The 56,909-nt window shown below is 71.6% G+C and carries 52 protein-coding genes, 1 tRNA gene and 3 pseudogenes; 16 read left to right on the forward strand and 40 right to left on the reverse strand.

The annotated features are described in order from the left end of the window. Window positions 1–89: 89 nt before the first annotated feature. The 5 genes and pseudogenes from ABD401_RS13540 to ABD401_RS13560 all read left to right on the forward strand — a co-directional run. Window positions 90–1,223 (forward strand): annotated as a pseudogene (locus tag ABD401_RS13540) (DUF222 domain-containing protein); the annotation flags it as partial. A 474-nt stretch (window positions 1,224–1,697) separates the two neighbouring features. Continuing rightward, complete coding sequence (locus ABD401_RS13545; protein ID WP_344605778.1) at window positions 1,698–2,618, forward strand: 5'-3' exonuclease; 921 nt, start codon at window positions 1,698–1,700, stop codon at window positions 2,616–2,618. A gap of 54 nt (window positions 2,619–2,672) precedes the next feature. Next, entirely contained in the window at window positions 2,673–2,981 is a 309-nt protein-coding gene (locus ABD401_RS13550) for a putative quinol monooxygenase (RefSeq protein ID WP_344605546.1), read from the forward strand. A gap of 20 nt (window positions 2,982–3,001) precedes the next feature. Further along, a complete protein-coding gene (locus tag ABD401_RS13555) occupies window positions 3,002–4,216 on the forward strand; it encodes a hypothetical protein (RefSeq protein WP_344605548.1) in 1,215 nt (404 codons plus the stop codon). An 85-nt stretch (window positions 4,217–4,301) separates the two neighbouring features. Then, window positions 4,302–5,285, forward strand: a complete 984-nt coding sequence (locus ABD401_RS13560; RefSeq protein WP_344605550.1) for a phosphotransferase — start codon at window positions 4,302–4,304, stop codon at window positions 5,283–5,285. A gap of 120 nt (window positions 5,286–5,405) precedes the next feature. Here the strand turns inward: ABD401_RS13560 and ABD401_RS13565 are convergent, their stop codons facing one another. From ABD401_RS13565 to ABD401_RS13595, 7 genes are all read right to left on the reverse strand, one after another. Next, window positions 5,406–8,084: a DEAD/DEAH box helicase gene (locus ABD401_RS13565; RefSeq protein WP_344605552.1), complete on the reverse strand. Its 2,679-nt coding sequence runs from the start codon at window positions 8,082–8,084 to the stop codon at window positions 5,406–5,408. Window positions 8,085–8,130: 46 nt separating this feature from the next. Then, window positions 8,131–8,898 (reverse strand): twin-arginine translocase subunit TatC, encoded by a 768-nt coding sequence (tatC, locus tag ABD401_RS13570; RefSeq protein ID WP_344605554.1) that lies wholly within the window; start codon window positions 8,896–8,898, stop codon window positions 8,131–8,133. 91 nt (window positions 8,899–8,989) lie between these two features. Then, entirely contained in the window at window positions 8,990–9,226 is a 237-nt protein-coding gene (gene tatA / locus ABD401_RS13575; protein WP_344605556.1) for a twin-arginine translocase TatA/TatE family subunit, read from the reverse strand. 158 nt (window positions 9,227–9,384) lie between these two features. Next, window positions 9,385–9,570 (reverse strand): hypothetical protein, encoded by a 186-nt coding sequence (locus tag ABD401_RS13580; RefSeq protein WP_344605558.1) that lies wholly within the window; start codon window positions 9,568–9,570, stop codon window positions 9,385–9,387. A 31-nt stretch (window positions 9,571–9,601) separates the two neighbouring features. Then, entirely contained in the window at window positions 9,602–9,838 is a 237-nt protein-coding gene (locus tag ABD401_RS13585; protein WP_344605560.1) for a hypothetical protein, read from the reverse strand. Beyond that, window positions 9,835–10,812 carry a helix-turn-helix transcriptional regulator gene (locus tag ABD401_RS13590; RefSeq protein WP_344605561.1) on the reverse strand — a complete coding sequence of 326 codons (978 nt, stop codon included), beginning with the start codon at window positions 10,810–10,812 and terminating at the stop codon, window positions 9,835–9,837. The genes ABD401_RS13585 and ABD401_RS13590 overlap by 4 nt, the downstream gene beginning before the upstream one ends. Then, complete coding sequence (locus ABD401_RS13595) at window positions 10,809–11,777, reverse strand: helix-turn-helix transcriptional regulator (RefSeq protein WP_344605563.1); 969 nt, start codon at window positions 11,775–11,777, stop codon at window positions 10,809–10,811. Before ABD401_RS13595 ends, ABD401_RS13590 begins: the two co-directional genes overlap by 4 nt. A 126-nt stretch (window positions 11,778–11,903) precedes the next feature. Between ABD401_RS13595 and ABD401_RS13600 the strand changes: the two genes are divergently transcribed. After that, window positions 11,904–13,016, forward strand: a complete 1,113-nt coding sequence (locus ABD401_RS13600; protein WP_344605565.1) for a DUF3866 family protein — start codon at window positions 11,904–11,906, stop codon at window positions 13,014–13,016. Here the strand turns inward: ABD401_RS13600 and ABD401_RS13605 are convergent. From ABD401_RS13605 to dop, 7 genes are all read right to left on the reverse strand, one after another. Next, window positions 13,013–13,984 (reverse strand): FKBP-type peptidyl-prolyl cis-trans isomerase, encoded by a 972-nt coding sequence (locus ABD401_RS13605; protein ID WP_344605567.1) that lies wholly within the window; start codon window positions 13,982–13,984, stop codon window positions 13,013–13,015. The two genes, ABD401_RS13600 and ABD401_RS13605, sit on opposite strands and share 4 nt — an antisense overlap. Before the next feature lie 34 nt (window positions 13,985–14,018). Next, a complete protein-coding gene (locus ABD401_RS13610) occupies window positions 14,019–15,017 on the reverse strand; it encodes an FKBP-type peptidyl-prolyl cis-trans isomerase (protein ID WP_344605569.1) in 999 nt (332 codons plus the stop codon). Window positions 15,018–15,079: 62 nt separating this feature from the next. Next, on the reverse strand, window positions 15,080–16,441 hold the full coding sequence (pafA, locus tag ABD401_RS13615; protein WP_344605571.1) for a Pup--protein ligase: 1,362 nt from the start codon (window positions 16,439–16,441) through the stop codon (window positions 15,080–15,082). Window positions 16,442–16,505: 64 nt separating this feature from the next. Next, on the reverse strand, window positions 16,506–17,354 hold the full coding sequence (prcA, locus tag ABD401_RS13620) for a proteasome subunit alpha (protein ID WP_344605573.1): 849 nt from the start codon (window positions 17,352–17,354) through the stop codon (window positions 16,506–16,508). 60 nt (window positions 17,355–17,414) lie between these two features. Further along, complete coding sequence (gene prcB / locus ABD401_RS13625; protein ID WP_344605575.1) at window positions 17,415–18,266, reverse strand: proteasome subunit beta; 852 nt, start codon at window positions 18,264–18,266, stop codon at window positions 17,415–17,417. A gap of 102 nt (window positions 18,267–18,368) precedes the next feature. Then, window positions 18,369–18,581: a ubiquitin-like protein Pup gene (locus ABD401_RS13630; protein ID WP_344605577.1), complete on the reverse strand. Its 213-nt coding sequence runs from the start codon at window positions 18,579–18,581 to the stop codon at window positions 18,369–18,371. Between the two features lie 124 nt (window positions 18,582–18,705). Continuing rightward, window positions 18,706–20,217 (reverse strand): depupylase/deamidase Dop, encoded by a 1,512-nt coding sequence (dop, locus tag ABD401_RS13635; protein ID WP_344605579.1) that lies wholly within the window; start codon window positions 20,215–20,217, stop codon window positions 18,706–18,708. 131 nt (window positions 20,218–20,348) lie between these two features. Here dop and ABD401_RS13640 point away from each other — a divergent pair, with 131 nt between their 5' ends. After that, window positions 20,349–21,038 carry a hypothetical protein gene (locus ABD401_RS13640; RefSeq protein WP_344605581.1) on the forward strand — a complete coding sequence of 230 codons (690 nt, stop codon included), beginning with the start codon at window positions 20,349–20,351 and terminating at the stop codon, window positions 21,036–21,038. Window positions 21,039–21,127: 89 nt separating this feature from the next. Here ABD401_RS13640 and ABD401_RS13645 read toward each other — a convergent pair whose 3' ends face one another. From ABD401_RS13645 to ABD401_RS13675, 7 genes are all read right to left on the reverse strand, one after another. Further along, the gene (locus ABD401_RS13645; protein WP_344605780.1) at window positions 21,128–22,069 is read right to left on the reverse strand and encodes a dipeptidase; all 942 of its coding nucleotides are present in this window, start codon (window positions 22,067–22,069) and stop codon (window positions 21,128–21,130) included. Beyond that, window positions 22,063–22,527: an SRPBCC family protein gene (locus ABD401_RS13650; RefSeq protein ID WP_344605583.1), complete on the reverse strand. Its 465-nt coding sequence runs from the start codon at window positions 22,525–22,527 to the stop codon at window positions 22,063–22,065. The genes ABD401_RS13645 and ABD401_RS13650 overlap by 7 nt, the downstream gene beginning before the upstream one ends. After that, complete coding sequence (locus tag ABD401_RS13655; protein ID WP_344605585.1) at window positions 22,524–22,997, reverse strand: VOC family protein; 474 nt, start codon at window positions 22,995–22,997, stop codon at window positions 22,524–22,526. Before ABD401_RS13655 ends, ABD401_RS13650 begins: the two co-directional genes overlap by 4 nt. An 89-nt stretch (window positions 22,998–23,086) precedes the next feature. Further along, entirely contained in the window at window positions 23,087–24,844 is a 1,758-nt protein-coding gene (arc, locus tag ABD401_RS13660; protein WP_425566144.1) for a proteasome ATPase, read from the reverse strand. Between the two features lie 116 nt (window positions 24,845–24,960). Continuing rightward, window positions 24,961–25,869: a tRNA (adenine-N1)-methyltransferase gene (locus ABD401_RS13665; RefSeq protein WP_344605589.1), complete on the reverse strand. Its 909-nt coding sequence runs from the start codon at window positions 25,867–25,869 to the stop codon at window positions 24,961–24,963. Between the two features lie 18 nt (window positions 25,870–25,887). Then, window positions 25,888–26,250 carry a response regulator transcription factor gene (locus tag ABD401_RS13670; RefSeq protein WP_344605591.1) on the reverse strand — a complete coding sequence of 121 codons (363 nt, stop codon included), beginning with the start codon at window positions 26,248–26,250 and terminating at the stop codon, window positions 25,888–25,890. A gap of 67 nt (window positions 26,251–26,317) precedes the next feature. After that, window positions 26,318–27,499 carry a M50 family metallopeptidase gene (locus ABD401_RS13675; protein ID WP_344605593.1) on the reverse strand — a complete coding sequence of 394 codons (1,182 nt, stop codon included), beginning with the start codon at window positions 27,497–27,499 and terminating at the stop codon, window positions 26,318–26,320. 131 nt (window positions 27,500–27,630) lie between these two features. Between ABD401_RS13675 and ABD401_RS13680 the strand changes: the two are divergent. Continuing rightward, window positions 27,631–28,422: pseudogene (locus ABD401_RS13680) on the forward strand (ABC transporter ATP-binding protein); the annotation flags it as partial. 420 nt (window positions 28,423–28,842) lie between these two features. Beyond that, a complete protein-coding gene (locus tag ABD401_RS13685; RefSeq protein WP_344605595.1) occupies window positions 28,843–31,377 on the forward strand; it encodes an ABC transporter permease in 2,535 nt (844 codons plus the stop codon). Window positions 31,378–31,410: 33 nt separating this feature from the next. On the opposite strand, the gene ABD401_RS13690 is transcribed toward ABD401_RS13685, so the two are convergent. The 7 genes and pseudogenes from ABD401_RS13690 to ABD401_RS13720 form a co-directional block, all read right to left on the reverse strand. After that, window positions 31,411–33,159, reverse strand: coding sequence for a S8 family serine peptidase (locus ABD401_RS13690; RefSeq protein WP_344605597.1), 1,749 nt, complete (start codon window positions 33,157–33,159; stop codon window positions 31,411–31,413). A gap of 49 nt (window positions 33,160–33,208) precedes the next feature. After that, window positions 33,209–34,024 (reverse strand): annotated as a pseudogene (locus tag ABD401_RS13695) (ATP-binding cassette domain-containing protein); the annotation flags it as partial. Beyond that, window positions 34,017–35,015: an ABC transporter ATP-binding protein gene (locus ABD401_RS13700; protein WP_344605601.1), complete on the reverse strand. Its 999-nt coding sequence runs from the start codon at window positions 35,013–35,015 to the stop codon at window positions 34,017–34,019. The gene ABD401_RS13700 and the pseudogene ABD401_RS13695, both read right to left, overlap by 8 nt. Then, window positions 35,012–35,881, reverse strand: a complete 870-nt coding sequence (locus ABD401_RS13705; RefSeq protein WP_344605603.1) for an ABC transporter permease — start codon at window positions 35,879–35,881, stop codon at window positions 35,012–35,014. Before ABD401_RS13705 ends, ABD401_RS13700 begins: the two co-directional genes overlap by 4 nt. Further along, on the reverse strand, window positions 35,878–36,819 hold the full coding sequence (locus tag ABD401_RS13710) for an ABC transporter permease (RefSeq protein WP_344605605.1): 942 nt from the start codon (window positions 36,817–36,819) through the stop codon (window positions 35,878–35,880). Before ABD401_RS13710 ends, ABD401_RS13705 begins: the two co-directional genes overlap by 4 nt. Next, window positions 36,816–38,297: an ABC transporter substrate-binding protein gene (locus tag ABD401_RS13715; RefSeq protein WP_425566149.1), complete on the reverse strand. Its 1,482-nt coding sequence runs from the start codon at window positions 38,295–38,297 to the stop codon at window positions 36,816–36,818. Before ABD401_RS13715 ends, ABD401_RS13710 begins: the two co-directional genes overlap by 4 nt. A 177-nt stretch (window positions 38,298–38,474) precedes the next feature. Beyond that, a complete protein-coding gene (locus ABD401_RS13720) occupies window positions 38,475–38,900 on the reverse strand; it encodes a DUF5666 domain-containing protein (protein ID WP_344605609.1) in 426 nt (141 codons plus the stop codon). Window positions 38,901–39,062: 162 nt separating this feature from the next. On the opposite strand from ABD401_RS13720, the gene ABD401_RS13725 reads away from it, so the two are divergent. Beyond that, the gene (locus tag ABD401_RS13725; protein WP_344605611.1) at window positions 39,063–39,515 is read left to right on the forward strand and encodes a cupin domain-containing protein; all 453 of its coding nucleotides are present in this window, start codon (window positions 39,063–39,065) and stop codon (window positions 39,513–39,515) included. Between the two features lie 29 nt (window positions 39,516–39,544). Here the strand turns inward: ABD401_RS13725 and ABD401_RS13730 are convergent, their stop codons facing one another. Then, the gene (locus tag ABD401_RS13730) at window positions 39,545–40,003 is read right to left on the reverse strand and encodes an NUDIX hydrolase (protein ID WP_344605613.1); all 459 of its coding nucleotides are present in this window, start codon (window positions 40,001–40,003) and stop codon (window positions 39,545–39,547) included. A 431-nt stretch (window positions 40,004–40,434) separates the two neighbouring features. Next, window positions 40,435–43,947, reverse strand: coding sequence for a methionine synthase (gene metH / locus ABD401_RS13735; protein WP_344605615.1), 3,513 nt, complete (start codon window positions 43,945–43,947; stop codon window positions 40,435–40,437). A gap of 88 nt (window positions 43,948–44,035) precedes the next feature. On the opposite strand from metH, the gene ABD401_RS13740 reads away from it, so the two are divergent. Further along, window positions 44,036–44,902, forward strand: coding sequence for a PAC2 family protein (locus ABD401_RS13740; protein WP_344605617.1), 867 nt, complete (start codon window positions 44,036–44,038; stop codon window positions 44,900–44,902). 53 nt (window positions 44,903–44,955) lie between these two features. On the opposite strand, the gene ABD401_RS13745 is transcribed toward ABD401_RS13740, so the two are convergent. The 7 genes from ABD401_RS13745 to ABD401_RS13775 form a co-directional block, all read right to left on the reverse strand. Continuing rightward, window positions 44,956–45,681 (reverse strand): class F sortase, encoded by a 726-nt coding sequence (locus ABD401_RS13745; protein ID WP_344605619.1) that lies wholly within the window; start codon window positions 45,679–45,681, stop codon window positions 44,956–44,958. Next, the gene (locus tag ABD401_RS13750) at window positions 45,678–46,442 is read right to left on the reverse strand and encodes a hypothetical protein (RefSeq protein ID WP_344605621.1); all 765 of its coding nucleotides are present in this window, start codon (window positions 46,440–46,442) and stop codon (window positions 45,678–45,680) included. Before ABD401_RS13750 ends, ABD401_RS13745 begins: the two co-directional genes overlap by 4 nt. Window positions 46,443–46,635: 193 nt before the next feature. Continuing rightward, complete coding sequence (gene mshC / locus ABD401_RS13755; RefSeq protein WP_344605623.1) at window positions 46,636–47,862, reverse strand: cysteine--1-D-myo-inosityl 2-amino-2-deoxy-alpha-D-glucopyranoside ligase; 1,227 nt, start codon at window positions 47,860–47,862, stop codon at window positions 46,636–46,638. A gap of 17 nt (window positions 47,863–47,879) precedes the next feature. Beyond that, entirely contained in the window at window positions 47,880–48,638 is a 759-nt protein-coding gene (locus tag ABD401_RS13760) for an SCO1664 family protein (protein ID WP_344605625.1), read from the reverse strand. 70 nt (window positions 48,639–48,708) lie between these two features. Then, window positions 48,709–49,278, reverse strand: a complete 570-nt coding sequence (locus tag ABD401_RS13765; RefSeq protein ID WP_344605627.1) for a DUF3090 domain-containing protein — start codon at window positions 49,276–49,278, stop codon at window positions 48,709–48,711. A 51-nt stretch (window positions 49,279–49,329) separates the two neighbouring features. Next, the gene (locus tag ABD401_RS13770) at window positions 49,330–50,031 is read right to left on the reverse strand and encodes a histidine phosphatase family protein (RefSeq protein WP_344605629.1); all 702 of its coding nucleotides are present in this window, start codon (window positions 50,029–50,031) and stop codon (window positions 49,330–49,332) included. A gap of 37 nt (window positions 50,032–50,068) precedes the next feature. Then, complete coding sequence (locus ABD401_RS13775) at window positions 50,069–51,118, reverse strand: LLM class F420-dependent oxidoreductase (RefSeq protein WP_344605782.1); 1,050 nt, start codon at window positions 51,116–51,118, stop codon at window positions 50,069–50,071. A gap of 112 nt (window positions 51,119–51,230) precedes the next feature. On the opposite strand from ABD401_RS13775, the gene ABD401_RS13780 reads away from it, so the two are divergent. Further along, entirely contained in the window at window positions 51,231–52,208 is a 978-nt protein-coding gene (locus tag ABD401_RS13780) for an aldo/keto reductase (protein ID WP_344605784.1), read from the forward strand. A gap of 1 nt (window position 52,209) precedes the next feature. On the opposite strand, the gene ABD401_RS13785 is transcribed toward ABD401_RS13780, so the two are convergent. Further along, on the reverse strand, window positions 52,210–52,854 hold the full coding sequence (locus ABD401_RS13785) for a hypothetical protein (RefSeq protein WP_344605631.1): 645 nt from the start codon (window positions 52,852–52,854) through the stop codon (window positions 52,210–52,212). 55 nt (window positions 52,855–52,909) lie between these two features. On the opposite strand from ABD401_RS13785, the gene ABD401_RS13790 reads away from it, so the two are divergent. Further along, entirely contained in the window at window positions 52,910–53,095 is a 186-nt protein-coding gene (locus ABD401_RS13790) for a DUF5703 family protein (RefSeq protein ID WP_019877258.1), read from the forward strand. A 2-nt stretch (window positions 53,096–53,097) separates the two neighbouring features. Here ABD401_RS13790 and ABD401_RS13795 read toward each other — a convergent pair whose 3' ends face one another. Then, entirely contained in the window at window positions 53,098–54,426 is a 1,329-nt protein-coding gene (locus ABD401_RS13795; protein WP_344605635.1) for a M20/M25/M40 family metallo-hydrolase, read from the reverse strand. 106 nt (window positions 54,427–54,532) lie between these two features. On the opposite strand from ABD401_RS13795, the gene ABD401_RS13800 reads away from it, so the two are divergent. Together ABD401_RS13800 and ABD401_RS13805 are read left to right on the forward strand one after the other, a co-directional pair. Then, a tRNA-Leu gene (locus tag ABD401_RS13800) sits at window positions 54,533–54,616 on the forward strand. Window positions 54,617–54,734: 118 nt separating this feature from the next. Beyond that, window positions 54,735–55,355, forward strand: a complete 621-nt coding sequence (locus ABD401_RS13805) for an alpha-ketoglutarate-dependent dioxygenase AlkB (RefSeq protein WP_344605637.1) — start codon at window positions 54,735–54,737, stop codon at window positions 55,353–55,355. A gap of 19 nt (window positions 55,356–55,374) precedes the next feature. Here the strand turns inward: ABD401_RS13805 and ABD401_RS13810 are convergent, their stop codons facing one another. Further along, window positions 55,375–55,962, reverse strand: coding sequence for a hypothetical protein (locus ABD401_RS13810; RefSeq protein ID WP_344605639.1), 588 nt, complete (start codon window positions 55,960–55,962; stop codon window positions 55,375–55,377). A gap of 162 nt (window positions 55,963–56,124) precedes the next feature. On the opposite strand from ABD401_RS13810, the gene ABD401_RS13815 reads away from it, so the two are divergent. Next, window positions 56,125–56,739 (forward strand): flavin reductase family protein, encoded by a 615-nt coding sequence (locus ABD401_RS13815; protein WP_425566145.1) that lies wholly within the window; start codon window positions 56,125–56,127, stop codon window positions 56,737–56,739. Window positions 56,740–56,909: the final 170 nt, after the last annotated feature.

Consider the following 56,909-nt stretch of genomic DNA (forward strand, 5'->3'; position numbering starts at 1 on the left):
AACTGATCGTCAGTTCCCCGGACTGGTAAGGCTTACTGCACTCAAGCAGATATGCAGAACATATGTTCGGATGCGGGTAGAATCGTGGCATGTCCGCAGGGGTGGGGACGCATCCGGCACTGGCGACCATCGCCAGTGCTGTCGAGGACGTCCGCAAGGTCGCGGCGATGCTCACCGCGGACGAGGTGTGGACCTTCACCGACGCCGATCTGGAACTGATGGTCCGCGCGCAGGCGGAGCTGGACTCCGCGGTTGCCGCGGTGGGGGTGCGGGCGGTCCGGGAGGCCGACGTGCGCGGGCTGTCGCTGGCGGACGGGAAGGTCTCGACCGCGGTGTGGCTGGGGCAGAAACTGGATCTGCACCCGGCCGAGGCGCGGCAACGGGTCAAGGACGCCGACATCCTGTCCCGCAAGGGGAACGCCACCGTCGAGGCGCGCGCCTCCGGGGAGCTGAACCGGGACCAGGCCCGCGCGGTGGCGCGGAGTCTGCGCAAGATCGAGCCCGTCGGCTCCGCCTCTGAGCTCGCCGACGCCGAGGCGTTCTTGTTGGCCAAGGCTCGCGGTGCCGACCCGAGCGCGATCCTGCGGCTGGGCCGCCACATCGAAGAGGTCCTCGACGAGGACGGCAAGCCCCCGGCACCGGACCCGGACGACCCCAACGGCGACGCCCCGGCGGAGTCCAAGCGGGCGCGCCGGGCCCAGCGGCGACGGTCCCTGACCATCACCGACCTGGGCAACGGGCTGCACCGCATCCGCGGGGAACTGACCGACGAGGTCGCCGCCCTCGTGAAGGCCGCGCTCGACCCCCTCGCCGCGCCGCGGCCGGCCGTCAACGGCCAGCGCGACGAACGCTCCGCCCCGCAACGCCGCCACGACGCGCTCGCCGACGTGTTCCGCCAGTTCCTGCGCTTCGGCGACCTGCCCGCCTCCCACGGCGTCCGCCCGCACCTGCATGTCACCGCGAGCGTGGAGACCATGGCCGGCGACACCGGTCACCCCTTCGCGCGCACCGCGACCGGGGAAGACCTCGACATCCCCACCCTGCAGCGGCTCGCGTGCGATGCCGGGATCACCCCGATCGTGGCGAACACCCTCGGGGTGCCGCTCGCGATGGGCCGCGAGGTCCGCACCGCCACCCCCGCCCAATGGGCGGCATTAGTGGCCAGGGACATCGGGTGCATCGGCGTTGGGTGTACGCGCCCCGCCGCGTGGTGTGAAGCCCACAGTGAGGATGAGCGGGCCGATCTCGCGGCGACGATCTGACCTGAGCCAAATGTGACGCCCGCACCGGGGCTGTCTTTGAAATCCCGCTGTCGGACGGGACTGCGAGAGAGGCTATTCGGTGCCGCCTCGAGGGCTCGGTCTGACTCCGAGGCTCATTGACGCCGTTGGCTGTCCACATGTGGAACGGTCGGCTGGGTCTTCGGGGCGGTGCTGTGACGTCACCGCCGAGCCGGACGTGACTTGATAGGAGCTTGCAGCACCAAGCCCCTCACTGTGCTGTCCGCCCGACCCGGTCGGTGACGTGCCACCCAACCCGATCGAGAAGGACGGCGAGTCCAGCATGACCACCAACGCGCTTGCCCGCCAAGTCATCGGCGGCATCGACCCGCGCCGGACATCTGGCCTCGCCGTGCGCCAGGAGCAATGCCAGTCCGTACACCTGCTCGTGGCAGGCTGACCGCCGTGGCTGAACTGATGGTGCTGGACGCGGCGTCGATGTACTTCCGGGCGTTCTTCGGGGTCCCGGACTCCGTGCGGGCGCCGGACGGGACGCCGGTCAACGCTGTCCGCGGCTTCCTGGACTTCATCGCGCACCTGACGAAGCTGCGCCGGCCCACGCACCTCGTCGCCTGCATGGACTACGACTGGCGACCGGCGTTCCGGGTCGAGGCGATCCCGTCCTACAAGGCCCATCGGGTGGCCGTCCCGGCGACGACCAGCGCGCCCGCCGAGGAGGAGGTCCCGGACGACCTCGAGGTCCAGGTCCCGATCATCACCGACGTCCTTGACGCGATCGGGATCGTCCACCTCGGCGTCGAGGGCCACGAGGCTGACGACGTCATCGGCACCCTCGCGACCCGCGCCCACGGCCCGGTCGACGTGGTCACCGGCGACCGGGACCTGTTCCAGCTCGTCGACGACGAGCGCGCGGTGCGCGTCCTCTACATCGCGAAGGGCATCCGCAACCTGGAGATCGTCGACGAGGCGGCGGTGAGCAGGAAGTACGGCATCCCCGGCCGGTCCTACGCCGCGTTCGCGAGCCTGCGCGGGGACCCGAGCGACGGGCTGCCCGGCGTCCCCGGCGTCGGGGACAAGACCGCCGCCGCGCTGGTGTCCGCGCACGGCGACATCCCCGCGATCCTGGCCGCGGCCGAGGACCCGGGTTCGGCGATGTCCCCCGCGGTGCGCCGCAAGCTCCGCGACGCGGCGGCGTACCTCGCGGTCGCCCCGAAGGTCGTCGAGGTCGTCCGCGACCTGCCGGTGCCGGACGTCGACGCCACGCTCCCTGCCGTCCCGCGCGACCCGGAGGCGCTGCTGGCGCTCTCCGACCGCTGGGGCCTGGACAGCCCACTCAACCGACTGCTCGGCGCGCTGTCCGAGGTCGCCGAACGGTGATCTCCGCGGCATAGGATCGCGAGGACCTGAACCCAGACCGCAACGGAGCGCTCGATGCCGATCGTCATGCACGCGACCATGCCTGTGAAGCCGGAGATGCGGGAGCCGTTCCTGAACGCCATCCCGAAGCTCGTCGAGGCGAGCAACGCCGAAGAGGGCGTGCAGTTCTACCAGTGCTACGAGTCCCTCGCCGAACCGAACACCTTCGTGATGATCGAGGTGTACGCGGACAAGGCCGCGATGGACGCGCACCTGGCCAGCCCGCACTTCCAGCAGGCCGGCAAGGGCCTCGGGATGGTGCTCGCCGGCAAGCCGACCCTCACCTACTTCGAGGCCGGCGACCCGCAGAACCTCCCGATGTAACGACGAACCGGTCCGACACGGTGCGACGGTTCCTCGCCCCCCTGCTCCTGGCCGGCCTGCTCGCGGGCTGTGTGGACTCGGGGCCCGGGGCCGAGGACCGCACCCCCGTCGACCCGGCCGCGGTCCCGGCGACCGCGGCCGCGGTCGACGGCCCGGCACTGCGGGGCACGGTGCGCGACACCGCCGGCGGCACCGTCTCCGGCGCCCGCGTCACCGTGACCCTGCTGCGCAGCAAGTCCGAGCGCGCCTCGATCGGCATCGGGGCCGCCTTCAGCCTCGGTCTGAGCTGCTTCGCCGACAAGCGCGGCTGCCGCGCCCCGACGGCGGAGGGCCTCAGTGCGCGCGACGGCACGTTCGCCGTCGGCATGCCGAAGAACAACGGGGACCCGCCCGTCGCGGTGGCGCTCTCGGTCGTCGCGCCCGTGGGCGACTCCGGTGAGAACCGCGTCGGCACGACCGTGACGCTGCCCGCTCGCACGGCCGAGGGCGGCACGTTCGACGTCCCGGTCGCGTCGGAGCCGCTGAAGCTCACGCGCAACCGCCAGGGCAGTCGACCCGGTCCCGAGTTGCGCGTGGAGATGCCGTCGACGAGCAAGGCCAAGGCGAGCGGCCCGATCTCGGTGACGGTCACTCAGTTGCCCGCGGAGGGCGACGTCTCCGCCGCGACGGCCGACTTCACCGAGACCCCGGTCTCGCTGCCCTTCGACCTGCGCCTCGCCGAGGACAGCCGACTGCTCGTCGCGGCCCACCGGGAGGGGAAGCTCGGCAACCGCCCGGTCACCCTCTCGGCCACGAGTGTGCTGGCCGGCACCGAGGTCCCCGCGTCCCGCGGTGCGGCGTGCCGGGTGACCGACAGTCGCGGCAAGCCGCTGGCCCAGGAGACCTGCGGGCTCACCGACGGGCGCCTCGGCAGCCCGTGGGACCCCGTCGACGACCCGCGCTGCGCCGACGGCCCGTGCCCAGGCACGGCCCAGCACGACCACCGCGACATCTACGTGACGCTGGACCGGGCGATCCCGGCGACCCTGCTGGTGGTCCGGGGATGTGGCTTCACCTGCACCGTCGAGGTGTCGGCCGACGGCCGCACCTGGCGCGAGCTGCCCGCCCCGGGCGGCGCGGGCACCGACGGCTTCTACGTGCAGAAGCTCTCCGGGGCCGCCGTGAAGGTGGTCCACGTCCGCACCGCCACCGGCGGGTTCTTCACCAAGCTGCGCGAGGTCAGTGTCTTCCGCTGAGGCCTGTTGCTCTCCGGGTCTGTCGCCTAGATTGTTTACGACTTGACCTTTTCCGTGGGTCCCGCACAACGCGACGAGGAGAGCCATGCCCCTGCCGATGAGCGTCGACGAGGTCGATTCCTGGCTGCGGGAGGTGCTGGGCGTCGAGAAGGTCGAGCAGACCGGGATCGTCTGGGGCACCGCGACCAAGGTGCTCGTCGAGGTCACGCACCCGGACGGCAGCACGGCGCGCCTGTGCGTGAAGGGCGGGTTCCGGCCGGAGCTGCTGGCGATCATGTCCGCCGGCTACCAGGCCGAGGCCCTGTTCTACCGGGACGTCGCCCCGCAGCTCGAGGCGGGCATCCCGCGCTGCCACCACGCTGCCGTCGAGGGGCAGCAGGGCATCGTGATCCTCGACGACGTGATCGCCGCCGGCGCGCGCATCAACGACCCCCGTGTTCCCATGACGGTGGATCAGGTTTCCGACGGGCTCGTGGCGATGGCGGCCTGGCACCGGCGCGGCGACCTGCAGCTCGACTGGATGCCGCCGTTCCCGTACTACCGCCCGATCGTCGACAGCCTGTTCGCCCCGGAGCACTGGGACGCCTACATCGGGCAGACCACCGCGGGGCCCGTACTCGAGGTCTTCGCCGAGCGCGAGCAGATCGCCGCGGCGTACCAGCGGCTCTGGGCCGCACAGGACGCGCGGCCGGCCACCTTCGTCCACGGCGACGCCAATCCGACGAACGTCTACTTCGGCGCCGACGGCTCGACGCGTTTCCTCGACTGGCAGTTCGCCTGCCGCACCGACGCCTACCAGGACGTCGCGTGCTTCCTCGTCGGCTCACTGAGCATCGAGGACCGCCGCGCGCACGAGCAGGCCCTGCTGCACGAGTACCTCGCGGCCCGGGGCGAGGGCGCCGAGAGCTTCGACGACGCCTGGAGCGGGTACCGGACCAACGCCGTCTACGGCGCGGTCTACTGCCTCACCCCCGAGGAGATGCAGCCCGCGACCGTCCGCGCTCCCCTGGCCGACCGCTACGCCCAGGCCGCCCTCGACCTCGAGACGCTGAACCTCCTCGCCGGCTGACCTCGCCCGCCGACCTCGCCCGCTGACCTCGCCCGCTGACCTCGCCCGCTGTCAAGAAAGGGTGACACCCCTTACTGCGCAGTAAGGGGTGTCACCCTTTTCTCACAGCGGGGGCGGGGGTCAGGTGACGGAGGAGTAGGCGACGACGCCGCGGCGGACGGAGTCGATGGCGGCGTCGGCGGTGGCGCGGAGCTCGGGGTCGGCCGCGTTCGCGATCTGGCCGAGCAGGTCGATGACTTGCTTGCACCAGCGGACGAAGTCGCCGGCGGTGAGGTCGGCGTCGCGGAGGACGGTCTCGAGCGGTCGGCCGTTCGCCCAGCGGTACGTCGCCCAGACGAAGCCGAGGTCGGGCTCGCGGAGGAAGTCGAGGCGGTGCCGCCGCTCGACCTGCTCCAGGTCCCCCCAGAGCCGCACCATCTCGGCGAGGGTCTCCCGGACCGGGCCGTCGGGCAGCCGCGGCGGACCGGCGTCCTCGGAGCTGCGCGACTCGTAGGCGAGCGCGGACACGACAGCGGCCAGCTCCGCGTGGTTCAGGCCGTTCCACAGGCCCTGCCGGAGGCACTCGGCGGCCAGCAGGTCCAGCTCGGTGTAGAGCCGCTTGAGCCGCTCGCCGGCCGGCGTCACGCGGTCGCCGGCGAGGTACTCCAGGTCGGTCAGCACGCCGCAGACGCGGTCGAACGTGCGGGCCACGGTCGCGGTGCGCCCCGCGACGCGGGCGCGCAGCTTGTCGGTGTCGGCGGCGAGCCGCTTGTGCCGCGCGGCCCAGCGGGCGTGGTCCTCGCGCTCGGGGCAGGCGTGGCACGGGTGCGCGCGGATCGCCGCCCGCAGGCGCGCGATCTCGGCGTCCTCGTTCGCGGCGGACGGGCCGCGACTGCGACGGGCGTACGAGCGGTGCGTCGGACCGTCGGCGTAGGGCCGCAGGGTGGACGCGAGGTCGCGCCGCGACTGCGGCGAGCGCGGGTTGAACGACTTCGGGACCTTGACCCGGTCCAGCGGCTCGACCGGCACCGGGAAGTCCGCCAGCGCCAGGCGGCGGTACTGCCGGTCGGCGGTGACCACCGCGGGCCGCGGGTCCTCCTCGCTCGGCGACACCCCGGGGTCGATGACGACGGCGACGCCGGCGAACCGGCCGCGCGGCACGACGATCACGTCGCCCCGCTTGAGCTTCTCCAGCGACGCGGCCGCCTCGGCGCGCCGGTCGCCGGACCGCTGCCGGGACATCTCCTTCTCGCGGGCGGTCAGGGCCTCGCGCAGGCCGTGGTACTCGGCGAAGTCACCGAGGTGGCATGTCATCGCCTCGGCGTAGCCGGCGAGGCCTTCGTCCTGCTTGCGCACCTGGGCGGCGAGGCTGACCACCGACCGGTCGGCCTGGAACTGGGCGAAGGAGGTCTCGAGCAGAGCGCGGGCGCGCTCGCGGCCCATCTGCCCGACGAGGTTGATCGCCATGTTGTAGCTGGGCCGGAAGCTCGAGCGCAGCGGATACGTACGGGTCGAGGCGAGGCCGGCGACCACGATCGGGTCGAGGTGCGGGTTCCACAGGACGACGGCGTGACCCTCGATGTCGATGCCGCGCCGGCCGGCCCGGCCGGTGAGCTGGGTGTACTCCCCCGGTGTCACGTCGGCGTGGGTCTCGCCGTTCCACTTGACCAGCTTCTCCAGCACGACCGACCGCGCCGGCATGTTGATGCCGAGTGCGAGGGTCTCGGTGGCGAAGACGGCCTTCACGAGCCCCTTCACGAACAACGTCTCGACGACCTCGCGGAACGCCGGCAGCATCCCGGCGTGGTGGGCGGCGATGCCGCGCTCGAGACCGTCCCGCCAGCCCTCGTAGCCGAGGACGACGAGGTCGGCCTCCGGGATCGAGGACGTCGCGGCGTCGACGATCGTGCGGACCTGACGCCGTTCCTCGGTGTTGTTCAGCCGCAGCCCGGCGCGCAGGCACTGCTCCACCGCGGCGTCGCAGCCGGCCCGGCTGAAGATGAACGTGATCGCGGGCAGCAGGGCCTCGCGGTCGAGCCGGACGATCACCTCGGCACGGCTGGGCGTGTAGACCCCGGAGCGCTGGCGCTGCCCACCGCGGGGGCCGCCGCGCCCGCCCCCGCGCCGCCGGTCGCCGGGCCGTCCTCCGCTCCGCACAATCCGGAGCAGCTCGGGGTTCACCTTCTGGTGGTCGTCGTCGACGAACAGGTCGGAGATCGAGTCGCCGACCATCACGTGCTGCCACAGCGGCACCGGACGGTGCTCGGAGACGATCACCTCGGTGTGCCCGCGGACCGTCTGCAGCCACTCGCCGAACTCCTCCGCGTTGGACACGGTGGCCGAGAGCGAGACGAGCGTGACCGACTCCGGGAGGTGGATGATCACTTCCTCCCAGGCCGCGCCGCGGAAGGGGTCGGCGAGGTAGTGGACCTCGTCCATCACCACGAATTCGAGCCCACGCAGGGTCGAGGACCCGGCGTAGAGCATGTTGCGCAGCACCTCGGTGGTCATGACGACCACCGGAGCCTCGGAGTTGATCGAGTTGTCGCCGGTCAGCAGACCGACGTTCTCCGAGCCGTGGCGGCGCACCAGGTCCGCGTACTTCTGGTTCGACAGCGCCTTGATCGGCGTCGTGTAGAAGCACTTGTTCCCGCGCGAGAGCGCGAGGTGGACCGCGAACTCCCCGACCAGGGTCTTGCCGGCCCCGGTCGGGGCGGCGACGAGAACACCGGCCCCGCCTTCCAACGCGACACAGGCCTCGCGTTGGAAGGCGTCGAACGGGAACGGGAAGCCCGCCGCGAAGGCGGAAAGTTCACTCACGCAACCACCGTAGGCGGCGCTCCGGCCGGCCTTCGTCCTGCCTGAGTCAGGGCAGGTCCTCGTGGTCACCGGTCAGCTCGGCCATCTGACGGTTCTTCCGCCGGTCGAGGATCGCGGTGATGATGATGGCGACGCCGTAGAGCAACGCCACCGGCGTCATCAGCGCGAGCATCGAGTACGGGTCGGGGGTCGGCGTCGCGATCGCGGCGAACACGGCGATCCCGAAGATCATCTGCCGCCACCAGGAGCGGATCTGCTTCGAGGTGACGATGCCGGCGATGTTCATGACGACGAGCACCAGCGGCAGCTCGAACGCGACCCCGAACACGATCAGGAACCGCAGGACGAAGTCGATGTACTCGTTGAGCGGGACCAGGTTGCCGATGTCGCCCGGGGCGAAGCCCAGCAGGATCTTCACCGCGACCGGCAGCATGACGTAGGCCAGGGTCGCGCCGGCGGCGAACAGCGGGCCGCCGAAGCCGGCGAAGATGTACGCCCACTTCTTCTCGCGGCGGTGCAGACCGGGCGCGAGGAAGGCCCACAGCTGCCACAGCCACAACGGCGACGTGACGATGAGACCGCCATACAGCGCAACCTTCAGCTGCAGGGACAGCGGGCCGATGACGCCCGTGACCACCAGTGCGCCGCACTCGCCGTCGCGGACGCCGTTGGCGCCGGACTCGCAGATCGGCGTGATGAGAGCTTCGACGATCTGTTCGTAGAAGATGAAGCAGACAATGCTGCCCAGGACCATGGCGATGACAGCGCGGATCAGCCGGGTCCGGAGTTCACGAAGGTGATCCAGAAGGGGCATGCGCCCTTCCGGGTTGGGAGCCGGGCGTCCGCGGTGCCTCGGGCCGGTGGTGGAGGTCACCGCTGTGGGGGGTGCCGGAGTGCCGGGCTACTCAGAGCTCGGTGCGGTTCGGCTCGTCCGACCGCGTCGACGGCGGCGGCGCCGCGTCATCGTTGGAGGTGACCTCGCGGGGCGCTTCCTTCTTCTCGTCGTCGTCGCTGATCGTCTTCTTGAAGATCTTCAGGGACTGACCGACCGACTTCGCCGTCTCGGGAAGGCGCTTCGCACCGAACAGCAGGACGACGATCACGAGGATCAACGTCAGTTCCAGCGGGCCAAGGTTGCCCATGTGTCGGCTCTCCAAGTTCGGGGACGCGTACCTGTACCTGAGAGTACTCCTCAGACGCCGGGCTGGAGAGAAGTCCGAAATGTCTCCCCATCGAACGGTCGGATATTTAGCCGACCGGCCAATCAGCCACGACGAGTGGGACTCGCAGGACGCAGATGCTAATCGCGGCGCGTGGGCAGACGCTGCGCCGCCACGTCCAACTGGGTGCTCGCGTCGGCCAGCTCGTCGGCGACCCGCCCGACCTCACGGCCGAGCTCCTTCACCAGGCGCCACAGGCGCAGGGTGGGCACGACGAGCACCAACAGACCCAGGACGCCACAGACGACCCAGACAGCGACCAGCATCCGGGCAGGCTAGCCGACGGCCGGCCGACCGTCAGCCGACGGTCCGCACCGCGGGCACCCGGCGGGCCAGCAGGGCCCCGGCGACGTCCTTGGTCGCCTCGCGACGCACCCGTTGGCCGCAGTCCGGGCAGGCGAACGTGTAGTAGGAGGCCCCGGGGGCGCTCACGACCACCAGGCGCACGTCCCGCGGCGGCACGCGGACGTGGCCGCAGTCCGGGCAGGTGACCTTGAGCGGGGCCGGCGGGGCCGGCTTCTCCGGCTCGATCACGCTGCACCTCCACCCGCCGCGTAGTGCTCCAGTGCCGCCGCCGCGGTGGCGCGCACGCGGTCGGCGAGCTCCGGCGGGTCCACCAGTGTCGCGGACGGGCCGAGCCGCATGGCGAGGCGGACCATCCACTCCGGATCCCCGCTGCGCAGGCGCACGTAGCGGCGGCCGTCCGGGAGCTCGGTGACCTCGTCACACGGGTAGTACTCGGTCACCCAGAGCGCCTCGCGCTCCAGCTCCAGGCCGGCGACGGTGTCGTTCGGCGACGGCGAGAACAGGCCCGAGTCGAGGTCGTGGGCGACGGCGTCGGCCGGAACCTCCGCGGGGACGTCGAGCACCTCGAGCGCGACGACGCGGTCGAGCCGGAACAGCCGGACGTCCTCCGCCCGGTGGCACCAGCCCTCCAGGTAGGTCCGGCCGTCGACCAGCGCCAGACGCATGGGGTCGACGTCGCGCTCGGTGGTCTCGTCACGGCCGGGGACGTAGTAGCGCAGGTGCAGGCGCCGCTGCTCGGCGAGCGCGCGCCGGGCGTCGGCGAGGACGCGCTCGTCCGGCTGCGGCCCGACGTCGACACCGACCTTCTCGTCGGCCTTGCCGGCGGCCGCCCCGGCGACCTCCTGCAGCTTCGCCATGGCCTTGTCGAGCGCGACGCGGTCGTGCGTGCCGGGCAGGGCCGCGAGCAGGCGCAGCCCGACCAGCAGCGTCGCGACCTCCTCCGGGCCGAGGCGCAGCGGCCGGGCGATCGTGTCGGCGTTGCCCAGGTAGACCAGCCCGTCCTCCCAGTCGGCCTCGATGAGGTCGTCGGGCAGGTGCCCGGGCAGGCCGCACACGAAGAGCAGCAGCAGGTCCTTCTCGAGCTGATGGACGGTGATGCCGGCGTCCCGCGCGGCCTGCTCCATCGGGATGCCCTGCCGGTTCAGCAGGTACGGCACGAGGGCGAGCAGGCGCGACAGCCGCTCCGAGGCTCCCTGGCTCACGCGACACCCGCCAGGGCACGCAGCCGGGCCACGACGCCGTCGCGCACCTCGTCCGGACCGTCCACGACCACCGCGGCGCCGTACGAGACCAGCTCCTCGACGAGGGTCTCGGCGCTGGTGAACTCGACGTGCAGGGTGTCCCACTCGCCCCCGGTCTCGGCGGCGAGGGCGATCGAGCCGGCCCGGGAGCGCAGGCCGTAGGCCGACCCGGGCCGGGCCCGGACGACCGCGGTCTCCCGCGGGGCGGCGGGCATCATCCGGCGCAGCTCCTCGCGGATGTCGACCTCGGGCGGCTTGACGACCGAGCCGGGCGCGCCGGTGACCTTGATCGGGCCGGTGATCCGCGAGAGCCGGAACACCCGGGAGGCCTGCCGGTCGACGTCGAAGCCGACCAGGTACCACTTGCCGTTGCGCACCCCGAGGCCCCACGGCTCGACGCGGCGCCGAGCCGGGGTGTCCGACGGCGGGGTCCGGTAGTCGAAGCTGACCGGCCGGCCCTCGAAGGAGGCCGACCAGAGCGGCTGCAGGGCGGGGTCGTCGCCGACGCGCGGCTCGAGGCCGGCCATCGCCGTCTCGTCGGGGTCGACACCGGCGGCGCGCAGTTTCAGCAGCGCCGTTCCGGCCGCGTGGGAGAGCGACGCCTGGCGCCAGGCGCGGGCCGCGAGACCGAGGACCGCGAGCTCCTCCGGCGTGAACGTGACCTCGGGCAGGGCGTAGGCGCCGCGGTCGATCCGATAGCCGACCTCGTCGCCGAACAGCGCCTCGTGCGTGCCGGTCTCCAGCGGGATCCCGAGCTCGCGCAGCTCGTCCTTGTCCCGCTCGAACATGCGCTCAAAGGCCTCGACGGTGGGGCACTCCGCGTACGCGGTCACCGCCGCGCGGATCTGCTCCTTGGTGAGGAACCGACGCGCGGCCAGCAGGCAGATCGTCAGGTTGAGCAGGCGCTCGGTGCGCTTCGCCGACATGGTCGCGTCCTCCTCCCGGATCAATCCCGGATCGATCCCGGACCGGTCCCGGATCGGTCCCGGATCGCTGAACGGTACCCGGCGGGGAGAACCGGTCGGCGGACCCACGCCTGTACCGTTCCGGGCGTGATCCACTGGCGGCGGGCCCGTGTGCACCGGGTGATCCGGGAGTGGCAGGGCGCGGTCGAACTCGAGGTCGCTCTCCTCCCCGCCGACGGTCGATCCGCGGGCGCCCCGGAGGACACCGGCACCCTGCGCGCGCTGGCCTATCCGGCACTCGTCGGTCGCCCCGAACCGGGCGACGAGGTGCTGCTCAACGCCGGTGCGCTGGTGCGCAACCTCGGCACCGGCGGGTACGCCCCGGTCGTCGCCGTGCCGGACCGGCTCCCCCCGGATCCCGGGGCGGACGGCCACCTCGTGAAGGCGCGGTACACCCCACTGCAGGCACTCGTGGCGGGCGCGGACGAGCAGGGCTCGGCGCACCACGACGTCCTGCGGGACGCGGACTCCCTCGCCGGGATGCCGGTCGTCACCGCGGACCTGCACTCCGCGCTGCCGGCGATCTGCGTTGCGGCCGCCGCGGACCGGCCGGGCGTGCGGATCGCCTTCGTCATGACCGACGGCGGCGCCCTGCCGGCCTGGTTCTCCCGCACCGTCGACGGACTGCGCCGGGCGGGCCTGCTCGTCGGGACGGTCACCACGGGGCAGTCCTTCGGCGGCGACCTGGAGTGCGTCTCGCTGCACTCGGGCCTGCTGGCCGCACGCCTCGTCCTCGACGCCGACATCGCCGTCGTCGCGCCCGGGCCCGGGAACCTGGGCACCGGCACACGCTGGGGCTTCTCCGGCGTCGCGGCGGGTGACGCCGTGAACGCCGCCGCCGTCCTGGGCGGCCGCCCCGTCGCGTCGCTGCGCGTCTCCGCCGCCGACCCGCGCGAGCGCCACCGCGGCGTCTCGCACCACAGCCTGACCGCCTACGGCCGCGTGGCCCTGGTGCCGGCGGACGTCCCCGTCCCGGACCTGCCCGGGGAGTTCGGGGACCGCGTCCGCGCCCAGTGCGCCGCCCTCGGTGAGCGGCACCGCCTGGTGCCGGTCGACCTCACCGGCCTGCCCGAGGCCCTGGCCGCGAGCCCGGTGGCCCTGTCCAGCATGGGCCGCGGGCTCGACGACGACCCGGCGTGCTTCCTCGCCGCGGCCGCCGCCGGCCGCTGGGCGGCCGGCCTGAGCGGTGAGGTCGACTAGGCCTTCGGCGGCGTGTTGTACGCGCCGAGGATGTCGACGACGAAGACGAGGGTGTCGGTGCCCTTGATGTCCGCGCCGGCGTTGCCCTCCTTGCCGTAGCCCAGGTTCGGCGGGATCACCAGCAGCACGCGGCTGCCGACCCGCTGGCCGGCCAGGCCCTTGACCCAGCCCTCGATGACGCCGGGCTCCCCGGTCTGCGGGTCGGTGCCGGCGACGCGGGCCGCGAACGGGCCGCGGTCGGGCTTCCAGGAACTGTCGAAGGTGACGCCGTTGCGCCAGATGACGCCCGTGTACTGGGCGACGATCTCCTGACCTTCCTGGACCTTCGCGCCCTTGCCGACGAGCAGCGGCTCGGCGACCAGGCCCTTGGGCGGGTCGTTCTTCGGGATCGTGATCTTCGGGTTCTTGCCCGCGGTGACCTTGGGCAGGTTCGCGGCCAGGCCGGTCTTCGGCGCGGTGCCGTCGATCAGGGCGTCCTTGGCGAACGCGTCGAGGATGTCGAAGACGAAGACCAGGCTGTCCGTGGGCTCGATGCCGATCTGCGGGTTGCCCTGCTCACCGAAGCCGTCGGCCGGCGGGGTCACCAGGACGACGCGGGAGCCGACCTTGACGCCCGGCAGCTTCTTCGCGACGCCGGGGACGATCTCGTCGATCGACGCGATCAGGACGCGCTTGGCCGAGAACGTGTCGACGTAGGGCGGGATCTCCTTGCCGTCCTTGCTCCAGACCTGGCTCTTGAGGTCCGCGACCAGCATGTCGCCGGCGCCGAGCGGACGGCCCTTGCCCTCGGTGAGCACCTGGAGCTCGGACTCCTTCGGCGGCGCCGTGTTCGAGGTGATCTCCGGGACGACGCCGACCTCCGCGCTGGAGACCGTCGGGAACGCGAACGGCTTGTCGTCGTCCCCGCCGCACGCGGCGGGCAGGGTCAGGGCGGTCAGGAGCGGGATCAGCATCAGAAGTCGGCGCACCCGCGAAGCCTAGGTGCGCGACCTTGGCGTCCCGTCAGGTGGTCGCCTTGCCGTAGACACCGAGGATGTCGATGACGAACACGAGGGTGTCCGTGCCCTTGATGCCGCCCTCGGGGTTACCGGCCTTGCCGTAGCCGTACTTCGGCGGGACGACGAGCAGGATCCGGGAGCCGACCCGCTCCCCCACGAGCGACTTGACCCAGCCCTCGATGACGCCCGACTCCCCGGTCTGGGGGTCGGACTTGGCGATCCGCGCCGCGAACGGGTGGCGACCCTTCTCCCAGGAGGAGTCGAAGACCTTCCCGTCGCGCCAGAGCACGCCGACGTACTGGGCGAGGATCGTCTCGCCCTCGGCGATCTTGGCGCCGGAGCCCTGCCGCAGCAGCCGCTCGACCAGGTCGGCCGGGGCGGCGCTCTTCGGCACCGTGATCCTCGGGTTCCGGTCGCCGGTCACGGTGGGCAGCGCGGGGTCCGGGGCGAGCGAGACCGGCTTGCCGGTGGCCATCGTCCCCGGTGCGACCGAGTCCAGCACGTCGAGCACGAACATCAGGGTGTCGTCGGGGAAGATCCCGACCCCGGAGTTGCCCTGGTCGCCGAAGCCGTCCGCGGGCGGGGCGACGATCAGGACGCGGGAGCCGACCTTCACCCCGGGCAGCACCTTCTCCCAGGCGGGAACGACGCTGTCGACCGGGCGGATCAGTGCCTGCCCGGTGCTGAAGGAGTTCACGAACGCCGGCAGGTCCACGCCGTCGGTGTCCCAGACCTGCCCCTTGACCCGGACGACCACGACGTCGTCGGGGCCGACCGGCCGGCCCTTTCCCTCGAACAGGACCTTGCTCTGGGTCGTGTCCGGGGGCGCCGTGCTGGAGACGATCTTCGGCTCCGCCCCCGGCTTGGTCTCGGAGACCGTCGGGAACGCGAACGGCGCCACCGACCGGGACGCATTCGGACCGCCGCCGTCCTCGTCCCCGCCGCCGCAGGCGGCCGGGAGCAGCAGAGCAGCGGCGAGCAGCAGGGTGGGAGCTCGGCGCACGGCCGCAGCCTAGTGATCGAGGCTGGGAGATTCCCGGTCTGACAGGCGGTTCGTACTGGGAGTCACATCGAGGCGATGAGCTTTTCCACCCGCTCGTCGGTGTGGCGGAACGGGTCCTTGCACAGCACGGTGCGCTGCGCCTGGTCGTTCAGCTTCAGATGCACCCAGTCGACGGTGAAGTCGCGCCGGCGCTCCTGCGCCTTGCGGATGAACTCCCCGCGCAGCCGCGCCCGGGTCGTCTGCGGCGGCACCGACTTGGCCTCGAAGATCGCCAGGTCGCGCGCGACGCGCTCGACGCTGCCCTTCTTCTCCAGCAGGTAGTACAGCCCGCGGTGCCGGTTGATGTCGTGGTACGCCAGGTCCAGCTGCGCGACGCGGGGCGCCGAGAGCGGCAGGTTGTTCTTGTTCCGGTACGCCTCGATCAGCTTGTACTTGATGATCCAGTCGATCTCGCGCTCGACGGGGCTGAGGTCGCCGGAGTCGATCGCGGACAGGGTCCGCTCCCACAGGTCGAGGACCTGCTTGACGACGCCGTCGTCGAGGCCGCGGCGGGCGGCGAAGTCGCGCGCCTTGCTCAGGTACTCCTCCTGGATCTCCAGGGCGGAGGCCTCCCGGCCGTTGGCGAGGCGCACCTTGCGGCGGCCCGTCATGTCGTGGCTGATCTCGCGGATCGCCCGGATCGGGTTCTCCAGCGTCAGGTCGCGCATGACGACCCCGGCCTCGATCATCCGCAGCACGAGGTCGGTGGAGCCGACCTTGAGCAGGGTCGTCGTCTCGCTCATGTTCGAGTCGCCGACGATGACGTGCAGGCGGCGGTAGCGCTCCGCGTCCGCGTGCGGCTCGTCGCGGGTGTTGATGATCGGGCGCGAGCGCGTGGTGGCGCTGCTGACGCCCTCCCAGATGTGCTCGGCCCGTTGGCTGACGCAGTAGACCGCACCGCGCGGGGTCTGGAGGACCTTGCCCGCGCCGCAGATCAGCTGCCGGCTCACCAGGAACGGGATGAGCACGTCCGCCAGCCGGGAGAACTCCCCGTGCCGCGCGACGAGGTAGTTCTCGTGGCAGCCGTAGGAGTTCCCGGCGGAGTCGGTGTTGTTCTTGAACAGGTAGACGTCGCCGGCGATGCCCTCCTCACGGAGGCGCCGCTCGGCGTCGACGAGCAGCCCCTCGAGGATCCGCTCCCCCGCCTTGTCGTGCGTGACCAGGTCGACGACCGAGTCACACTCCGGGGTCGCGTACTCCGGGTGGCTCCCGACGTCCAGGTACAGCCGGGCCCCGTTGCGGAGGAACACGTTCGAGCTGCGGCCCCACGAGACGACCCGGCGGAAGAGGTAACGCGCAACCTCGTCCGGGGAGAGGCGTCGCTGCCCCCGGAAGGTGCACGTGACGCCGTACTCGTTCTCGAGACCGAAGATGCGCCGATCCATGACCTGAGAGTACGGGCCCGGGCGATCTTTGACCGGCCAGACTCACTCAGGCGTCCGAATCCGGTTAGAGCGCCGGTCCCCCGTCGCCGTCACCGGTGGACGTTTCGCCCGGCTTGGGCGGTTGCGGCCCGGTCGCGGGACGCTCGGCGCCGTCCCCGGCCGGTGCGGCGTCGCCCGCCGGCGCGGGGGCAGCCGGCGCCGCGGCGGGAGCGTCGGTCCCGAGGACCGTCTCCAGACGGGCGCGGGTCAGGCGCTTGAACTTGCGGGTCGGGCGGCCGCGGTCGAGCACGGCGACCTCGAGCTGGTTCGCCTCGATCCGGCGCGGGCCGTCGGTGCCCGGGTTGCCCTCGCCCAGGGCGCGGACCGCGAGCCTGATGGCGTCGTCGACCCCGAGGCCCTCGGCATAGTTCTGCTCCAGGTAGGCCGCGATCGGCTCGGTCTGGCCACCCATGACCATCCAGCCGTGCTCGTCGGCGACGGAGCCGTCGTAGGTCAGGCGGTAGATCTGGTCGTCCGCGGCGGTGTCGCCGACCTCGGCCACGACGAGCTCGACCTCGAACGGCTTCTCACCGGCCGAGGAGAAGATCGTGCCGAGCGTCTGCGCGTAGGCGTTGGCCAGCCCGCGCGCGGTGACGTCCCGGCGGTCGTAGGAGTACCCGCGCAGGTCCGCGATGCGGACACCCATGATCCGCAGGTTCTCGAACTCGTTGTAGCGGCCGACCGCGGCGAACGCGATCTGGTCGTAGATCTCGCTGATCTTGTGCAGCGCGGGCGACCAGTTCTCGGCGACGAGCAGGATGCCGGCGTCGTACTGCAGGACCACGGCGGACCGCCCGCGGGCGATGCCCTTCCGGGCATAGTCCGCCTTGTCCTTCATGATCTGTTCGGGCGAGATGTAGAACGGCGTGGTCACCGCGGCGGGTCCTCTCGAAGTCGTGCGGGGGAAGGCCGGACTGGCAAGCGCTGCGCGGAGCTACGCGCCGGTGGGCGGGCTGGCGTTCGGCCCGTCCGGTTCGGTCAGCCGGCCCTCGACCACGGCCCGGACGATCGGGCCCATCTCGTCGTCGGGCAGGCGCCGGGCGCCGTCCTCGGTGATCACGTACACGACCGGCCAGATCGACCGGGTCAGGTCGGGGCCGCCGGTCGCGGAGTCGTCGTCGGCGGCGTCGTAGAGCGCCTGCACGAGGACCGTGACGACCTGCTCGGCGGTCATGCCCGGGCGGTGGAGCTTCTTGAGCGCACCGCGGGCGAACAGCGAACCGGAGCCGACCGAGTGGTAGTTGGTCTCCTCGTACCGGCCGCCGGTGACGTCGTAGCTGAAGATGCGGCCGCCGCCGACCTCGTGGTCGTAGCCGCAGAACATCGGGACGACCGCGAGGCCCTGCATCGCCAGACCCAGGTTCTGACGGATCATCTGCGAGAGGCGGTTCGCCTTGCCGTCGAGGCTGAGGGTCGTGCCCTCGATCTTCTCGTAGTGCTCGAGCTCGACCTGGAACAGCCGCGTCATCTCAAGACCGATGCCGGCGGTGCCGGCGATGCTCACGCAGCTGTACTCGTCGGCCGGGAAGACCTTCTCGATGTCGCGCTGGGCGATGATGTTGCCCATCGTGGCGCGCCGGTCGCCGGCCATCACGACACCGCCGGGGAACGTCGCCGCGACGATCGTCGTGCCGTGCGGGGCGTCGACCGTGGCACCGGCCGGGAGCGCGCGGCGGTGCGGCAGGAGGTCCGGCGCGTAGCTCGCGAGGAAGTCGGAGAACGAGGAGCTGCCGACGGCGCGGAACGCGGCGGGCAGGGGGCTGTTGCCGTCAGGGATCGAAGTCACGAGCCAAACCTATCCAGCGCGCCCGCGAAAAATGACGACGCACCGTCCGCGTCGAGCGAACGGTGCGTCGGGAACAGCTGCGGCGGGGTCTCCCCCGACGGCCTACTGGCCGCCCTTCTGGACGAACGAGCGGACGAACTCCTCGGCGTTCTCCTCGAGAACCTCGTCGATCTCGTCGAGCATCGACTCCACGTCGTCGGTGAGCTTCTCGTGGCGCTCCTGAACGTCCGAGGTCTCGGTGGTCTCGGTGACCTCTTCGGTCTGGTCGGACTTGCGGGCCTGCGCCTGCCCGCCGCCGGTGTCCTTGGTCGCCATGGGGCTCTCCCTTGCTCACAAATCCGGCTCGGGGCCGGTGGTTCCGACGATACGCGAGCGTGGCCCGACAGAGCGGTCAAACCCGCCGAGTGGCCGCATTTCTGCAGGTCAGCGCGCTGCCGCGTCAACCGCCGGCGAGCGTCCGGACGAGGTCCTCGGCCGTGGGGCAGCGGTCCAGCAGAGCCCCGACGTGGGCCTTGGTGCCGCGCAGGGGCTCCAGGGTCGGCACGCGCTGGAGGGAGTCGCGCCCCGGCAGGTCGAAGATGACCGAGTCCCAGGAGGCCGCCGCGATGGAGTCCGCGTACTGGTCGAGGCAGCGCCCTCGGAAGTACGCCCGGGTGTCCTCGGGCGGGTTGGTCATCGCCCAGGCGATCTTCGCGTCGGACACGATCCGCTCGAAGCGACCCTTCTGGGCCAGCTTGTTGTACAGGCCCTTCTCCGGCCGGACGTCGGAGTACTGCAGGTCGACCAGGTGCAGGCGCGGCGCGCTCCAGTCCAGACCGTCCCGCTCGCGGTAGCCGTCGAACAGCTCGAGCTTCGCGACCCAGTCCAGCTCGCGGGCGAGGCTGTTCCGGTCGGTCGTGAGCCGCGTGAGGACGGACTCCCAGCGGTTGAGGACGTCGACGGTCACGTCGTCGGCGTCGGCGCCGTAGCGGTCCTCGACGTACTTGCGCGCCTGCTCGCAGTACTCCATCTGCAACTGGACGGCGGTGAGCTTCCGCCCGTTCTGCAGGGTGATCAGGTGCGTGAGGGTCGGGTCGTGCGAGACCTGGTGCAGCGCCTGCACCGGACCGTCGACGGCGAGGTCGCCGGTGAGGAAGGAGTCCTCGATCATCGACAGCACGAGCGCGGTGGTGCCGAGCTTGAGGTACGTCGAGACCTCGGAGAGGTTCGCGTCGCCGATGATGACGTGCAGCCGGCGGTACTTCTCGGCGTCGGCGTGCGGCTCGTCGCGAGTATTGATGATCGGGCGCTTGAGCGTCGTCTCCAGGCCGACCTCGACCTCGAAGAAGTCGGCGCGCTGGGAGATCTGGAAGCCCTGGCCGCGGCCGTCCTGCCCGATGCCGACGCGGCCCGAGCCGGCGACGACCTGCCGGGACACGAAGAACGGCGTCAGGTGCCGCACGATCTCCGCGAACGGCGTCGCCCGCTGCATCAGGTAGTTCTCGTGGGTGCCGTAGGAGGCGCCCTTGTTGTCGGTGTTGTTCTTGTACAGGTTGATCGGCGGCGTCCCGGGCGTCCGGCCCGCCTGCTCCCCCGCGGCGGCCATGATGAGCTCGCCGGCCTTGTCCCAGGCCACCAGGTCGCGCGGGTTCGTGCACTCCGGGCTGGAGTACTCCGGGTGCGCGTGGTCGACGTAGAGCCGGGCCCCGTTGGTGAGGATGACGTTGGCGAGGCCGACGTCCTCGTCGGTCAGCTGGGAGGCGTCCGCGAGGTCGCGCGCGAGGTCGAAGCCCCGGGCGTCCCGCAGCGGGTTCTCCTCCTCGAAGTCCCACCGCGCCCGCCGTGCTCGGGAGGTCACCGCGGCGTAGGCGTTCACCACCTGCGACGACGTGAGCATCGCGTTCGCGGTCGGGTGCCCGGGCACCGAGACCCCGTACTCGGTCTCCAGGCCCATGACCCGCCACACGCTCATGTGCGCCAGCGTAGATGGCGCGAACCTCCCGTGGGCGTGGAGGCGCGCGATCGGGTTCTCCACAGCCCGCGTCGTCCACAGGAATCCGCTCGTCGTCAGCGGCCCGGCGCGCGATCCGGCAGCCTGCCGCCGTGCAGGTGGAGGACGCGCTACGCCGCTGCGATCTCGCCGCCCGGTGGTCGCAGTTGCAGGCGCTGGGCGTGACCCGCCACGCCCTTCGGATCGCCGTGGAGCAGGGGCGGGTGCTGTCGCCGTACCCCGGCACCTACGTCCTCCCCGGCGCCGATCCGGCCCACGTCGCCGCGGTCGGCCTGTGCGGCGTGGCATCGCACGCCTCCGCCGCTCGCCTCCACGGTCTCGACCTCTACGAACCGCCCCGGACGCCGGAGGTGACGGTGCGGCGCGGGTGCCGCCAACGCGCGGCCGGGGTGCGCGTCTACGCGGCCGAGCTCGCGCCCGAGGACATCGAGATCGGGCGGCGACTGACCACCGTGCGCCGGACGGTCCGCGACTGCGCCCGGACCTTCCCGGTCCTCCACGCGGTGGTGCTCCTCGACGGGGTTCTCCGGGCCGCGCTGCTGACCATGACCGACCTGCGCATCATGGCGGACACCGCCACCGGCCCCGGGAGCACGGCCCTGCGCCGGGCCGTGGGCTACGTCGACGCGATGTCGGGCTCGCGACTGGAGACGACGATGCGGCTCCTCCTCGAGTTGTTGCCGGTGACCTACGAGACCCAGGTCTGGATCGAGGGCGTCGGCCCGGTGGACTTCCTCGTCAACGGCTGGCTGGTGCTCGAGCTCGGGCCCCCTCGACACTGAAGCTGCACTTGGTTACGCCTGTGAAGCCTGAGTCGCCTCGAACGCCTCTGGTGTCACGAAGTGCAGCTTGAGTGTCGATCCCGCCCCGGTCACCAGGATTCCCGCGCCACCCGCAGGAAGTTCCCGGACAGGACGGCGGTGACGTCGGCCGGGGACCAGCCGCGAACGAGCAGGGCGGGGCCGAGGGTCAGGAACTCCTCCGGCGGCATCCAGCGGATCGTGCCCCAGCGGGTGTAGCTGGCGTCGAACAGCTCCGGGTTGGCCTCGACCTCGCGGAGGAAGTCGGCGGCGTCGAAGGAGAAGTCCGTGCTGACCCCGACGTGGTCGATGCCGACGAGCTCGACCGCCGCCTCGAGGTGGCGGATCATCGCCTCGACCGTCGGGGTGTTCGGCCCCAGGAAGATGCCGACGCCGGTGATGCCGACGACGCCGCCGGTCTCGGCGCAGGCGCGGGCCTGGTCGTCGGTGATGTTGCGCGGGTGGTCCCACACCGACTTCAGGCAGGAGTGGCTGTAGACCACCGGCTTGGTGGAGACCGCGCACATGTCCAGCCCGGTGCGGGCGCTGCAGTGCGAGCCGTCCGGCACCATGCCGGCGGCGTTCATCGCGCGGACCAGGTCGCGGCCCCACGCCGTCAGCCCGGTGTCGACCGCGTCCAGACAGCCGCAGCCCGCGGCGTTGGTGTGGTTGTAGCTCGGCAGCAGGGTGCGCACCCCGAGCTCGACGAACTCACGGACCGAGTCCAGGGAGCCGCCCAGCGGGCCGGAGTCCTCCAGGTCGAAGGCGACCGCGATCCGCCCCGCGGACACGGCGCGCTCCACCCCGGCGGGGTCCGTCGCCAGCTCCATCCGCGGGTCCGCCGCGACCTGGGCCCGGAACGAGGCGAGCAGGGCGAGGGAGTCCGCCTTCGACTGGGGCGTGTACCCCACGTTCACCGAGAGGTAGCCGGGCCGGTACCGCGTCAGCGGCGCGACGTCGGCGTCGGGATCGAGCGGCAGGCAGGTGTGCTGGTCCCACACCCAGCTCACCAGGGATCCGCCTCCAGCAGCGCCGCGAGCTTGCCCAGGGAGATGCGCCAGCCGAGCTCGTTCTCGGCCGGGGCGACCCCGGGCGGGAGGTTCTCGTGGACGCCCTCGACCTCGGTGCCGCCGTCCCGCTCGTGGAGCAGGTAGCGGATCGTCATCGGACCGGCCAGGGCCGGGTCGTCGGTCTCGAACTGCACGACCTGGACCACCGAGGACCCCGGGACCAGCTCGGCGAAGTGGCCGGCGAAGGAGTCGGTCGCGCCCTCGGTCTTGCCGAGGATCGCCGGGTTGTCGTGGGTCAACGAGATCTCGAACTCCCCGCCCTCGCGGGCGTCGAAGCGGTGGACCTCGCTCGTCATGCCGTCGGGCACCATCCAGTGCTGGACGGCCTCGGGGTCGAGGATCGCCGCGTAGACCGCCTCCGGCGGGGCGGCGACGAACCGGGTGACGCGGGTGGTGGTCATGCCGCCTCGGGGTGGAATCGGCGGGCGGGGGTGCCCGGGGAGTTGACGACGTCGCCCGGCTTCCAGTCCGGGTTCGCGACGCAGACCTCGGCCTCGAGCCCCTCCGGTCCGACGAAGAAGCAGGAGAACACGGGACCGAAGTCGGTGACGAAACCGTCGGAGGCGCCCCGGCCGATCAGGCGGTCCCGGATCGTCTCGAAGTCGGACATCGACGCGGCCCGCAGACCGAAGTGGTCCATGCGGCCGCGGGAGAACATCGGCAGCTGCTTGGCCGCCTCGTCGTTCCCGTCGAGCTGGAAGAGGTTGAACTCCGCGTCCGGGCCGACCTTGAGGAACGCCATGCGCATCCCCGCCGGCAGTTCCTGCCGACAGTCCAGGACCTCGGCGTCGAACACCTCCTGGAAGAAGGCGACGAAGCCGTCGAGGTCGGCGGTCAGCACCGCGACGTGGTCGAACCCGCTGGTCAGCATGGGGCGAGCCAACCAAAGCGAAGCGCCCCCGTCCACTCGGGACGGGGGCGCTCCGGACGTGCGGCTAGGGCTCTGCCGGACCGCGGGAGTTACAGGTACTGACCGGTGTTGGCGACCGTGTCGATCGCGCGGCCGGCCTCGGCACCCTGCTTGCCCGAGATGAGCGTGCGGATGTAGACGATCCGCTCGCCCTTCTTGCCCGAGATACGAGCCCAGTCGTCCGGGTTCGTGGTGTTGGGCAGGTCCTCGTTCTCCTTGAACTCGTCGACGCAGGCGGCCATCAGGTGGCTGATGCGGATACCGCGCTGGCCCTGGTCGAGCCAGTCCTTGATGGCCATCTTCTTCGCGCGGTTGACGATGTTCTCGATCATGGCGCCGGAGTTGAAGTCCTTGAAGTACAGGACCTCCTTGTCGCCATTGGCGTAGGTGACCTCGAGGAAGCGGTTCTCCTCGTTGTCGGCGTACATGCGCTCGACGGTCCGCTGGATCATCGAGTTCACGGTCGCCGCGCGGTTGCCACCGTGCTCGGCGAGGTCCTCCTCGTGGAGCGGCAGCTCCTCGACGATGTACTTCGCGAAGATGTCCTTCGCCGCCTCGGCGTCGGGGCGCTCGATCTTGATCTTCACGTCGAGTCGGCCCGGGCGCAGGATCGCGGGGTCGATCATGTCCTCGCGGTTCGAGGCGCCGATGACGACCACGTTCTCCAGGCCCTCGACACCGTCGATCTCCGAGAGCAGCTGCGGGACGATCGTGTTCTCGACGTCGGAGGAGACGCCGGAACCGCGGGTGCGGAACAGCGAGTCCATCTCGTCGAAGAACACGATGACCGGGGTGCCCTCGGACGCCTTCTCCCGCGCCCGCTGGAACACGAGGCGGATGTGGCGCTCGGTCTCACCGACGTACTTGTTGAGCAGCTCCGGGCCCTTGATGTTGAGGAAGTAGCTCTTCCCCTCGGCCTTGCCGGTGACCTGCGCGACCTTCTTCGCCAGCGAGTTGGCGACGGCCTTCGCGATCAGCGTCTTGCCGCAGCCGGGCGGGCCGTAGAGCAGGATGCCCTTCGGCGGACGCAGCTTGTGCTCGATGAACAGGTCGCGGTGCAGGTACGGCAGCTCGACCGCGTCGCGGATCATCTCGATCTGGTTGGCGAGGCCACCGATCGACGTGTAGTCGATGTCCGGCACCTCTTCGAGGACGAGCTCCTCGACCTCGGCCTTGGGGACGCGCTCGTAGACGTAGCCCGACCGCGGCTCGAGCAGCAGCGAGTCACCGACCCGGATGGGCTGGTTCCGCAGCGGCTCCGCGAGGTAGACGACACGCTCCTCGTCGGTGTGCCCGATCACGAGGGCGCGCTCGCCGTCCTCCATGATCTCCTTGAGCATCACGACGTCGCCGGTGCGCTCCCACTCCATGACGCGCACGACGTTCAGCGCCTCGTTCAGCATGACCTCGCGGCCCGGCTGGAGGCTGTCGACGTCGATCTCCGGGCTGATCGCCACGCGGAGCTTGCGCCCGCCGGTGAAGACGTCGACGGTCCCGTCCTCGCCGGCACCCAGGAAGACGCCGTAGCCCGACGGCGGCTGGGCCAGCCGGTCGACCTCCTCCTTCAGCGCGACGATCTGCTCGCGCGCCTCCCGGAGCGTCGCGACCAGGCGCTCGTTCTGCGCGCTGGTCCCGGAGAGCTGCGTCTGGAGCTCGACGATGCGGTCCTCGAGCTGGCGGGAGTGCCGAGGCGCCTCGGTGAGGCGCCGGCGAAGCACCGCCACCTCCTGTTCCAGGAATGCAACCTGGCTGAGCAGGTCGGCGTCACCGCGCGCGCTGCGATCGTCCGATTCGGTCACGATCCTCACCTCCCGAGGTGGCTGGAAGTTGACATTACAACCCGTAGTCGTGCCGGGTGCGACGAAGCGCCGTCACTGACCGAACGTCCAGCTACGGCTCCCCCGTTCGGCCTATCGGCCGGGGGCTACGGAAGTGGAGGTCGGAAAGGTCCTTCGCGCTCCACAGATACATCGCTCTCGTCCCCGTATGCACCCTTTGCCGGTCGCCGACGGCGTGTCGGGGCCGGCACTCCGGGGGCCATCCGGCGTGTCGTGACGAGGAAACCCGTGTGGCCGATCATCCGGTGGTCCGGCCGGACGGCCAGGCCCTCCACGTGCCAGGTGCGCACGAGGGTCTCCCAGGCGGTGGGCTCGGTGAAGGCCTTGGTGGCGCGCAGGTCCTCGACCAGGCGCGAGAGCTGCGTCGTCGTCGCGACGTAGCAGCAGAACACCCCGCCGGGCACGAGTCGCTCCGCGACGACCTCGATGCACTCCCAGGGGGCGAGCATGTCGAGCACGACGCGGTCGACCTCGGCGTCGGCCGGGTTCGCCCGGACCGACTCGACCAGGTCCCCCACCGTGAGCTCCCACGCCGGGTGCGGACCGCCGAAGAAGCGCTCGACGTTCTTGCGGGCGATCTTGGCGAAGTCCTCGCGGCGTTCGTAGGACGAGACCCGCCCCTCGGTCCCGACGGCACGCAGCAACGAGCAACTCAGGGCGCCGGAGCCGGCGCCGGCCTCGAGCACGCGCGCGCCCGGGAAGATGTCCGCCATCCCGACGATCTGGGCGGCGTCCTTCGGGTACACGACGGTCGCGCCGCGGGGCATCGAGAGCACGAAGTCGCTGAGCAGGGGACGCAGGGCCAGGTAGTCCTGCCCGCCGCTGGTCCGCACCACGGTGCCCTCGGGGGCGCCGATCAGCTCGTCGTGGGCGAAGTTCCCCTTGTGCGAGTGGTAGGTCTTCCCCGCCTGGAGCGTGAAGGTGCTGTGCCGGCCCTTCGGGTCGGTCAGCTGGACGAGGTCACCCTCCTCGAAGGGCCCCCGGTGCGCGTTCATGGGGCGGAACCCTAGGGGTCAGCCCGGCAGCACCGAGAGCAGGGCCTGGGTGAAGTCGGTCCGCAGCCCCTTCTCCACGTAGGCGGCCGCGCCGGCCGCGAGGACCCGCTCCTCGACCTCGTGCGCGGCAAAACCCGAGATCACGACCACCTTGGCGGTCGGCGCGGCGGCGCGGACCTCGCCGATCGTGGTGAACCCGTCCGAGCCGGGCATCGACAGGTCGAGCACGACGAGGTCCGGGCTGAGCTCCGCGGCGAGCTTCACCGCGGACTCCGCGTCCCCGGCCTCCCCGACGACGCTCAGCGCGCCCCGGGCGTGCAGCTGCTCGCGGAGCAGCCGACGCACGACGGCGTTGTCGTCGACGAGCAGCACCCTCGGCACACCCGGACGATCGGTCCCGGACCCGGTGATCTTTACCTCCCGATCCTCGCGGCTCACGCCGGCCGGCTCACGCCTCGACCGCACGACGGACGTCGGCGGTGGCGAGGACGCCGACGACCGAACCGTCCGCCTCGACGACCAGGTACTCGGTCGCCGGGGTGGCGTCGAGGTAGCGGATCAAGGATTCCCCGGTGAGGTCGGCCGACACCCGCAGGCCCGGCTCCAGGCGCCGGGCCAGCGTCTCGACGGCCACCCAGGGCCGGCGCTGCTCGGGCGTCGCGGCGACCGCCGCCTCGTTCACCAGGCCCACCGGCCGGCCCGTGCCGTCGACGACGACCAGACCGGTCGCGCCGAAGGCCCCGGCCCGGCGCAGGGCCTCGGCCAGCGGCAGGCCCGTCTCGACCGGCAGGGCGCGGCGCGCCAGGGTGCGGGCGCCGATGCTGGGCAGCTTCTCCCGGATCTGGGCGCCGCGCAGCGAGGCGGTCGCCCCGAACCAGATGAAGCCCCCGAGCAGGCCGCCCCAGACCACCGAGATGACGTCGGGGTCCCGACCGGCGACGACGTCGAGCCCGATCGGGATGAAGAAGACGACGACGGCCAGGACGCGGCCGATGTGGCCCGCCGAGATCGTGGCCCGGTTCGCGTGCCCGGAGGCCCCCCACAGGGCCGAGCGGAGCATGATGCCGCCGTCGAGCGGAAGCCCGGGGAGCAGGTTGAACAGACCGACGGCGATGTTGGCGTACATCAGGGCGTCGAGCAGTTCGAGGACGATCCGCATCCGGACCGAGTCGTCGGGGTTGCTCGCCGCGGTGGCCCCGCTGAGCCCGCCGGGGTCGCCGCCGAGGGCCTGGATCGCCCCCCAGGCCAGGACACCGAGGACGAGCGAGAGCGCGGGGCCGGCCCCGGCGATCGCAAACTCGCGCTTCGGTGAGTTCGACTCGCGGCTCATCTCGGTCACCCCGCCGAGGAGCTGGAGGGTGATCCGGGTGACCGGCACCCCGAACCGCATCGCGGTGAAGGCGTGCCCGAGCTCGTGGATCAGAACCGAGGCGTAGAGCAGCACCGCGTAGGTGAAGGAGACGCCGTACTTGCCGCCCTCGATCTCCGGGATGTGGTACCCGACCGTCGGGGCGAACATCAGCGTGATCAGGAGGGCGATGATCGCCCAGGACGGCGCGACGTAGACCGGCACCCCACGGATGCGGCCGACGAGCCAGCCGGACGGACGATCCGGCACCTGCTCGGTCACGGGCCTCCCGGTCTCGTGTGTCAGGGATCGCCGTACCCGAACGACCTCCTGACCCGATGTTATGCGGAGTGTTACTTGAGTTGCCTAAGGTGAAGTGGATCAAGACTTCGAGCAGGGGACGGACAGATTTCATGACCGCGGGGCCCGCCAGCTTCCCGACGCCTGACCAGCCTCCCGGTCCGCCCACGGTGCCCACGGCGCCGCCCGGCGTGGCCGCGTACGCCGTCGGCCTGACCAAGCGCTACGGAACCGGCGACACCGCCGTGACGGCGCTGGACAACGTGGACGTGCAGTTCGCGCAGGGGCAGTTCACGGCGATCATGGGCCCGTCGGGCTCCGGCAAGTCGACGTTGATGCACTGCATGGCCGGCCTGGACGCGGCCACCTCCGGCGCGGTGTTCATCGGCGACATCCAGCTCAACGCCCTCGACGACCGCCGGCTGACCCGGCTCCGTCGTGACCGGATCGGCTTCATCTTCCAGGCCTACAACCTGGTGCCGACCCTGACGGCCCTGGAGAACATCACCCTGCCCTCGGACATCGCCGGCCACCCGATCGACGAGCAGTGGCTGTCGGCGGTCGTCGACACCCTCGGCCTGCGCGACCGGCTCAAGCACCGCCCGACCGAGCTCTCCGGCGGTCAGCAGCAGCGCGTCGCGTGCGCCCGGGCCCTCGCCGGCCGGCCGGCGATCATCTTCGCCGACGAGCCCACCGGCAACCTCGACTCCCGGACCGGGGCCGAGGTCCTCTCGTTCCTGCGGGAGTCGGTCCGCCGGACCGGCCAGACGATCGCGATGGTCACCCACGACCCGAGCGCGGCCGCCTACGCCGACCGGGTCCTGTTCCTCGCCGACGGCCGGATCGTCGACGAGATGGTCAACCCGAACGCCGAGGCCGTCCTGGAGCGGATGAAGGCCTTCGAGGCCGACATCCCCCACCCCGAGGTCGTCTGGGCCGACCCGGCCCCGGCTCCCGTCCCGGTCGGCGTCGACCCGACGGCGGTCCCCGGGCCGGCGCCGGTCCCGGCTCCCCCGGCTCCCCCGACTCCCCCGACTCCCCCCTCGACGGCTCCCGTGATCCCGCCGCCCCCAATCGCTCCCCCGGGCACCCCGATCGCCCCCGCGGCGCCTGCTCCGGCGACTGCTCCGGCGGTCCCGCCGACGCCCCCGCCCGCCCCGGCTCCCGCGGCTCCCGGGTCCTCGAACGGCCCGGTCGGGGCCGCGAGCGCGGCGGCTCGGACCGCCGACGGCGCCCCCGACCCGATCGACATGGCGAACTGGACCGACGCGGACTGGGACGCGTGGCTCGCCCGGAAGCAGTCCGAAGCGGGCGGGGCCTGACTCATGTGGAAGGCCTCGCTGCGCAACGTCCTTGCGCACCGACTGCGGTTGCTCCTGTCCGGCCTCGCGGTCGTGCTCGGCGTCGCGTTCGTCGCCGGGTCGCTGATCTTCACCAGCACGATCTCGGCGGCGTTCGACAAGCTCTTCGACGAGATCTCGGCGGACGTCACCGTCAGCCGCGCGACCGCGTTCGACTCGAACGTCCCCGGCCAGCAGAACGGCGCGACGACCGTCCCGCGTGACCTCGTCGGCACGATCGCGGCCGTCCCCGGCGTGGAGAAGGCCGAGGGCCAGATCACCGTCGAGGGCGTGCGGGTCGTCGGGTCCGACGGCAAGCTCGTCGGCGTCGGCGGTGCCCCCGGCCTCGCGATCAACTACCCGGAGGAAGGCTCCGACGACACGGTCACGCTGCTGCGCGGCCGCGTGCCGAGCAACGGCGACGAGGTCGTGATCGACTCGGTGTCGGCCGACAAGGGTGGCCTCGACATCGACGACCGGGTCCGGCTGCTGACGCCGGGTCCGGAGATCGAGGCGACGATCGTCGGCATCTTCAAGTTCGGCGACACCGGCAACCTCGGCGGCGCCACGCTCACCGGCTTCACCGAGCAGCGCGCGCACGAGATCCTCGGCTCGGACGACTACACCGAGATCACCGTCGACGCCGCGTCGGGCCAGAACCTCGACGCCCTGCGCGACGAGATCCAGAAGGCGATCCCGAGCGAGTACATCGCGCGGACGAAGTCGGAGCAGGCGGACGAGAACGCGTCCGACGTGAAGGAGGCCCTGAGCTTCCTCAACATCTTCCTGCTGATCTTCGCGTTCATCGCGGTGTTCGTCGGCTCGTTCATCATCCTCAACACGTTCACGATGCTGGTCGCCCAGCGGACGCGCGAGCTGGCGCTCTTGCGTGCGCTCGGCGCGAGCCGGCGGCAGGTCACGCAGTCGGTCATGATCGAGGCCGCGGTCGTCGGCATCGTCGGCTCGACGCTCGGTCTGCTGTCCGGGCTCGGCATCGCGAGCCTGCTGCGCTGGCTGTTCGAGAAGATCGGCATCGAGCTCGGCAGTCAGGGCCTGGTGATCAAGGCCTCGACGGTTCTGACCGCCTACGTCGTCGGCATCGCGGTCACGATGATCGCCGCCTACTTCCCGGCCCGGCGTGCGGCCAAGGTCCCGCCGGTCGCGGCGATGAGCGACCACGTCGCGATGCCCGAGCGTTCGCTGCGGGTCCGCGCGCTGATCGGTGTGGTCCTGTTCGCGCTGGGCGTCCTGGTGCTGGGTCTCGGCCTCGCCGGCGTCAGCGACCAGCCCGCCGCCCTCGTCGGGGTCGGGGCGTTCGGCGTCCTCGTCGGGGTCACGGTGATCAGCCCGATCCTGTCGATGCCGTTCGTCCGTGCGCTCGGCGCTCCGTACCCGCGCCTGTGGGGCACGATCGGCCGGATGTCGGTCGCGAACGCGCTCCGCAACCCGCGCCGCACCGCCGCCACCGCGTCCGCGCTCATGATCGGTCTCGCGCTGATCGGCACGTTCGGCGTCATGGCGGCGTCGATCAACGCCTCGGTCGGCAAGGTCGTCGACAAGAGCCTGCGCGCGGAGTTCATCCTGCTCGACGAGAGCTACACGCCGTTCAGCCCGCAGATCGCCGAGCGCGCCCGCGAGACCGAGGGCGTCAAGTCGGTGACGCAGATGCGCATGACCGCGGTGCAGATCAAGGGCAGCACGAAGAGCATCGCCGCGATCAGTGCCGACTCGATCGGCGACGCCTTCGCCCTCGACTTTCAGGACGGCGACCCCGGCGGTCTCGCCGACCGCGGCGTGCTCATCGACGACAACGTCGCCGAGGACAACGACTGGAAGGTCGGGGACACCATCGGTGTCACCTGGCTCAACGGCACGCAGATGGACCTGCGCGTCGGCGGCATCTACGAGCGCAACGACATGCTCGGCGGATACCTGGTGTCGCTGGACACCGCCGCCGAGGGCGGGACGCGCCCGGTCGACTTCTTCGCGTTCATCAACACCGACGACGACGCCGACCTGCAGGCGGTCCGGGAGCGGCTCGAAGAGGGACTGCAGAACAACCCGGCGGTCGAGCTCAAGGACCAGGAGGAGTACACCGACTCCGTCCGCGCCCAGGTGAACCAGTTGCTCGGGCTGATCTACGGCATGCTCGCGCTCGCGGTCATCATCGCGGTGCTCGGCATCATCAACACGCTCGCCCTGTCGGTCACCGAACGGACGCGAGAGATCGGCCTGCTGCGTGCGATCGGCATGAGCCGGCGTCAGTTGCGTCGGATGATCCGACTCGAGTCCGTGGTGATGGCGATCTTCGGCGCCATCCTCGGCCTGATCGTCGGCATCGGCTTCGGCGTCTCGCTGCAGCAGACCCTCGCGGACGAGGGCATCAGCGAGCTCCGGGTGCCGGGCGTCCAGCTGATCGTGTTCCTGGTGATCGCCGGACTCGTCGGCGTCCTCGCCGCGGTCTGGCCGGCCCGGCGCGCCGCCAAGCTCGACATCCTCAAGGCGATCGCGACGCACTGATCCCCGGCCGTGCCGGGCGGCGCTGACGCTGCGTCAGTGCGCCCGGTTGCGACCGGTGATGTACTCGGCGATCAGCGGGGCGCCGGCGGTGACGGCGGCGTGCGCGTCGACGGACCCGTGGCCGTAGAAGGTGTTGAACGAGGCGTCCCCGGCACAGGCGGCCTGGTAGGTGGCGAAGGCGACGAGCGGGTCGGGGCACGTCTTGCCCTTCGCGGTGCCCTCGAGGACCGCGCGGACGGCGGCGGGCGGGAGACCGAAGTTCGCGCCGGAGCCGCTGCCGTAGGCGCTGACGATCAGGGCGGCGACGCCGCTGGCGTGCGGCGCGGCCATCGAGGTGCCCTGCAGGTAGTGGTAGAACCCGCAGACGTCCCGGCCCTTGCTGCGCTTGCACGCCTCGTGCACGCCGGTCTCCTCGCCCTGCGCAGTGAGGCGGCCGGTGGAGTCGACGACACCGAGCTTGACCGCGAGGGAGCGCGGCAGCGCGGAGAGGATGCCGTTCTCCTCCTGGCTCCCCTGCGCGGTGCCGGCGTAGTCGTCGAACCAGCCGCCCGGGGCGACGACCGACAGCGACGGGCCGAAGTTCGAGAACCCGGACTTGTTGCCGGACGGGCCGTAGGCGCCGACGCGGATCGCGTGCTCGTCCCCGGCCGGCATCGAGCGGCAGGTGCCGTCGACCAGGCGCGGGTGGGCGTTGCCCTCGGGGAAGTTCGGGCTGGACGCGTCGATCCGCGGCGCGGTCGGGTCCTGGTTCGCGTTGCCGAGGGCGACGACCTGCGTCACGCCCTTGCCGTCGGCGTACGCCATGGCGCGCGCCATGCCCTCGAGGATCAGCTGCTGCTCGCGCTGCTGGGCCGGGGTGTCCGCGAGGTTGCCGGCGCACAGCGCCGCCCACGGGTCCGTGTAGAAGGACATGTTGAGGACGTCGATCCCGATGTCCGCGGCGTAGGTGATCGCGTTGACGACCTCCTGCAGGAAGAAGTAGCCGGAGTCCTGCGCGCCGCGGACGTTCACGATCGTCACGTTCGGCGCGACGCCCGAGAGGCCGAAGCCGTCGAGGGCGGCCGCGATCGTGCCGGCGACGTGGGTGCCGTGGCCGTTGTCGTCGGCGTCGACGGGGTCCTGGCAGCTCGGCACCTCGCACGGGCCGTCGACCTCGATGCCGCGGGCGTCCTTCGGGATGTCGGTGACGAAGTTGCGCGAGAGCTTCTTGTCGAAGTTCGGCGCGATGTCGGGGTGGGTGCCGTCGACCCCGGTGTCGAGGATGCCGACGAGGACGCGCCGGTCGCCGCGCTCGGTCTGGTGCGCCTCGGGCGCGTTGATCGCCGTCAGGCCCCACAGGTGGGTGTCGAGCGGGTCGCCCGCCGTCGGGCCCGACGGCCGCGGCCGGGGCTTGGCCGGGCGCACCACAGCCTCCGGGTGGAGCGCCTGGGGGTTGACCTGCGGGAGCGCCGGCAGCAGCTCGGGCACCCGCCCGATGACCCGCACCGGCGTCACGAGCTGGATGACCGCCTCCCGCGCCAGACGGTCCGTGAACCCGTCGGCGCCCGCGACCGCGGTCACCAGGTTGACCACCGCGTTGGAGTTCTTCACCGTGCCGCCGGCGGCCTCGACCGCCGCGACGATGTCGTCGAGCGGCGCGCCGGCGACGCCGAGGACGGAGAAGTCGCGTCCGGCCTCCGGGGCCGTCTCAGCCGCGCTCGCGGGGCCCAGCGAGCCGACCGCCGCCCCGCACAGCGAGACGGACAGAGTCAGACCGGCCGCCAGGCGGGCAAAAGGGCGCATTCCGGAATCGTCCGTTGACCGTCCGCTTCCGTCAACCACGACGCTGCGCGCGCCGCGCCCGCGCCGCGGCGGGGGTGGCGGGCGGGACGGCGTCGAGCAGCGTCCGGGTGTACGGGTGCTGGGGGTTCGCCGTGATCTCGGCGGCGGTGCCCTCCTCGACGATCTGCCCGGCGGACATCACCGCGATCCGGTCGCTGACGTGCTCGACGACCGCGAGGTCGTGGGAGATGAACAGGCTCGTCAGGCCGAGGTCGGTGGTGAGGCCGGTGAGCAGGTTGAGCACCTGGGCCTGGACGGAGACGTCGAGCGCGGCGACCGGCTCGTCGAAGACGATCAGGTCCGGCTCGGCGGCGAGCGCGCGGGCGATGCCGACCCGTTGGCGTTGCCCGCCCGAGAGCTCGTAGGGGCGCCGGTTCGCCCCGTTCGGGTCGAGGCCGACGCGCTCGAGGAGCTCGGCGACCCGGTCGGTGCGCTCCTTGCCCTTGCGCAGGCCGTGGACGGCGAGCGGCTCGGCGATGCTCGCCCCGATCGTGAACCGGGGGTCGAGGGAGGCGTACGGGTCCTGGAACACGACCGCCGTCCGGCGGCGCAGGGCCCGCAGGTCGCGCCGGGACGCGGCGGTGACGTCGATGCCGTCGAAGCGCACCCGTCCGCTCGTGGGCTCGATCAGGCGCAGCGCGGCCATTGCCAACGTCGACTTCCCGGAGCCGGACTCCCCCACCAGCCCCAGCGTCGTCCCGCGCTCGACGCGCAGGCTGACGCCGTCGACCGCCTTACGCACCTCGCCGCGGCGGCCGCGGATCTTGAAGTGGACCGCGAGGTCCTCGACCTCGAGGAGGGCGGACGTCGTCGGGGGCTCAGGCATCGGGCGTCGCCTCCCGCAGGTCGTAGAAGACCGCCGCGCGGTGGTCCGGCGCGACCTCGCGCAGCGGCGGGACCTCGGTCTCGCAGCGCGGGTCCGCCGCGATCGGACAGCGGGGGCGGAACGCGCACCCCGGCGGGCGGTCGACCGGGTCGGGCGGGCGGCCGGGGATCGCCGTCAGCCGGTCGCGCGGCTGCCCGAGGACCGGGCGGGCGGCGAGCAGCGCGCGGGTGTACGGGTGACGGGGGTCGGAGAACAGGTCATCGACGCTCGCCTCCTCGACCACCCGCCCGGCGTACATGACCGCGACCCGGTCGGCGATGCCGGCGACGACGCCGAGGTCGTGGCTGATCCAGATCACCGCGGTGCCGAGGCGTTCCTGGAGCCGGGCGACGAGGTCGAGGATCTGTGCCTGGACGGTGACGTCGAGCGCGGTCGTCGCCTCGTCCGCGATCAGGACGGACGGGTCGCAGGCCAGGGCGATTGCGATCATCACCCGCTGCCGCAGGCCACCGGACAGCTCGTGCGGGTGCGACCGGAGCCGGCTGCGGGCGTCCGGGATGCCGACGGCTTCGAGCAGTTCGACGGCGCGGTCCTCGGCCGCGCGGCCGGTGAGGTTCAGGTGGACCTCCATGCCCTCGGTGAGCTGCCGGCCGACGGTGAGCATCGGGTTGAGCGAGGTCATCGGATCCTGGAAGACCATCGCGACGCCGCGGCCGCGAACCGCGCGCAGCTGCTTCTGAGAGTCCGTCAGGAGATCGGTGTCGCCGAAGCGGACGGCGCCGGTGACCGTCGTCCCCCGCTCCGGCAGCAGGCCGAGCACGGCGAGGGAGGTGACGCTCTTGCCCGATCCGGACTCGCCCACGATCGCGAGCGTCTCCCCCGGCCGGACGTCGAAGCTGACGCCGTCGACGGCGCGCGCGGGTCCGCGGGCGGTGTCGAACGTGACTGCGAGGTCCTGCACGGCCAGGACGGGCGGAGCGGTGACCGTCACTCGGCACCTCCCCGGTTCGCCGCTTCCATGGCCCCGCGCTCACGTGGGTCGAGGGCGTCGCGCAGCGCGTCGCCGACGAGGTTGCAGGCGAGCACGACTCCGAAGATTGCCAGGCCCGGGAAGGCCGCGACCCACCAGGAGTCCTCCATGTAGTCCCGGCCCTCGGCGAGCATGCCGCCCCAGGACGGGTCGGGCGGCTGCGTCCCGAGGCCGATGAAGGACAGCGCCGCCTCGGCGAGCAGGGCGAACGCGAGGCTGATCGAGACCTGCACGATGACCGGGCCGGAGATGTTCGGCAGGACGTGACGGGTCAGGATCCGGGCGTCGGAGGCGCCCACCGAGCGGGCAGCGCGCACGTACACGGTCTCGCGGACCGAGAGCGTCCCGGCCCGGGCGATACGGGCGAAGATCGGGATGTAGACGATGCCGATCGCGATCGTCGCGTTCGTCGGGCCGGGGCCACGGACCGCGAGGATCGCGATCGCGAGCAGGATCGCAGGGAAGGCGAACAGGACGTCCATCGAGCGCATGAGGATCGCGTCCAGCCAGCCCCGGTAGTAGCCGGCGAGCAGGCCCACCAACACGCCGGCGACGGCGGCGATGGTCACGGCGAGCAGCGCGACCTTCAGCGACGCCGAGGCGCCGACGAGGACCCGGGAGAGGATGTCGCGCCCGAGTTGGTCGGTACCGAAGACGTGGTCGCCGTCCGGGGCGGCAAGGCGGCCCTCGACGACGTCGACGTCGTTGGCGCCGTAGGGCGCGAGGGCGTCGCCGAACACCCCGACGACCACGAAGGCCAGCAGGACGAGCGCGCCGAACGCGCCGAGGGGGTTCCCCACGACGGCCCGCAGCATGCCGCGCGTCATGTGAGGCTGATCCTCGGGTCGAGCCACGCGTAGAGCAGGTCCACGACGAGGTTGACGACCAGGAACACCGCGGCGAACAGCAGCACCGCGCCCTGCAGCACCGGGTAGTCCCGCGCCTGCACCGACTGCAGCGCGAGCTGGCCGAGGCCGTTCCAGGAGAACACGATCTCGACGACCACCACGCCAGAGAGCAGGTAGGCGAGCTGGATGCCGATGACGGTGAGCACCGGCACCGCGGTGTTGCGCAGGACGTGACGGCGGATCACCACTGCCTCGGACAGGCCCTTCGCACGGGCGGTCCGGACGTGGTCCTCGCTGAGCACCTCGAGCGCAGCCGCGCGGACGAACCGGGTCAGAACCGCGCCGGAGACCACGCCCACCGTGAGGGCGGGCAGGACGAGGTGGCGCAGCCAGCGCAACGGGTCCTCGGTCAGCGGGACGTACCCGCCGGCCGGGAACCAGCCCAGCGAACCGGCCAGGATCAGGATCGCGAGGATGCCGAGCCAGAAGTCCGGCACCGAGATGCCGAACTGGCTGACCAGCGTCGCGGCGCGGTCGAGGATCGAACGCGGGCGCAGGGCGGAGGCGAGGCCGAGGGGCACGGAGATCAGCAGGGCGACGACGATCGCGGCGACGGCCAGCGACACCGTCGCCGGCAGGCGCTCGGCGATGACGTCGGCGACCGGGTCCTCGCTGCGGAAGCTGACGCCGAGGTCGCCCGTCACCGCGTTGCCGAGCCAGTGGAAGTACTGCGAGACCAGCGGCCGGTCCAGACCGGACTCCGCGCGCAGCGCGTCGTACGTGCCCTGGTCGAAGCGCGTCCCGAGCGCGAGCCGGACGGGGTCGCCCGGCACCAGGTGGATGAGCGCGAACACCGCGATGCTGACGCCCCACAGGACGCCGACGGTCGCCAGGACCCGGCGCGTGAGGTAGTTCATCCGAACCTCACGTTCTCGAAGTTCACCGCGCGGTCGGGGCGGATCTCGTACCCCGTCACCTCCGGCGACCAGCCCTGCACGACCTGCGGGTTGTAGAGGTAGAGGTAGCTCTCGGCGTCGACGATCCGCCGTGCGACCTGGTCGTACAGGTCCTCGCGCGCAGCGGGGTCCGGTTCGGTGGCGGCGCGCTTGAGCAGCTCGTCGGTCTCGGGGTCGCAGTACTTCTGGTAGTTGTTCGCGCCGTCGCACGAGTGCTGGGACTGGTAGAAGTCGAACGGGTCGGCGTTGCCGATCCAGCCGAGCAGGAAGCTGTCGAAGTCCCCCTTCGACTCGCGGTCCAGCCAGGTGGCGAACTCCTCCACCTCGACCCGGACGTCGATGCCGACCTCGTGCAGGTTCGACGCGATCACCTGCGCGACCTGGACGGTCTCGGGGTACTCGCTGGTCACCATCAGCCCCAGCGAGACCCGCGGGTGCCCGGCGTCGGCGAGCAGGGAGCGCGCCTTCGCGACGTCGCGCGTGATCGGGGCGTAGTCGGTGTGGCCGTACAGACCCTCGGGGATGGCGGTCTGGATCGGTTTCGCGGCGTTCGGCTGGGCGGCTTCGGCGATCGCCTCCCGGTCGAGGCCGTAGTTGATCGCCTCCCGGACGCGCTCGTCGTCGAACGGCTTCCGTTCGAAGTTCGTGGCCAGGTACCAGTAGTCGACGCTCGGTACCTGACCGAGCGTCACGTGATCGTCGTCGGCGAGCTTCTTGAGCTGGGAGGGCGGGAGGTTGTCGGTCCAGTCGATCTCACCGGTCTGCAGGGCGACCAGCGCGGTCGTCGGCTCGCTGACGAACCGGAACTCCAGCGACGAGACGTGCGGGCCGTCGCCCCAGTAGTTCTCGTTCGGCAGCAGCGTGATGCCGGCGGCGGTGTCGCGGGCGACGCGGAACGGCCCGGTGCCGTCGGTCTCACGGGCGAGGTTGAGCCGGTCGGCCGCGCCCTCGGGAAGGATCGCGGTGCCCTTGAAGCCGCCGAGCTCGGCGAGCAGATAGGGCGTGGGCTGGGCGAGGTCGATGCGGACGGTGTGGGAGTCGACGGCGACGACGTCGGTGATCGGCTCCAGCCGGAACGCGTTGGAGAGCTTCTCGTCGATGATCCGCTTGAGCGAATAGACGACGTCCCCGGCGTCGAACTCCTCGCCGCTCGCGAACTTCACGCCGCGGCGGAGCTGGAACGTCCAGGAGCGGCCGTCGTCGGCGGTGGTCCAGGACTCGGCGAGCTGCGGGTCGTACCCGGAGCCGTCGGGCTTGGGGACGACCAGGGTGTCGTAGACGTTCTCCAGCACCTGGAAGCTGGCGTACGCGGTCGTCTTGTGCGGGTCGAGCTGGTCCGGCTCGCCGCTGATTGCGGCGACGAACGGGGTCGGGCCCTTGTCGACCGCGTTCAGGCCCTCACCGCAACCGGTGAGGGCCGCCAAGCCCACGAGAACCAGTCCCAGCGCCGCCGACGCCGCCCGCGGCGGGCGCGGGCGGCGTGCGGACGAGCGGGCAGCCGTCGTTCTCAGCTCCTGCGGGCGAGTGCGGAGAGGTTCTCGGAAAACCTGTCCGCCTCACCGCCCGCGCAAACCCGCGGTGTCTGTGCGGCGGCTGGCAGCTCGCTGCCGCAGCCGTCAGTCGGCGACGATGCGCTTGGCGACGTAGCGGCCGTTGCGCTTCTCGCCGCTGACCTTCACGTCGTCGCCCCGGCGCAGGTCGCGGAGGTTCACCCGGTCGCCGTCGCGCCAGATCTTCGCGTCCTTGGCGACGTGGACCGTGCGGTTCCGCTTGCCGAGGTCGACGACGATCTTGCGGTCGGCCCGGTCGACCGAGCGGATCTCGCCGTCGATGCGGAAGTAGCTGACGTTGCGGCGGTCGCTCTTCTTCTTGCGGTCCTTCTGGTGCTTCTTGTGCTTCTTGTGGTCGTCACGGTCGAAGAGGTTGCCGATCAGGCCACCGAGGCCGGGCCCGCCGTCGGCGGGCGCGGCCACCGCCGGGGCCGCCGGGGCCAGCAGGCCGAGGGTGAGCACGCCGGAGATGAGCAGGGTCTTGCCGTTCATGGGGTGTCTCCTCGAATCGGCAGGTGGGAGGGTCGGAGTCAGGATTTGCGATCAGTGCACCGCATGGATTGCGCAGTTTCGGCGTCTTTTGCCAACTTTGGGGTTCGTGTCGGCGCGCTGTCCCGGTGTTGCTGCGAACGAGGTATGACGAGGGAGCCCCGAATGGACCAGCGCTGGCGGACCGACGGCGTCGCGGTGATCCCGGCGGAATCGCTGGACTCGAACACGCCCCAGACCCCGGGGATGCACCGCGCGGCCGCGGTGAACGGGCCCCGCGTCGGCGCTCAGGGCCTCTGGGCCGGCACCGTGCGGATCTTCCCCGGCGCGCAGACCGGCGCCCACCACCACGGCGAGCTCGAGAGCGTCATCTACGTCGTGTCCGGCCTGGCCCGGATGCGCTGGGGCGAGCGTCTGGAGTTCACCGCCGAGGCCGGCCCCGGGGACTTCATCTGGGTCCCGCCGTTCGTCCCCCACCAGGAGATCAACGCCTCCCCCGACGCCGAGCTCCACTGCGTCCTCGCCCGCTCCGGCCAGGAGGCGATCGTCGTCAACCTCGACATCGACGGCGTCGACAACCCCGCGACCGTCCCCTGGGTCGACCCGCTCCACCGCTGAACCCCTCACGACGTCAGCGACATCGAGCGCTATTGCGCGCGATCCCGCTGACGTTGCGGGTCCGTCAACTGCTCGACCGCGAACTCGGCGAGAGCGACGAGGGGCCAGGTGCGCACCTCACTCAGGGGCGCCCAGGCGCAGCAGTCGGTGGTGTTGTCCACTTCGTGGACGAGCTCGCCGGCCCCGGTCGTGACGTCGTAGACGAGCCCGACGAAGTGCACCGGAGGCCAGGGCCGCTCAGGCGTCCACTCGAAGACGTGGGAGAACACCGCGACCACACCTCCGCGCGTGCCTGCGAGCCCGGTTTCCTCCCGCAGCTCACGAAGGACGGCGTCGTCCGGGTGCTCCCCCGGCAGCACCCCGCCGCCGGGCAGCGTCCACCGCCCACCGTCGACCGCGTCCGGCGCCTGCCGCGCGAGCAGCACCGCGCCGTCCCGCACGCACAGCGCGTACGCCCCGAGGTACCGCTCCATCGCCCCGTCGCTCACTCGACCACGCTAAGCCCGTTGGAGATGTCATCTCCACGAGCGACAGGCGAACGCCCCAGGCCTTAGCCGGCGGGCTCCCGATGACGCGCAGAGGAGATCTCGCTCGTTCGCTAGCGGTATCGGTGCCAGTGAGCAACTACGGCACGCTCGGCTTCCTCCGGGTCGGAATATTCGATGCCGCCGCCATGCACGTTGCAACCGATGACGAAGAGCGATGCGCCGTCGCAGTAGTTGCGCGACCGACTGAGGTACGGGCTTCCCGTGCGGTCGGAAGGCCGCGTTCCAATTGCCCTGATCTCGCGATCAAACCTCGTCGGCGTGACGTGGACCGGCCGTTCGGCCCGGGTCACGACGCCCGACGCTTCCGCGGAAGCGTGTTTCCTTCACTACGTCCGAAGAAGTGGCTGCAACAGCAGCCACATCTTCGGACGTCAGGTGTTGAAGTATTTCGCCTCGGGGTGGTGGACGACGAGGGCGTCGGTGGACTGCTCGGGGTGGAGCTGGAGCTCCTCGGAGAGGACGACGCCGACGCGGCCGGGTTCGAGGAGCTCGACCATCTTGGCGCGGTCCTCGAGGTCGGGGCAGGCGGGATAGCCGAAGGAGTAGCGGGAGCCCCGGTAGCCCTGGCGGAGCATGGCGTCGAGGTCGCCGTCCTCGTCGCCGAAGCCGAGCTCCTCGCGCACGCGGGCGTGCCACATCTCGGCGAAGGCCTCGGTCAGCTGGACCGAGAGGCCGTGGAGCTCGACGTAGTCGCGGTAGGAGTTCGCGGCGAACAGCTCGTTCGCGGCCTCGGAGATCCGGTTGCCCATCGTCACCAGCTGGAAGGCGATGACGTCGATCTCGCCCGACTCCTTCGGCCGGAAGAAGTCCGACAGGCACAGGTGGCGGTCGCGGCGCTGGCGCGGGAAGGTGAAGCGCAGGCGCTCCTGACCCTCCTGCGGGCCCTCGTGGTGGAGCACGACGAGGTCGTCACCCTCGGAGTAGCAGGGGAAGTAGCCGTAGACGACGGCTGCCTCGAGCATCTTCTCCGCGAGGATCCGGTCGAGCCACATGCGCAGGCGCGGGCGGCCCTCGGTCTCGATCAGTTCCGAGTAGTCCGGGCCCTCGCCGCCGCGGGTGGACTTCAGCCCCCACTGCCCGAGGAACAGGGCGCGCTCGTCGATGTAGGACGAGTAGTCCGCGAGCGGGACACCCTTGACGATGCGCGTCCCCCAGAACGGCGGAACCGGGACCTTGTTGTCGACCGCGACGTCGGAGCGCGCCGGCATCTGGTCGAGCGGGGTCAGCTCGAGCTTCGCTCCCCCGCCGGTGACGCGGCGCTTCTTCAGCGGCGGCAGCTCGGCGCCCGGGACGCCGCGCTTGACGGCCATGAAGGCGTCCATCAGGCGCAGACCCTCGAAGGCGTCGCGGGCGTAGCGGACCTGACCGGTGAACTGGTCGGCGAGGTCCTCCTCGACGAACGCGCGGGTCAGCGCCGCGCCACCGAGCAGGACCGGCCACTTCTCGGCGAGCTGACGGCTCATCAGCTCTTCGAGGTTCTCCTTCATGATGACCGTCGACTTCACGAGCAGACCGGACATCCCGACGACGTCGGCGCGGTTCGACTCGGCGGCCTCGACGATCGCCGCGATCGGCTGCTTGATGCCGATGTTCACGACCTTGTAGCCGTTGTTGCTCAGGATGATGTCGACGAGGTTCTTGCCGATGTCGTGGACGTCGCCCTTGACCGTGGCGAGCACGATCGTGCCCTTGCCCTCGTCGACGCCCTCGGCCTTCTCCATGTGCGGCTCGAGGTACGCGACCGCGGTCTTCATGACCTCAGCCGACTGGAGCACGAACGGCAGCTGCATCTGGCCCGAGCCGAACAGCTCGCCGACGGTCTTCATGCCGGCCAGCAGCGTCTCGTTGATGATCTCCAGCGCCGGACGCTCCTGCAGCGCGAGATCGAGGTCGTCCTCCAAGCCCTTCCGGGCCCCGTCGACGATCCGGCGCTCCAGCCGCGCGAACAGCGGCAGCGAGAGCAGCTCGTTCTCCTTCTCCGCGGCCATCGACTTGGTGTCGACGCCCTCGAACAGCTCGAGGAACTTCTGCAGCGGGTCGTAGGCCGGGCTGTCCGCCGTCGCGGGCCGGCGACGGTCGTAGATCAGGTCGAGCGCGGTGTTGCGCTGCTCCTCGGGGATGCGCGCCATCGGCAGGATCTTCGAGGCGTGGGCGATCGCGGAGTCCAGACCCGCCTTCACGCACTCGTTGAGGAACACCGAGTTCAGCACGATGCGCGCGGCCGGGTTCAGGCCGAAGGAGATGTTCGACAGACCCAGCGTCGTCTGCACGGTCGGGTACCGCTGCTTGAGCAGCCGGATGCCCTCGATGGTCTCGAGGCCGTCCTTGCGGGACTCCTCCAGACCGGCACCGATGGTGAAGGTCAGGGTGTCGACGAAGATGTCCTCGACCCGCACGCCCCATTTGGCGACGAGCTCGTCGATCGTGCGCGAGGCGATCTCGACCTTGCGCTCCGCGGTGCGCGCCTGGCCCTGCTCGTCGATGCACATGACGACGACGCCGGCGCCGTGCTCCTGCACCAGCGGCATGATCCGCGCGAACCGGGACTCCGGGCCGTCGCCGTCCTCGAAGTTGACGGAGTTGACGATGACGCGGCCGCCGAGGCACTCCAGACCGGCCTGCAGGACCCCGGGCTCGGTGGAGTCGAGCATGATCGGCAACGTCGAGGCGGTCGCGAGTCGGCCCGCGAGCTCCTTCATGTCGGCGACGCCGTCGCGGCCGACGTAGTCGACACAGAGGTCGAGCAGGTGGGCCCCGTCGCGGATCTGCGCCCGGGCGATGTCGATGCAGTCGTCCCACCGGGCCTCGAGCATCGCCTCGCGGAACGCCTTCGAGCCGTTGGCGTTGGTGCGCTCGCCGATGGCGAGGTACGAGGCGTCCTGCTTGAACGGCACCGCCGTGTACAGCGAGGCGACGCCGGGCTCGGGACGCGGGCGCCGCGTGCCCTTCTCCGTCGCGCGGACGCGCTCGACCAGCGCGCGCAGGTGCTCGGGCGTCGTACCGCAGCACCCACCGACCAGCGAGAGGCCGTAGTCGCGGATGAAGGTCGCCTGGGCGGCCGCGAGCTCGTCGGGGTTGAGCGGGTAGTGCGCGCCGTTCGGGCCGAGCACCGGCAGGCCCGCGTTCGGCATGCAGCTGACACCGATGGTCGCGTGCTTCGCGAGGTAGCGGAGGTGCTCGCTCATCTCGGCCGGGCCGGTGGCGCAGTTCAGACCGATCAGCTCGATGCCCAGCGGCTCCAGCGCCGTCAGGGCCGCACCGATCTCCGAGCCGAGCAGCATCGTGCCGGTGGTCTCGACGGTGACCTGCGCGAAGACGGGGACGTCGATCCCGGTGGCCGCGATCGCCCGCCGTGCGCCGACGATCGAGGCCTTGGTCTGCAGCAGGTCCTGGCTGGTCTCGACCAGGACGGCGTCGATCCCGCCGGCGAGCATGCCCTCGGTCTGCTGCTGGTAGGCGTCGCGGAGCAGCGCGTACGGCGCGTGGCCCAGCGTCGGCAGCTTCGTGCCGGGACCCATCGAGCCCAGCACCCAGCGCTGCTGGCCGGTCTCGGCCGTCCAGTGGTCGGCGGACTCGCGCGCGATGCGCGCGCCGGCCTCCGCGAGCTCGTAGATCCGTTCCGGAATCTCGTACTCACCGAGGTTGGCGTAGTTGGCGCCGAACGTGTTGGTCTCGACCGCGTCGCAGCCGACCTCGAAGTACGCGTCGTGGACGGCGCGGACGACCTCGGGGCGGGTGACGTTGAGGATCTCGTTGCAGCCCTCGTACCCCTGGAAGTCCTCCAGCGAGAGGTCGTGCGCCTGGAGCATCGTCCCCATGGCGCCGTCGGCAACGACGACGCGCTCGGCGAGGGCGCGACGCAACTCCTGTGGGGACGGGCTCATGGAGGCCACATGGTAGTCCTCGCCGTCCGATAGGTTCGACGGATATGTCCGCAGGCACCTGGTGGACCGACTCGGGAAGGACGGCACCGTGATCACGTTCGAGGGCGCGGACGCGCTCGTGGACCCGGTGCTGCTCGCGTCCTTCGAGGGCTGGAACGACGCCGCGGAGTCCGCCTCGGGGGCGTTGGCGCACCTCACGACGGCGTGGGACGCCCGTCTCATCGGCGAACTGGACCCGGACGAGTACTACGACTTCCAGGTGAACCGCCCGACGATCTCGGTCGACGTGGAGCCCGGTGTGTCCCGCGTCACCTGGCCGACGACGCGCTTCTACGCGGCGCGCCTCGACAACGGCCGCGACGTCGTCCTGATGCGCGGCGTCGAGCCGAACATGCGCTGGCGCGGGTTCTGCGAGGAGCTCATCGAGGCCTGCCGGACGCTCGGCGTCCAGACGGTGATCACCCTGGCGGCCCTGCTCGGCGACGCCCCGCACACCCGGCCCGTCCCGGTCCGGGGGACGTCGATCGACCCGGCGCTGCGCGCCAAGCTCGGCCTGGAGCCGTCCAGCTACTCCGGCCCGACCGGGATCGTCGGCGTCTTCCAGGACGCCTGCACCCAGGTCGGTCTGCCGGCCGCGTCCTACTGGGCCGCGGTCCCCTACTACGTCGCCCAGCCGCCGTGCCCGAAGGCGACGCTCGCGCTGCTCGGCAAGATCGAGGACGTCCTCGACGTCACGATCCCGCTCGGCGACCTGCCCGACGAGGCCCGCGCCTGGCAGGACGGCGTCGACGAGCTCGCCGCCGAGGACCAGGAGGTCGCCGACTACGTGCGGTCCCTGGAGGAGGCGAAGGACACCACCGAGCTCCCCGAGGCCTCCGGTGAGGCGATCGCCAAGGAGTTCGAGCGCTACCTCCGCCGCCGGGACGAGGGCCGCGGCCCGCTCGGCCCGAGCTGACGCCGCGTCACCTGTCAAGAAAGGGTGTCACCCTTTCTGGACAGGGCGGGCGGCTACTTGGCGAGGTCCGCGAAGACGACGACGTTGCGGGGGAAGCCACCCTTGGACTGGTCGTAGGCGCCGGTCGAGGTGATCAGGCGCAACTGGGCGGCCTTGCCGTTGCCGTAGATGCGCTTCTCCGGAACCTGGCCGGCTTTGAACTGCTCGACCGAGCGGACGACGAAGGTCAGCTCCTGGCCCGCCTGAGTCGTGACCGTGAAGCGGTCACCGGCCTTGGCGTCGACGAGCTTGGCGAAGACGTCGGCACCGGCCTGGCTGCGGCGGCCGAGGACGACGGCGCGACCGGGCTGGCCCGGCTCCGGGCCGCTCTCGATCCAGCCGGCGCGACCGAGGTCCGGGACCTGGAGCACCTGAGTGACCGGGTCCATGGTCAGCGGGTCGAGCTCGGTGTTGATCCCGAGGCGCGCGAAGGTCAGCGTCGCCGGGTAGTGCTCCTGGCCCGCGACGACCGTGTTCTGGGCGACGGCCGGCTCGGAGTCCCAGGGCCAGCCGCCGAGACCGCCGATGAACAGCACCGGCGTCGCGGACAGGGCCGCGAGCGCCAGGTGGAGCTTGGACATGCGGGTCCACGAGCGCCCGCCGGGCTCCTCCTCGGCGACGGCCGCCGCGGCTGCGGCGAACTCCTCACCGGTGTGCTCGGCGAACAGGTCGTGCTCGCCGGTGTCGTCGACGTCGGTGCGCTTCACGAGCACCCCACCGCGTTCGGCGCGCTTGATCACAGCGACCCCCCGACCGATCCGTTGATCAGACCGCGGCGACCCGCGGTGCTCGCCGCGCCGGCGGCGCCGGTGACGGCGATGCCCCCGAGCACGATCAGGGCGATGGTGGCGGCGCCCGCACCGGCCGCAGCGGCCTCGGCCGCGTTCGACGGGAAGATGTTGCGGATGTCGTTGACCAGCCCGGGCAGGCCGCCGGGCTTCTTCTCCGGCTCACGGACGACGGGCGCGGGGGCGACCGGGGTCTGCTCCATCGGCGCGGTCCAGGTCGAGCCCGGGTCCGCGATCGAGTCGACGCGGTCGGTCTTGGTCGGCTTCTTGACCGGCTTCTTCGGCGGCACGACCGTCTGCGGGGCCGGCTGCGGCTTGGAGTCGACCTTGGCGGGCTCCGACAGGCCGAGGCCGTCGGTCAGGCCACCCACGGCGCCGCCGAGCAGCGGCAGCTCCTTGGTGGTCTTGGTCAGGTTGTCGACGGTCTTCCCCAGCAGCGGCTTGTCCGCGTTCGCGGCGATCTCCTCCGGCGTCCGGATGCCGAGCGAGTCACCGAGCAGGCCGTCGACGGTGCCGAGCAGGTTGTGGAGCAGGACGCCCACCTGCGGCAGCGACAGCGGCGGGACCGTGCTCTGGGTCGTGCTGCTCGGCGAGCTGGTCGCCGGCGCCGGGCTCGTCGCGGCGGAGGCGGCGCCGGTGCCCACTGCCGAGACGGCCGCCGTCGCCACGATCACGGTCGCCAGTCGGCGAGCGGTGGTGGAACGGACTGCCATGGCGGTGCCTCCATCAAAACGACGTACACGAACCGTGTGTACCTGAGTTGACGTGCCGAGCCCACGGAAGGACTCAGGTCCCGAGCTAAATGGCCCTTAAGGATGAGAGGCGAATCGGACAAATCAACAAAACGCCCCGGCCAGGGCCACCTCGGCGATCTTGGTCCGGGTCAGCGCCCCGGCGTCCGGACGGTCAGAGCGCGACGCCGAGCAGGGCGTCCGAGAGGCGCGAGATCACGCCCGGCGCCCCGAGGTCGGCCCCGCCCTCGGCCTCCTGCCGGGCGGCCCAGGCGTCGATCGCGGCCAGCGCGGCGGGGGCGTCCAGATCGTGCGCGAGCGCCGTCCGGACGGCGGTGAGCGTCTCGGCCGCGTCCGGGCCGTCGGGCCGGGAGACGGCGGCGCGCCAGCGCGCGAGCCGCTCCTGAGCCTGCATCAGCACCTCGTCCGTGTACTCCCAGTCGGCGGCGTAGTGCCGGCTGAGGAGCGCGAGCCGGATCGCCGCGGGCTCGACACCCGCCGCACGCAGCTTGGAGACGAAGACGAGGTTCCCCCGGGACTTCGACATCTTCTCGCCCTCGTAGCCGACCAGGCCGGCGTGCACGAAGGAGCGGACGAATCCGGGCTCTCCGGCCAGGACGTGGGCGTGCGAGGCACCCATCTCGTGGTGCGGGAACGCCAGGTCGCGGCCACCGCCCATGACGTCGACGACGTCGCCGAGCAGGTTCCGGGCGATCGCGGTGCACTCGATGTGCCAGCCGGGGCGCCCGGCGCCCGCCGGGGAGTCCCACGCGGGCTCCCCCGGGCGCTCGCCGCGCCACACCAGGGCGTCCAGCGGGTCCTTCTTGCCGGCACGGTCGGGGTCGCCCCCACGCTCGGCGAAGAGCTCCAGCATCTCGGCCTGCGAGAGGTTCGCCACCGCCCCGAAGGCCGGGTCGAGGTGCACCGAGAAGTACGTGTCCGGCTCGACCTCGTAGAGCGCGCCGCGATCGCGGAGCCCGACGAGGAAGTCGTTGATCACCGGGATCGCCTCGACGGCCCCGACGTAGTGCTCCGGCGCCAGGACGCGCAGCGCGATCATGTCCTCGCGGAACAGCTCGGTCTCCCGCGCGGCCAGCTCGCGCCAGTCGTCGCCGGTGGCGTCCGCGCGCTCGAGGAGCGGGTCGTCGACGTCGGTGACGTTCTGGACGTAGTGCACCGGCACCCCGCTGTCGCGCACGGCGCGGTTCAGCAGGTCGAAGGTGACATAGGTGTTCGCGTGGCCGAGGTGCGTCGCGTCGTACGGGGTGATCCCGCAGACGTACATCCGGAAGGCGGCCCCGGTCACGGCGGGGACCAGCGTGCCCGAGGACGTGTTCCGGACCTGCACCGGCAGTCCCTGGCCGGGCAGCCGGGGAATCTCCGGGGAGGGCCAGGCGTGCATGGGTGTCACCCTAATTTCTAGAACGGGGGCCAGGGGACGGCGGGCCAGCCGTCCTCGCGCGGCTCGGGGTGGACCCCCGTGCGCAACAACCGGGTCAACCGCCGACGGGTGGCGGTCGATTCCCGCGGGGTGAGCAGCTCGGCGATCCGCGGACCCAGCCCTTTGTCCCAGTCGGCGTCCAGCGCCTCCAGCACCTCGACCGCCTCGTCCGGCAGCGGCAGGCCCGCCCAGCCCCACAGGAGCGTGCGGAGCTTGTTCTCCACGGCGAAGCACACGCCGTGGTCGATGCCGTAGACGTCACCGGCGACGGTGGGGAGCAAGTGCCCGCCCTTGCGGTCGGCGTTGTTGATCACGGCGTCGAGGACGGCGATGCGGCGCAGCCGGTCGTCGTCGGAGCGCACGAGCTGCCCGAGATCGACGGTGTCGTCGACCTCGATCCACAGCTGCGCCATCCCCGGCCCCCAGGGCCCGTCGCGCAGCACGGTCGGCGGGACGATGTTCCAGCCGGTCGCCGCCGAGACCTCGTAGGCGCTGACCTCGCGCGCGGCCAGGGTGCCGTCCGGGAAGTCCCAGAGCGGCCGCTCCCCCGCGATCGGCTTGTGCACGCACGCCGTCGTCACCCCGTCGAGGGTCACGGCGCAGTACAGCGTGGCGTTCGAGGCGTCGACGAGCCGGCCGATCACCTCGAGCTCACCGCGGGTCAGCAGGTCGAGCAGTCCGGCCTCGTCCAGGTCCGGCGGATCGAAGGTCGGGATCTCGTCGGCGGACTCGCTCAACGAGTCACCGCCACGGACTTCGTCCTCGCGGGGACCCTTGTCACCTTCTTCGTGACCTCGCTGCGCTCGGTCAACGTCGGTAACCGTTGGCCCGCGGACAGATGTGACCGGCCGGGTCGAGCGGCAGGCCGCAGAACGGGCAGGACGGCCGGCCGGCCGAGACCACGGACTGGGCGCGCCGGGCGAACGCGCGGGCCATCTCGCCGGTGAGGCGGACGCGCAGGACGTCGGGGCCCTCCGGGTTGTCCTCCTCGTCGTCGAGCGCGGGTCCGGTGCCCTCGGGGTCGTCCTCGCCGGGCGCCTGGGCCACGATGACGAGCCGCTCGGCGGCCGGGTCCCAGCCCAGCGCGAGGGTGCCGACGCGGAAGTCCTCCTCGATCGGCCCGTCGAGCGGGTCGAGGTCGTCGACGGCGTCGACCGGCGGCGGCACGGGGACGTCCCCACCACTGACGCGGAGCACCTCGTCGAGCAGTTTGTCGATCTGCTCCGCGAGGAGGGCGACCTGCTGCTTCTCCAGGGCGACGCTGGTGATGCGGCCGCCGCCGCGGGCCTGGAGGAAGAAGGTGCGCGAACCCGGTTCGCCGACCGTCCCGGCGACGAACCGCTCGGGCGGGTCGTAGAAGTAGACCTGGCGTGGCACGTTCCGACCTTACGTCTCGGGCGAATCTCGCAGCTCAGGAGCCGGTGCGGCTCAGGCGCCCGCGCCGCCGCCGACGACGGCGTCGGAGCTGCGGCGCCGGCGGCGCTTGACCTTCGGGGGCTGGTACGCGGACACGTCCCCGCCGACGTCGTTGACGCGGAGCACGAAGGGCCGGGTCTCGGTGTAGCTGATCGCCGTGACCGACCCGGGGTCGACGACGATGCGCTGGAAGTTGTCGAGGTGCATCGCCATCGCGTCGGCGACGATGGCCTTGATCACGTCGCCGTGCGAGCAGGCCACCCAGACCGAGTTCGGGCCGTGCTCGGCCGCGATCCTCGCGTCCCAGTGCCGGATCGCCGCGACGCCGCGGGCCGCCATCGCCGCCATCGACTCACCGTCGGGGCCGGGGAACACCGCCGCGCTCGGGTGGGCCTGCACGACCCGCCACATCGGCTCCTTGACCAGCTCGGAGAGTTTCCGGCCAGTCCAGTCGCCGTAGCGGCACTCGCCGAGGCGCTTCTCGGTGACGCGCTTGCGACCGGTCTTGGCGACCAGCGGCGCGACCGTCTCCTGGCAGCGCTGCAGCGGGCTGGAGACGATCGCGGCGAGCGGCAACTCGCCGAGCCGCAGCGCGAGGGCCTCGGCCTGCTCGCGGCCGCGGTCGTCGAGTCCGACGCCCGGCGTCCACCCGGCGAGGACGCCGGAGGTGTTCGCGGTCGAGCGGCCGTGGCGGACGAGCAGAACGGTGGGCACGCACTCAACCTAGCCAGTCGGAACGGATGACGCTGCGTCAGCTGGCGGTGCCCGACTTCTCCAGCGCCTCCATGGCCGCGCGCAGCAGACCCGCGCCGCCCTGCGGCCCCTGGTGGTACAGGGCCAGGTTGATCGTGGTGACGCCGGCGTCGGCGTACTCCCGGATGCGGTCGGCGATGCGGTCGACCGGGCCGAGCAGCGCGATGCGCTCGAGGAACTCCAGCGGGAGCGCCGCCTCCGCCTCCGCGTAGCGCTTCTCCAGGTACAGCTCCTGGCAACGCGTCGCCTCGGCCTCGTAACCCATCCGGCAGGCGAGGTCGTTGTAGAAGTTCTTCTCCCGCGCGCCCATGCCACCGACGTAGAGCGCGGTCTGGCGCCGCGTCACGTCCGCGCAGGCGGCGACGTCGTCACCGACCACGAACGGGATCGAGGGCGAGACGTCGAAGCCCTCCATCGTCAGACCGGCCTTGGCGCGGCCCTCGGCGATCTGGGCGAGGATCCCCGGCAGCGTCGCGGTGTCGCAGAACAGGCCGAGCCAGCCGTCCGCGATCTCCCCGGTGAGCCGCAGGTTCTGCGGGCCCAGCGAGCCGAGGTAGATCGGGATCCGGTCCCGGACCGGGTGGATGATCAGGTTCAGCGCCTTGCCCAGGCCGTCCGGCAGCGGCAGCGTCCAGTGCTTGCCGGAGTGGACGACCTCCTCCCGGCGCAGCGCCTGGTTCACGATCTCGATGTACTCGCGTGTGCGGCCGATCGGCGCGGTGAACGGGACGCCGTACCAGCCCTCGGACACCTGGGGCCCGGAGACGCCCAGGCCGAGCCGCATCCGCCCGCCGGACAGGGAATCGAGCGTGGCCGCCGTCATCGCGGTCATCGTGGGCTGGCGGGCCGGGATCTGGAACACCGCGGAGCCCAGATCGATGTTCGTGGTGAGCGCGGCGATGTAGCCGAGCACGGTCGCGGCGTCGGACCCGTAGGCCTCCGCGGCCCAGACGACGGAGAAGCCGAGCTCGTCGGCCTCCTTCGCCAGCGCGATGTTGGAGGCGTCGTTGCCCATCCCCCAGTAGCCGAGATTCAGCCCGAGCCGCACGATCGTCCCCATCCTGACCGGCGTGGAACCGGTCGCCTCGCCGCACACTATCCGCGCGCCGTTCGGGGGCTGAACGCCTGTGGCGGTTAGCCTTCCGGGCATGGGACCGGGCATGGAATACCGCCACCTGGGGCGCAGCGGACTCGCCGTCTCCCGGCTGGGTCTCGGAACCATGACGTGGGGTGTCGACACCGACACCGACGAGGCCGCCCAGATCCTCGCCGCGTTCTGTGACGCCGGCGGCACGCTGGTCGACACCGCCGCGGTCTACGGCGACGGCAAGGCCGAGGCGATCCTGGGCGAGCTGCTCGGCGGCACCGTCCCCCGCGAGGACGTGGTCCTCGCCACCAAAGCGGGCATTTCACACCGGAACGGGCACAACCTGCTCGACACGTCCCGCCGGGCACTCCTGGACAGCCTGGACGCCTCGCTGACCCGGCTCGGCACCGACCACGTCGACCTGTGGCAGGTGCACGTCTACTCCAGCGCCACCCCGGCCGCCGAGGTGATGTCGGCCCTGGAGCAGGCCGTCGCCTCCGGACGCGCCCGCTACGTCGGCGTCTCGAACTACGGCGGCTGGCAGCTCGCCCAGGCCGCGACCCTGCAGCAGAACTCGGCGATCGGCGCGCAGATCGTCAGCGACCAGGTCGAGTACTCGCTGCTGAACCGGAACGTCGAGTCCGAAGTGCTCCCGGCCGCCCACGCTCTCGGCGTCGGCGTCCTGGCCTGGTCACCCCTCGGCCGCGGCGTCCTCACCGGGAAGTACCGGACGGGCACCCCGGTGGACTCCCGCGCCGCGTCCTCACGCTTCGGCGGATTCGTCGAGGGCTACCTGAACCCGACCGCCCGCGCGGTCGTGGACGCCGTCGCCACCGCGGCGAGCGGCCTCGGGTGCAGCCCGCTGGAGGTGGCGCTGTCCTGGGTCCGCGACCACGCCGGCGTCACCGCGGCGATCGTCGGCGCCCGGACCCGCAACCAGCTCCAGGCCTCGCTCAACGCCGAGGGCGTGACGCTCCCGGCCGAGATCCGGGCCGCCCTCGACGACGTCTCCGACCCGCGCCGGGCGGCCGGCGCGGGCGTCGAGCAGTAGCTCAGTCCTCGTCGTCGTCGTCCTCGTCGTCCGTCTCGACCGGGGACTCCAGGCGGCACAGCGCCCGTTCCGGGACCGCACCGGCGAACGGGTCGGCCATCCAGTCCGGGTCGTCGTCGCCCGGGTCCGCGTCGTCGGCCGGCACCACCCAGGTCGCGAACCCGTGCGGCTGCAGGCCCATCCGGACCACCACCTCGGGCGTGCCCATCTGGGTGTGGCCGAGCGCGGCGACCAGCGCCGCCAGCCCGACCGCGACGTCGGGCACCGCCTCCCCGACCGCCTGCTCCGCGACCGCCGTGAGCGTGGCCGGGTCGACCACGCTGTAGTCCCAGCGCGCGACCAGGCTCAGCCGCTCGAGGCTGAACACCTCGTCGCCGTCGTCGTCGCCGTCCAGGTCGGGCAGGTCGAACGGGGTGACCTCGTCGTGCTCGGCGTAGAGCGCGACGTCGTAGTCGGCCGCGGCGGCCCGCAACTCCTGGTACGCCTGCTGCACGGCCGGGTCGTGCTCGGACTCCCGGGCCTCGACGGCGGCGAGGTGCGCGTCCACGGCGGCGTGGAGCCGTTCGGCGGCGGCGCGGGCGGACAGGGCGCTGGTGTCGGCGCTGGTGTCGGCGCTGGTGTCGGCGCCGGATTCGGTTTGTGCCATGTGCGCAACCTAGCCGGGTCCGCTCGGCCACAATGGGTCACCAGTGAGGAGGCGTATGACCACGTACGAGTTCCGCACCCTGTACCTGCCCCGGGGCATCTCCCGCTCCGCCGCGCAGCGCATCCTCACCGACGAGGCCGAGTACGGACACTGGGAGTTGGACCGGCTTCGCCTGTTCGCCGACGGGAGCCGGCGCGTCCGTCTCCGCCGCCGCGTCATCCGCGCGGTCCGCACGGCCTGACGTCAGCAGGTGCGGAGGAACCGGTCCAGGACGCGGACGCCGAACTGCAGCCCGTCGATCGGGACCCGCTCGTCGACGCCGTGGAACATGCCGGAGAAGTCGAGGTCGGCCGGGAGCCGGAGCGGGGCGAAGCCGAAGCACCGCATCCCGAGGTCGGAGAACGACTTCGCGTCGGTGCCGCCGGAGAGCGTGTACGGGATCGCGCGGGCCTCAGGGTCCTCGGCCAGCAGCGACGCGACCATCGCGTCGACGAGCGCGCCGTCGAAGGTCGTCTCGAGCGCCTTGTCGTGGTGGAGCATCTCGATCGCGATGTTCTCCCCCACGACCTCCTGGACCTGCTCCAGGAACTCCTCCTCGTAACCGGGGAGGAAGCGGCCGTCGACGACCGCGTGCGCCTCGCCGGGGATGACGTTGGTCTTGTAGCCGGCCGTCAGCATCGTGGGGTTCGCGGTGTTGCGCAGGGTCGCGCCGATCATGCGTGCCATCGAGCCGAGTTGGGCGATCGTGGCGTCCATGTCGTCGGGGTCGAGGGTGATCCCGAACAGGTCCGCGATCTCGTCGAGGAAGGCCTGCATGGTCTTCGTCATGCGGATCGGGAACTGGTGCGCCCCGAGGCGCGCGACCGCCTCGCAGAGGGCCGTGACGGCGTTGTCCTCGGCGATCATCGAGCCGTGGCCGGCGCGGCCGTGCGCGGTCAGGCGCATCCACGCCATGCCCTTCTGCGCGGTCTCGATCGCGTAGAGACGTTTGCCGGCGACGGTCAGGGAGAAGCCTCCGACCTCGCTGATCGCCTCGGTGCAGCCCTCGAACTTGTCGGCGTGGTTGTCGACCAGGTAGCGGGCACCGTAGGTGCCGCCGGCCTCCTCGTCCGCGACGAACGCGAGCACGATGTCGCGCGGCGGGACGGTGCCCTCCCGCATCCACTGCCGGATCACGGCGAGGACCATCGCGTCGGTGTCCTTCATGTCCACCGCGCCGCGGCCCCAGATGCACCCGTCGGCGATCTGGCCGGCGAACGGCGGCAACGTCCACTGGTCCGGGAACGCCGGGACGACGTCGATGTGGCCGTGGATCAGCAGCGCCCCGCGCGACGGGTCCGCCCCCGCGATGCGGGTGACGACACTCGCCCGACCCGGCGCCGACTCGAGGATCTCGGTGTCGAGACCGACCTCGGAGAGCTTCTCCGCGACGTACTCCGCAGCGGCCCGTTCCCCAGGCCCGGAGCCGTCGCCGAAGTTCACCGATTCGATGCGGATGAGGTCCTGGCAGAGGCCGACGACCTCCGCCTGCGCCGCGCTGGTGTCGGCGCCCGGGTCCGGGGTTGCGTTCATGACCACATCCTGCCCCCGAAGGGGGAGGGACGCACTCAGCACCTCTCCCGTCGGTGCTAAGGTTGGCGCGCTTCCGGGGCCGCGATCCGGTCCCCGGAGCGCATGCGCGCGGGTGGCGGAATTGGCAGACGCGCTAGCTTGAGGTGCTAGTGCCCGCAAGGGCATGGGGGTTCAAGTCCCCCCTCGCGCACACGAGGAAGGGCCCCTGACCTGGACCGGGTCGGGGGCCTTTGTCGTGTCGGTGGTCCGCCGCCGGAGTGGCGTCGGAAAGTCCTCGACTCGAACGCCAGTTCGAGTAGTATCGACCCATGCTCCAGGGATCGCTGCTCGACCTCGCGGAGGAGGTGACGGTCGGGCCGCTCGGCGACACGGTCGAACGGGTGCCGCTCTCCGAGGGCGCGTGGATCGACGTCCGGCGCGGCTGGATCGGCGGGGCGGACCTGCTGTTCGAACGGCTGCGGGACGGCGTCGCCTGGCGGGCCGAGCGGCGGCCGATGTACGAGCGGGTCGTCGACGTCCCCCGCCTGCTCTGCCATCTCGGCGAGGGGGCGCCGGCCCCGGACCCCGCCGTCGCCGAGGCGCACGCCGCACTGAACGCGCACTACGGGCCCGAGCTCGGCGAACCGTTCGCGACGATCGGGATGTGTCTGTACCGGGACGGCCGCGACTCGGTCGCCTGGCACGGCGACACGATCGGGCGCAGCCGCACCGAGGACACGATGGTCGCGATCGTCTCCGTCGGCGCCGCGCGGACGCTCTCGCTGCGCCCCAAGGCGGGCGGCCGGACGTTGCGGTACGACCTCGGGCACGGCGACCTGCTCGTCATGGGCGGGTCGTGCCAGCGCACGTGGGACCACGCGGTGCTCAAGACCGCCAAGCCGTGCGGCCCGCGGATCAGCCTGCAGTTCCGGCCCCGCGGCGTGCTCTGACGCACACGGAGGACACGACCTAGGAGACCGGCTGCTCCGGGTTCGGCTGCGGCTGCTCGGGCTGCGGCTGCTCACCCCCGGGCTCGGGCGCCGTGGTGGAGCCGGGGTTCGGCTTCGGCGTCGCCTTCGGGGTCTGGCCCGGGCGGCACAGGATGAGGACGGTGCAGTCGTTCCCGCGACCACCGCCACCGCCGCCGCCACCACCGGGGTTCGGGTTGGTTCCCGGGTCGGAGGGGTCCGGCGTGGGCGTGGGCTTGGGCGTCTTGGCCGGCTTCGGCGTCTTGAGCGGCTTCGGCGTCGCCACCGGCGGCAGGCCCGCCGGGATCGGCGTCACGACGGGCTGCTGAATGACGCGCGGCGAGATGGGGCCGGGCTCGACGCCGCCCTTGCCGACCGTGGTGATGCGGACCTTCTGGTCGCCGATCACCGTCTCGGCCTCACGGTTCGACGGCAGAGCCCACTGGACGAAGACCGAACCGACCGCGATCACGGCGACCAACGAGAGCACGAGGGCTGTCTCGGCCGTCAACGGGCCGACGCGCCGCACCGGTTCGTCGTCGACGACAACCGGTGGCGGGGCGGCTCGGCGCCGTCCGTGCTGCGACATGCGATCAGAATCCCATCCGGGGCGGGCTCCGGCTCCCCCCGTTCGGAGTTTTTGACTTCACGCCCGCCGGGTCAAGCGGGAGCAACCGGGTGATCCCCCCGTGACCTGAACTGTGACCTGGCGCGGAATCTTTGTCGCGCGCGCCCGCCTACGATGATCGCCGTGCGCATCGACGTGGATCCCGAGGCGCCGCACCCCACCTTCTACCGGTTCCTGACGGCCGTCGTGGTGCCCCGGCCCATCGCCTGGGTCTCCACCCGATCGGCGGACGGCGTCGACAACCTGGCCCCGCACTCGTTCTTCACGGTCTCCTGCGTGCAGCCGCCGATCCTTCAGTTCACCTCGGTGGGCCGGAAGGACTCGCTGCGCAACGTGGAGGCCACGCGCGAGTTCGTCATCAACCTCGCACCCGCATCACTCTTCGAGCAGATCAACGCGACCGGGACCGATTTCCCTTCTGACGTCAGCGAATTCGACGCCGTCGGGCTCACGCGCGAGGCGTCGACGAAGGTGACGCCGCCCCGCGTCGCGGAGTCCCCGGTCGCCCTCGAGTGCCGGCTCCACTCCACCGTCGGACTGGGCGACTCGACCGTCGTGTTCGGCCGCGTGGTCCACGCCTCGGTCGACGACTCGGTGCTCGTCGACGGGCACCCCGCCCTCCACCTGCTCGCGCCGCTCAGCCGCCTCGGCCGCAACGAGTGGGGCGACCCGCCGGCCGTCCGCCGGATCGATCGGATCCGGTACGCGGACTGGCCGGACCACTACCGGGCGCCCTGAATTTCCGCAATCGCCCGCCCGTGTCCCGGTTGACACGTGAAGCCCGATCGGATTTAGTCCACCAACTAAGGCGAGGCTAACCAAAGTCGTTGGTCCTCGCGGACCGCCTCACCCCACCCAGACGGTGGCCGATCGCACTCGTGGTCGGCCACTGCCGCTCCGACGGGCGT

The organism is Sporichthya brevicatena (assembly GCF_039525035.1).
Lineage (GTDB): Bacteria > Actinomycetota > Actinomycetes > Sporichthyales > Sporichthyaceae > Sporichthya > Sporichthya brevicatena.

What these genes read in the sequence shown, in the direction of transcription:
- ABD401_RS13545 (WP_344605778.1), top strand. Translation starts at nt 1,698, where the DNA reads ATGGTGCTGGACGCGGCGTCGATGTACTTCCGGGCGTTCTTCGGGGTC.
- ABD401_RS13550 (WP_344605546.1), top strand. Translation starts at nt 2,673, where the DNA reads ATGCCGATCGTCATGCACGCGACCATGCCTGTGAAGCCGGAGATGCGG.
- ABD401_RS13560 (WP_344605550.1), top strand. Translation starts at nt 4,302, where the DNA reads ATGCCCCTGCCGATGAGCGTCGACGAGGTCGATTCCTGGCTGCGGGAG.
- tatC (WP_344605554.1), bottom strand. Translation starts at nt 8,898, where the DNA reads ATGCCCCTTCTGGATCACCTTCGTGAACTCCGGACCCGGCTGATCCGC.
- tatA (WP_344605556.1), bottom strand. Translation starts at nt 9,226, where the DNA reads ATGGGCAACCTTGGCCCGCTGGAACTGACGTTGATCCTCGTGATCGTC.
- ABD401_RS13580 (WP_344605558.1), bottom strand. Translation starts at nt 9,570, where the DNA reads ATGCTGGTCGCTGTCTGGGTCGTCTGTGGCGTCCTGGGTCTGTTGGTG.
- ABD401_RS13595 (WP_344605563.1), bottom strand. Translation starts at nt 11,777, where the DNA reads ATGTCGGCGAAGCGCACCGAGCGCCTGCTCAACCTGACGATCTGCCTG.
- pafA (WP_344605571.1), bottom strand. Translation starts at nt 16,441, where the DNA reads ATGGATCGGCGCATCTTCGGTCTCGAGAACGAGTACGGCGTCACGTGC.
- ABD401_RS13630 (WP_344605577.1), bottom strand. Translation starts at nt 18,581, where the DNA reads ATGGCGACCAAGGACACCGGCGGCGGGCAGGCGCAGGCCCGCAAGTCC.
- dop (WP_344605579.1), bottom strand. Translation starts at nt 20,217, where the DNA reads ATGAGCGTGTGGCGGGTCATGGGCCTGGAGACCGAGTACGGGGTCTCG.
- ABD401_RS13650 (WP_344605583.1), bottom strand. Translation starts at nt 22,527, where the DNA reads ATGACCACCACCCGCGTCACCCGGTTCGTCGCCGCCCCGCCGGAGGCG.
- ABD401_RS13655 (WP_344605585.1), bottom strand. Translation starts at nt 22,997, where the DNA reads ATGCTGACCAGCGGGTTCGACCACGTCGCGGTGCTGACCGCCGACCTC.
- ABD401_RS13665 (WP_344605589.1), bottom strand. Translation starts at nt 25,869, where the DNA reads ATGAACGCGCACCGGGGGCCCTTCGAGGAGGGTGACCTCGTCCAGCTG.
- ABD401_RS13685 (WP_344605595.1), top strand. Translation starts at nt 28,843, where the DNA reads ATGTGGAAGGCCTCGCTGCGCAACGTCCTTGCGCACCGACTGCGGTTG.
- ABD401_RS13690 (WP_344605597.1), bottom strand. Translation starts at nt 33,159, where the DNA reads ATGCGCCCTTTTGCCCGCCTGGCGGCCGGTCTGACTCTGTCCGTCTCG.
- ABD401_RS13705 (WP_344605603.1), bottom strand. Translation starts at nt 35,881, where the DNA reads ATGACGCGCGGCATGCTGCGGGCCGTCGTGGGGAACCCCCTCGGCGCG.
- ABD401_RS13710 (WP_344605605.1), bottom strand. Translation starts at nt 36,819, where the DNA reads ATGAACTACCTCACGCGCCGGGTCCTGGCGACCGTCGGCGTCCTGTGG.
- ABD401_RS13720 (WP_344605609.1), bottom strand. Translation starts at nt 38,900, where the DNA reads ATGAACGGCAAGACCCTGCTCATCTCCGGCGTGCTCACCCTCGGCCTG.
- ABD401_RS13725 (WP_344605611.1), top strand. Translation starts at nt 39,063, where the DNA reads ATGGACCAGCGCTGGCGGACCGACGGCGTCGCGGTGATCCCGGCGGAA.
- metH (WP_344605615.1), bottom strand. Translation starts at nt 43,947, where the DNA reads ATGAGCCCGTCCCCACAGGAGTTGCGTCGCGCCCTCGCCGAGCGCGTC.
- ABD401_RS13750 (WP_344605621.1), bottom strand. Translation starts at nt 46,442, where the DNA reads ATGGCAGTCCGTTCCACCACCGCTCGCCGACTGGCGACCGTGATCGTG.
- mshC (WP_344605623.1), bottom strand. Translation starts at nt 47,862, where the DNA reads ATGCACGCCTGGCCCTCCCCGGAGATTCCCCGGCTGCCCGGCCAGGGA.
- ABD401_RS13780 (WP_344605784.1), top strand. Translation starts at nt 51,231, where the DNA reads ATGGAATACCGCCACCTGGGGCGCAGCGGACTCGCCGTCTCCCGGCTG.
- ABD401_RS13785 (WP_344605631.1), bottom strand. Translation starts at nt 52,854, where the DNA reads ATGGCACAAACCGAATCCGGCGCCGACACCAGCGCCGACACCAGCGCC.
- ABD401_RS13790 (WP_019877258.1), top strand. Translation starts at nt 52,910, where the DNA reads ATGACCACGTACGAGTTCCGCACCCTGTACCTGCCCCGGGGCATCTCC.
- ABD401_RS13795 (WP_344605635.1), bottom strand. Translation starts at nt 54,426, where the DNA reads ATGAACGCAACCCCGGACCCGGGCGCCGACACCAGCGCGGCGCAGGCG.
- ABD401_RS13805 (WP_344605637.1), top strand. Translation starts at nt 54,735, where the DNA reads ATGCTCCAGGGATCGCTGCTCGACCTCGCGGAGGAGGTGACGGTCGGG.
- ABD401_RS13810 (WP_344605639.1), bottom strand. Translation starts at nt 55,962, where the DNA reads ATGTCGCAGCACGGACGGCGCCGAGCCGCCCCGCCACCGGTTGTCGTC.